Origin of the sequence: Thiocapsa rosea (genome assembly GCF_003634315.1) — a bacterium.
In the GTDB taxonomy this organism is placed as follows: domain Bacteria; phylum Pseudomonadota; class Gammaproteobacteria; order Chromatiales; family Chromatiaceae; genus Thiocapsa; species Thiocapsa rosea.
Genome location: NZ_RBXL01000001.1, coordinates 285204 through 342403, shown reverse-complemented (window position 1 = coordinate 342403; position 57200 = coordinate 285204). Strand labels below are relative to the sequence as shown.

General features: G+C 64.5%; 49 protein-coding genes, 2 tRNA genes and 2 pseudogenes (2 of these 53 cut by a window edge). 29 read left to right on the top strand and 24 right to left on the bottom strand.

The features are described 5' to 3' along the window. The 5 genes from BDD21_RS01550 to BDD21_RS01530 all read left to right on the top strand — a co-directional run. A protein-coding gene (locus tag BDD21_RS01550) for a putative bifunctional diguanylate cyclase/phosphodiesterase (protein WP_120795645.1) crosses the window boundary here: on the top strand, positions 1-1877 show its 3' portion. Its footprint begins 238 nt before the window's first position; only the last 1877 of its 2115 coding nucleotides appear in the window; the start codon falls outside the window, past its left edge; it ends in the stop codon at positions 1875-1877. 749 nt (positions 1878-2626) lie between these two features. Beyond that, positions 2627-3175, top strand: coding sequence for a hypothetical protein (locus tag BDD21_RS01545; RefSeq protein ID WP_120795644.1), 549 nt, complete (start codon positions 2627-2629; stop codon positions 3173-3175). A 906-nt stretch (positions 3176-4081) separates the two neighbouring features. Next, a complete protein-coding gene (locus BDD21_RS01540) occupies positions 4082-5068 on the top strand; it encodes a reverse transcriptase family protein (protein ID WP_147430952.1) in 987 nt (328 codons plus the stop codon). Between the two features lie 492 nt (positions 5069-5560). Then, positions 5561-6895 (top strand): tetratricopeptide repeat protein, encoded by a 1335-nt coding sequence (locus BDD21_RS01535; protein WP_120795642.1) that lies wholly within the window; start codon positions 5561-5563, stop codon positions 6893-6895. Positions 6896-7587: 692 nt separating this feature from the next. After that, entirely contained in the window at positions 7588-8085 is a 498-nt protein-coding gene (locus BDD21_RS01530; RefSeq protein ID WP_245969358.1) for a hypothetical protein, read from the top strand. A 191-nt stretch (positions 8086-8276) separates the two neighbouring features. On the opposite strand, the gene BDD21_RS01525 is transcribed toward BDD21_RS01530, so the two are convergent. From BDD21_RS01525 to BDD21_RS01510, 4 genes are all read right to left on the bottom strand, one after another. Further along, positions 8277-10310 (bottom strand): BTAD domain-containing putative transcriptional regulator, encoded by a 2034-nt coding sequence (locus tag BDD21_RS01525; RefSeq protein WP_120795641.1) that lies wholly within the window; start codon positions 10308-10310, stop codon positions 8277-8279. A gap of 15 nt (positions 10311-10325) precedes the next feature. Next, on the bottom strand, positions 10326-10925 hold the full coding sequence (locus BDD21_RS01520; RefSeq protein WP_120795640.1) for a class I SAM-dependent methyltransferase: 600 nt from the start codon (positions 10923-10925) through the stop codon (positions 10326-10328). Between the two features lie 940 nt (positions 10926-11865). Further along, positions 11866-14529, bottom strand: a complete 2664-nt coding sequence (locus BDD21_RS01515) for a YbcC family protein (protein WP_120795639.1) — start codon at positions 14527-14529, stop codon at positions 11866-11868. 12 nt (positions 14530-14541) lie between these two features. After that, positions 14542-16155, bottom strand: a complete 1614-nt coding sequence (locus tag BDD21_RS01510; protein ID WP_120795638.1) for an NADH-quinone oxidoreductase subunit L — start codon at positions 16153-16155, stop codon at positions 14542-14544. A gap of 129 nt (positions 16156-16284) precedes the next feature. Between BDD21_RS01510 and BDD21_RS01505 the strand changes: the two genes are divergently transcribed. From BDD21_RS01505 to BDD21_RS01490, 4 genes and pseudogenes are all read left to right on the top strand, one after another. Next, entirely contained in the window at positions 16285-16470 is a 186-nt protein-coding gene (locus BDD21_RS01505; protein ID WP_147430950.1) for a hypothetical protein, read from the top strand. 56 nt (positions 16471-16526) lie between these two features. Further along, positions 16527-16971: pseudogene (locus tag BDD21_RS01500) on the top strand (SAM-dependent methyltransferase). A gap of 200 nt (positions 16972-17171) precedes the next feature. Further along, positions 17172-18038 carry a DUF1186 domain-containing protein gene (locus tag BDD21_RS01495; RefSeq protein WP_170164655.1) on the top strand — a complete coding sequence of 289 codons (867 nt, stop codon included), beginning with the start codon at positions 17172-17174 and terminating at the stop codon, positions 18036-18038. A gap of 252 nt (positions 18039-18290) precedes the next feature. Next, entirely contained in the window at positions 18291-18953 is a 663-nt protein-coding gene (locus tag BDD21_RS01490; RefSeq protein WP_120795636.1) for an O-methyltransferase, read from the top strand. Between the two features lie 89 nt (positions 18954-19042). On the opposite strand, the gene BDD21_RS01485 is transcribed toward BDD21_RS01490, so the two are convergent. Further along, positions 19043-19579 (bottom strand): GNAT family N-acetyltransferase, encoded by a 537-nt coding sequence (locus tag BDD21_RS01485; RefSeq protein WP_120795635.1) that lies wholly within the window; start codon positions 19577-19579, stop codon positions 19043-19045. Between the two features lie 647 nt (positions 19580-20226). Here BDD21_RS01485 and BDD21_RS01475 point away from each other — a divergent pair. The 4 genes from BDD21_RS01475 to BDD21_RS01460 all read left to right on the top strand — a co-directional run bounded on the left by BDD21_RS01475 (position 20227) and on the right by BDD21_RS01460 (position 22022). Beyond that, positions 20227-20496 carry a type II toxin-antitoxin system Phd/YefM family antitoxin gene (locus tag BDD21_RS01475; protein ID WP_120795633.1) on the top strand — a complete coding sequence of 90 codons (270 nt, stop codon included), beginning with the start codon at positions 20227-20229 and terminating at the stop codon, positions 20494-20496. After that, complete coding sequence (locus tag BDD21_RS01470; RefSeq protein WP_120795632.1) at positions 20493-20771, top strand: type II toxin-antitoxin system RelE/ParE family toxin; 279 nt, start codon at positions 20493-20495, stop codon at positions 20769-20771. Before BDD21_RS01475 ends, BDD21_RS01470 begins: the two co-directional genes overlap by 4 nt. 501 nt (positions 20772-21272) lie before the next feature. Next, the gene (locus BDD21_RS27330) at positions 21273-21458 is read left to right on the top strand and encodes a hypothetical protein (RefSeq protein WP_147430947.1); all 186 of its coding nucleotides are present in this window, start codon (positions 21273-21275) and stop codon (positions 21456-21458) included. Between the two features lie 135 nt (positions 21459-21593). Next, complete coding sequence (locus tag BDD21_RS01460) at positions 21594-22022, top strand: septal ring lytic transglycosylase RlpA family protein (RefSeq protein WP_120795630.1); 429 nt, start codon at positions 21594-21596, stop codon at positions 22020-22022. Between the two features lie 701 nt (positions 22023-22723). Here the strand turns inward: BDD21_RS01460 and tnpC are convergent. Further along, positions 22724-24169, bottom strand: a complete 1446-nt coding sequence (gene tnpC, locus BDD21_RS01455; RefSeq protein ID WP_120795629.1) for an IS66 family transposase — start codon at positions 24167-24169, stop codon at positions 22724-22726. On the opposite strand from tnpC, the gene BDD21_RS28985 reads away from it, so the two are divergent. Together BDD21_RS28985 and BDD21_RS01445 are read left to right on the top strand one after the other, a co-directional pair. Next, positions 24059-24445 carry a universal stress protein gene (locus tag BDD21_RS28985; RefSeq protein WP_281269171.1) on the top strand — a complete coding sequence of 129 codons (387 nt, stop codon included), beginning with the start codon at positions 24059-24061 and terminating at the stop codon, positions 24443-24445. The genes tnpC and BDD21_RS28985 overlap by 111 nt on opposite strands. A gap of 575 nt (positions 24446-25020) precedes the next feature. After that, positions 25021-25578, top strand: coding sequence for a M48 family metalloprotease (locus BDD21_RS01445; RefSeq protein ID WP_245969355.1), 558 nt, complete (start codon positions 25021-25023; stop codon positions 25576-25578). A 384-nt stretch (positions 25579-25962) separates the two neighbouring features. On the opposite strand, the pseudogene BDD21_RS01440 reads toward BDD21_RS01445, so the two are convergent. The 3 genes and pseudogenes from BDD21_RS01440 to BDD21_RS01430 all read right to left on the bottom strand — a co-directional run. Further along, a pseudogene (locus tag BDD21_RS01440) lies at positions 25963-26301 on the bottom strand (ATP-binding protein); the annotation flags it as partial. Positions 26302-26511: 210 nt separating this feature from the next. Then, a tRNA-Glu gene (locus BDD21_RS01435) sits at positions 26512-26587 on the bottom strand. Positions 26588-26643: 56 nt separating this feature from the next. Continuing rightward, positions 26644-26719, bottom strand: a tRNA-Ala gene (locus BDD21_RS01430). A 190-nt stretch (positions 26720-26909) separates the two neighbouring features. Here BDD21_RS01430 and htpX point away from each other — a divergent pair. Together htpX and BDD21_RS01420 are read left to right on the top strand one after the other, a co-directional pair. Continuing rightward, a complete protein-coding gene (gene htpX / locus BDD21_RS01425) occupies positions 26910-27797 on the top strand; it encodes a protease HtpX (RefSeq protein WP_120799679.1) in 888 nt (295 codons plus the stop codon). A 154-nt stretch (positions 27798-27951) separates the two neighbouring features. After that, positions 27952-28263, top strand: coding sequence for a hypothetical protein (locus BDD21_RS01420; protein WP_120795628.1), 312 nt, complete (start codon positions 27952-27954; stop codon positions 28261-28263). A gap of 185 nt (positions 28264-28448) precedes the next feature. Here BDD21_RS01420 and BDD21_RS01415 read toward each other — a convergent pair whose 3' ends face one another. The 4 genes from BDD21_RS01415 to BDD21_RS01400 form a co-directional block, all read right to left on the bottom strand. Beyond that, a complete protein-coding gene (locus BDD21_RS01415; RefSeq protein WP_120795627.1) occupies positions 28449-29279 on the bottom strand; it encodes an HAD-IIA family hydrolase in 831 nt (276 codons plus the stop codon). Further along, on the bottom strand, positions 29280-29861 hold the full coding sequence (locus BDD21_RS01410; protein ID WP_120799678.1) for a DUF3501 family protein: 582 nt from the start codon (positions 29859-29861) through the stop codon (positions 29280-29282). 424 nt (positions 29862-30285) lie between these two features. Further along, on the bottom strand, positions 30286-31626 hold the full coding sequence (locus tag BDD21_RS01405) for a heterodisulfide reductase-related iron-sulfur binding cluster (RefSeq protein WP_120795626.1): 1341 nt from the start codon (positions 31624-31626) through the stop codon (positions 30286-30288). A gap of 261 nt (positions 31627-31887) precedes the next feature. Continuing rightward, entirely contained in the window at positions 31888-32397 is a 510-nt protein-coding gene (locus BDD21_RS01400; protein ID WP_120795625.1) for a glutathione peroxidase, read from the bottom strand. Positions 32398-32722: 325 nt separating this feature from the next. Between BDD21_RS01400 and BDD21_RS01395 the strand changes: the two genes are divergently transcribed. The 6 genes from BDD21_RS01395 to BDD21_RS01370 all read left to right on the top strand — a co-directional run bounded on the left by BDD21_RS01395 (position 32723) and on the right by BDD21_RS01370 (position 39641). Next, positions 32723-33466, top strand: a complete 744-nt coding sequence (locus BDD21_RS01395) for a ferredoxin--NADP reductase (RefSeq protein WP_120795624.1) — start codon at positions 32723-32725, stop codon at positions 33464-33466. Between the two features lie 134 nt (positions 33467-33600). After that, positions 33601-35175 carry an ATP-dependent DNA ligase gene (locus tag BDD21_RS01390; protein WP_120795623.1) on the top strand — a complete coding sequence of 525 codons (1575 nt, stop codon included), beginning with the start codon at positions 33601-33603 and terminating at the stop codon, positions 35173-35175. Beyond that, entirely contained in the window at positions 35168-36736 is a 1569-nt protein-coding gene (locus tag BDD21_RS01385) for a cryptochrome/photolyase family protein (RefSeq protein WP_120795622.1), read from the top strand. Before BDD21_RS01390 ends, BDD21_RS01385 begins: the two co-directional genes overlap by 8 nt. Positions 36737-36920: 184 nt before the next feature. Further along, on the top strand, positions 36921-38243 hold the full coding sequence (locus BDD21_RS01380; protein ID WP_120795621.1) for a protoporphyrinogen/coproporphyrinogen oxidase: 1323 nt from the start codon (positions 36921-36923) through the stop codon (positions 38241-38243). 192 nt (positions 38244-38435) lie between these two features. Continuing rightward, positions 38436-39089: a c-type cytochrome gene (locus BDD21_RS01375; protein ID WP_120795620.1), complete on the top strand. Its 654-nt coding sequence runs from the start codon at positions 38436-38438 to the stop codon at positions 39087-39089. 45 nt (positions 39090-39134) lie between these two features. Beyond that, positions 39135-39641 (top strand): DUF302 domain-containing protein, encoded by a 507-nt coding sequence (locus tag BDD21_RS01370; RefSeq protein ID WP_120795619.1) that lies wholly within the window; start codon positions 39135-39137, stop codon positions 39639-39641. A 181-nt stretch (positions 39642-39822) separates the two neighbouring features. On the opposite strand, the gene BDD21_RS01365 is transcribed toward BDD21_RS01370, so the two are convergent. The 7 genes from BDD21_RS01365 to BDD21_RS01335 all read right to left on the bottom strand — a co-directional run bounded on the left by BDD21_RS01365 (position 39823) and on the right by BDD21_RS01335 (position 48630). Next, complete coding sequence (locus tag BDD21_RS01365) at positions 39823-40680, bottom strand: phosphatase PAP2 family protein (RefSeq protein ID WP_342769584.1); 858 nt, start codon at positions 40678-40680, stop codon at positions 39823-39825. 2 nt (positions 40681-40682) lie between these two features. Continuing rightward, complete coding sequence (locus tag BDD21_RS01360) at positions 40683-42314, bottom strand: ArnT family glycosyltransferase (RefSeq protein ID WP_120795618.1); 1632 nt, start codon at positions 42312-42314, stop codon at positions 40683-40685. Then, positions 42311-43381, bottom strand: a complete 1071-nt coding sequence (locus BDD21_RS01355) for a glycosyltransferase family 2 protein (RefSeq protein WP_120795617.1) — start codon at positions 43379-43381, stop codon at positions 42311-42313. The genes BDD21_RS01360 and BDD21_RS01355 overlap by 4 nt, the downstream gene beginning before the upstream one ends. Before the next feature lie 263 nt (positions 43382-43644). Beyond that, the gene (gene yjgA, locus BDD21_RS01350; protein WP_120795616.1) at positions 43645-44178 is read right to left on the bottom strand and encodes a ribosome biogenesis factor YjgA; all 534 of its coding nucleotides are present in this window, start codon (positions 44176-44178) and stop codon (positions 43645-43647) included. Between the two features lie 31 nt (positions 44179-44209). After that, positions 44210-45937, bottom strand: coding sequence for a single-stranded-DNA-specific exonuclease RecJ (recJ, locus tag BDD21_RS01345; RefSeq protein WP_120795615.1), 1728 nt, complete (start codon positions 45935-45937; stop codon positions 44210-44212). Next, complete coding sequence (locus tag BDD21_RS01340) at positions 45937-47853, bottom strand: M48 family metallopeptidase (protein ID WP_120795614.1); 1917 nt, start codon at positions 47851-47853, stop codon at positions 45937-45939. Before BDD21_RS01340 ends, recJ begins: the two co-directional genes overlap by 1 nt. Positions 47854-48048: 195 nt before the next feature. After that, positions 48049-48630: a LemA family protein gene (locus tag BDD21_RS01335; RefSeq protein ID WP_120795613.1), complete on the bottom strand. Its 582-nt coding sequence runs from the start codon at positions 48628-48630 to the stop codon at positions 48049-48051. Between the two features lie 376 nt (positions 48631-49006). Here BDD21_RS01335 and BDD21_RS01330 point away from each other — a divergent pair, with 376 nt between their 5' ends. The 5 genes from BDD21_RS01330 (at position 49007) to kdsB (ending at position 53979) form a co-directional block, all read left to right on the top strand. Next, positions 49007-49633 (top strand): MotA/TolQ/ExbB proton channel family protein, encoded by a 627-nt coding sequence (locus tag BDD21_RS01330; protein ID WP_120795612.1) that lies wholly within the window; start codon positions 49007-49009, stop codon positions 49631-49633. Beyond that, a complete protein-coding gene (locus tag BDD21_RS01325) occupies positions 49630-50148 on the top strand; it encodes an ExbD/TolR family protein (protein WP_120795611.1) in 519 nt (172 codons plus the stop codon). The genes BDD21_RS01330 and BDD21_RS01325 overlap by 4 nt, the downstream gene beginning before the upstream one ends. Next, positions 50145-51926 (top strand): lipid A export permease/ATP-binding protein MsbA, encoded by a 1782-nt coding sequence (msbA, locus tag BDD21_RS01320; protein ID WP_120795610.1) that lies wholly within the window; start codon positions 50145-50147, stop codon positions 51924-51926. Before BDD21_RS01325 ends, msbA begins: the two co-directional genes overlap by 4 nt. A 276-nt stretch (positions 51927-52202) precedes the next feature. Beyond that, the gene (gene lpxK / locus BDD21_RS01315; protein ID WP_245969354.1) at positions 52203-53186 is read left to right on the top strand and encodes a tetraacyldisaccharide 4'-kinase; all 984 of its coding nucleotides are present in this window, start codon (positions 52203-52205) and stop codon (positions 53184-53186) included. A 22-nt stretch (positions 53187-53208) separates the two neighbouring features. Further along, on the top strand, positions 53209-53979 hold the full coding sequence (gene kdsB, locus BDD21_RS01310) for a 3-deoxy-manno-octulosonate cytidylyltransferase (RefSeq protein ID WP_245969353.1): 771 nt from the start codon (positions 53209-53211) through the stop codon (positions 53977-53979). Positions 53980-54035: 56 nt separating this feature from the next. Here kdsB and BDD21_RS01305 read toward each other — a convergent pair whose 3' ends face one another. Next, positions 54036-54332: a hypothetical protein gene (locus BDD21_RS01305; protein ID WP_120795608.1), complete on the bottom strand. Its 297-nt coding sequence runs from the start codon at positions 54330-54332 to the stop codon at positions 54036-54038. A 283-nt stretch (positions 54333-54615) separates the two neighbouring features. Between BDD21_RS01305 and BDD21_RS01300 the strand changes: the two genes are divergently transcribed. Beyond that, positions 54616-55140: a hypothetical protein gene (locus tag BDD21_RS01300; protein WP_120795607.1), complete on the top strand. Its 525-nt coding sequence runs from the start codon at positions 54616-54618 to the stop codon at positions 55138-55140. 131 nt (positions 55141-55271) lie between these two features. Here the strand turns inward: BDD21_RS01300 and cydX are convergent, their stop codons facing one another. From cydX to BDD21_RS01285, 3 genes are all read right to left on the bottom strand, one after another. Further along, positions 55272-55394, bottom strand: coding sequence for a cytochrome bd-I oxidase subunit CydX (gene cydX, locus BDD21_RS01295; RefSeq protein WP_007191219.1), 123 nt, complete (start codon positions 55392-55394; stop codon positions 55272-55274). A gap of 230 nt (positions 55395-55624) precedes the next feature. Beyond that, a complete protein-coding gene (gene cydB, locus BDD21_RS01290; RefSeq protein WP_120795606.1) occupies positions 55625-56767 on the bottom strand; it encodes a cytochrome d ubiquinol oxidase subunit II in 1143 nt (380 codons plus the stop codon). A 10-nt stretch (positions 56768-56777) separates the two neighbouring features. Next, on the bottom strand, positions 56778-57200 hold the final stretch of the coding sequence (locus tag BDD21_RS01285) for a cytochrome ubiquinol oxidase subunit I (protein ID WP_120795605.1). The gene runs 1197 nt beyond the window's last position; 423 of the gene's 1620 nt are visible here — the last part of the coding sequence; its start codon lies off the right edge, out of view; it ends in the stop codon at positions 56778-56780.

The following is a 57200-nucleotide window of genomic DNA, read 5'->3' as shown; positions in this document are numbered from 1 at the left end:
GCCCTGAGCTGCCGGTGATCCTGGTCTCCGGGACGGTCGGCGAGGAACGGGCGGTGGAGCTGCTGCACTGCGGGGTCGGGGATTTTGTCCTGAAGGACCACCTTATCCGCCTGGTTCCCGCAATCGAACGCTGTCTGCGCGAGACGGAGGAACAGCGCGCGCGCCGGGACGCTCAAGCGGCGCTGCGCGAAAGTGAGGAGAAATACCGCATCCTCGCCGACTATTCGCCCAATTGGGAATACTGGATCGCGCCCGACGGGGCCTACCGGTACGTCTCGCCCGCCTGTTTGGAGGTGTCGGGTTACGCACCGGCGGAGTTCTTCGCCGACTCCGGACTTATGGAATCCATCATCCACCCGGACGACCTGAATGCTTGGCGAATGCATCGCGCAGGATCGACCGATCCCGTCCCGCTGAGCTTCCGCATCCACACCCGCGACGGCGACGAGCGTTGGCTCGAGCATGTCTGTGTACCGGTTCTCGACGACGCGGGCCACTTCTTGGGTCGGCGCGGCTCCAATCGCGACATCACCGAACGTCGCCGCGCCGAACAGAAAGTCGACTTCCTGACCTATCGCGATCCCTTGACCGGCCTGCCCAATCGCGCGCTGTTTCACGAGCTGTTGACCCGCGCGATCGCGCATGCCGAGCGCACCGGCACCGAGTTCGCGCTGCTGTTTCTCGACCTCGACAACTTCAAGACCGTCAACGAAAGCCTCGGTCACAGCCAGGGCGATCGGCTGCTGATCGCGGTGAGCCGGCGTCTCCTGGATGTACTGCCGGAAGGCAACGCGCTGGCGCGCATCGGCGGCGACGAGTTCAACCTGATCCTGGATCGCGGCCGGAGACTGCCCGGTATCGACCTGATCGCGCAACACCTGATCGACGCCCTGAACGAGCCTTTCCTCATCGACGAACGGCACATCTATATCGGCGTCAGTATCGGCATCGCACTCTATCCCGCCGACGGCCAGGAGATCGAAACCCTGCAAAGCAGCGCCGACGCAGCGCTCAATCAGGCCAAACAGCAGGGAAGAGGGATCCTGCGTTTCTTCTCGCCGGAGTTGACCGACCGGGCGAAGGCTCGCCTCGCGCTCGAGGCCGAGCTGCGACATGCCATCGAGGGCGACGAATTACGCCTTTATTATCAACCGCAGACCGATCTGGTCAGCGGAGAGACCGTCGGCTTGGAGGGGCTGGTGCGCTGGCATCACCCCGAGCGCGGGATGATCCCGCCCGGCGACTTCATCCCGCTGGCCGAGGAAAGCGGGCTGGTCGTCGCGCTGGGGGACTGGGTGCTGCACACGGCCTGCCGTCAGATCAAGACCTGGCTCGACGCCGGGTTGGCACCGCGCCGGACCGCGGTGAACGTCTCCGCTGTCCAGTTGAGCCGGGATCACCTGATCGAGTCGGTCAAGCACGCGCTGCGCGAGACGGGCATTCCGCCCGAGCGCCTGGAGTTGGAGATCACCGAGAGCTTTGTGATCGCCGACCGCGAGCAGTCCTTCAAAGCACTGGCGGAGCTGCGCGCGCTGGGCGTGCGTCTGTCGATCGACGATTTCGGCACCGGTTATTCATCGTTGGCCTATCTGCAGCACATCGAGATCCATGAGCTCAAGATCGACATCTCCTTCGTGCGCGACGTGACCACGAACACCAGCAATGCCTCGATCGTCAAGGCCATCATCGCGCTCGGTCACAGTCTCGGATCGGAGATCGTTGCCGAAGGCGTCGAAACCCAAGCGCAGGCGGACTATCTACGTGCGCTTCACTGCGACCTGATGCAGGGCTATCTGGTCAGCCGGCCATTGCCGGTAGAGGAGATCACGCGGTTTCTGTCGCGCGCCGGCGCGACGCCCCGAGATACGAGCCGATAATTCGGGACGCGTTTCGAGCCGAGTCTGCGCTATGGTGCGCGCGCTTCCGACCCTGCTGGCCGAGGCCGGCTACGATTGCTTCCTGTGCTGGACCGGGATGGACGCCCCCCGCCGTCGGGCCGGCTGTTGACCCAATACACCCAATCTCGGGCACGTTGGCAAAGCGAGCGCGGTGTCGGTGGCCTTGAGTTCGTCTCCGCCCGCGACCCCGGGGGGGTGTTTCCAACATTATCTCGTCACGGATGCCCAAGATTCGCTCACCTGACTTCCGCCGATCTTTCCGCACGGCGGCCCCGGCCGAGAGGCGCCGGAAGGGTCCGTTCACGACCCGGACCTGCCGCTCGGCGCCTCGTCCCGGGTGACAGTTCCGGACGCATTTCGGTCTGTCGCAGTCAGACCCATGAGCGACTATGGAAAGCCAGGAGCCGTCTCTCATCGGCCGCAAGCGACTGACCGGTCCATACTGATAACGGCAACCCGCAGTCCGGTGACCGACGGACCGGTCACGACCCGGATCTGCCGGTCGCGACTGCCAAGCTTACGCCCAATGTCGCAAGGTCAGCAGACCGCCGCCTCGGTCCGTCTGGCCTTACAGGCAACACCAAAGGCCCGACCCGGTCACGCCCAGCCGCATGGTTTCCGGCCCTTGCAGATGGGGCGATAATTCGGGATGCTGCCCAGGCGGAGAGTCTAGCCACGCGCCTTGGCATCCAAACACATCGGATTGCAGTTTAAGGTTTTGGGATCTGATGTTCGCGCGCTTCGCCGATTGCATGCCCGCGTTATCGGGACTTTTTTGGAGCATTCGAGTGCTGGAGATTGTCGGAAAGTATCTTGAGGAGGAAGCGCTGCGACGTTCCTCAGCCGACGAGATTGATTTGTTTGGCCGGAGCGCCTTCAATCGCTATTACTATGCGACGTATTGGATTGTTAGGTCGTGCCTTGTAGAAATTGACCCGACTTGGGAACTAAAACATAAATCTGTTCCAGAACTACTAGAGGGGCAAGTTCGGAAAAAGCTGAATAATGAACTTAAGAAAGCAGAGCGTTTGAATATTAAAGGGGGGAAACTCCGGAATCGAATTTACACTTCGACCGCGGGCCTGGCGCAGCTTATGCGGCACGCGTACAGTAAGCGCGTAGAGGCGGATTATACTGCCTCCAGCAAAGTCACGAAGATTGATCAGACGCTCTACATGGGTAACGAGAAAAGTAGCTCGGCATTTCACTGGCCATCCCAAGCGAAGACCTTTACAGACGATTTGCTCAATGTATCCAAACAGCTCGGACTCAGGTGACAAGCAACGAATAAAGGAGTTCCTGCGCAAGTATGCGGACGGTCGGTATAGAGACTCCGTGGTTGAGTTTGTTCCGGAGTCCGGCAGATATCTAGTGCTTGTGCCGTACTCCGTGGCTCCGTTTTCACGAAAAGCATCTGTTATGCTAAGAAATCGCGTGCACAGAGAGCTTGGATTGAACGCTGACGTAGAAATGTGTTCGGATTTTTCAAACGGTCCAGCGAATGCTGCGTTGGCCCTGGCGCTGGAGAACCTACTGGACCGTAACTTTATCGATGTTGCGATGTTGAGTTCGCGCTCTGGCGCAATCGATGTTGTGGTTTATGTCAGATCCGAGGATGACATTGAACGGGGTGCTGCTCATCGCGATTTGGTGCGAAAGATAGGCTCTTTCTTGCAGGCATACGAATTGCAGCTTGGCCGCGTTTATATTACGGAATTGACCCAAGGTCCCCCAGCTCCACCGCAAATCCTATGGTGTGTTTACAGGCTAGCCCCCGCAAGCTTAGAGGTCATATTTAAGCGCTTGTCGGAGCAAGGGCTGACGGTGCCCTCGGAAAACTGGTTGAAAAGAGCTCTCGACGGTTTAGTTCGTGTGAAGGCCCTAATTTGGGAGAAGCCAGGCTGTTATTCCTTAACTGCGTTTGGTATGTCTGTGCTGCCGAACCGGCGGGGAAGAGATTCTCCTGATGTTGCACGCGCACTTGAGTTGGGCCGGCGAAAATGGTAGAAACCGCGTTGGGGCGTGGTGGGGAAGGTAAAAACTTGCGATGGGGCGCAACGCCCCAGCTTGCAAAGGTCTGGTACAGAAGGTTCGGTCGGGTTCGCACCGAAGATGCTTCGCATCTTCGGCACGAACCCGACCGGCGCTCAACGAAAGCGATCTGCGCTTTGCTTTAGAGGCCCTTGAATACTCCGCCACGCCTCATTCTCTTTTCCTCCCTCGATAAGTATCTCCAAGCACTTGGTGACGGCTTCGACGAGGCACACGTCGATGCTATTCGTTGTCTCGATAGTAAAGGCTATCCTCCTGTCGTCTCGATCAGAGCACTGTCCGTCTTATTTGGATACAGGAGTCAGTTTGTCGGGGCGATGCTGAATCGACCTCAACACTACTATCGAAGATTCCAAATTAGAAGCGGAAAAAAGCAACGGCGTATTGATGCACCTCGCGTGGGGTTGAAAATAATCCAGAAGTGGTTCGGCCATTATCTTGCTCGCGCGATTACCATGCCGGACGTAGTCGTTGGATTTGTTCCTGGACGTTCAATTCTGCATGGTGCGGCAATGCATTGCCGAGCGAAGTGGGTTTTTTCGACAGATATTAAAGATTTTTTTCAAAGCACCCCGACGGCAATCGTAAAGAATGCGCTTGTGGACATCGGGTATACTGAGCATGGCGCAGAAATCGCCTCGGGCTTGAGCAGCTTGAACGGGGTCCTTGCGCAGGGTTCTCCGGCAAGCCCGGTGTTATCCAATCTAGCTTTTCTGAAGGTTGACAGGCAACTACAAGAGTACTGCCACGAGCGCGGGCTTGTGTATACGCGATATGCAGACGATATAGTAATTTCCGGTGCGGGAAAGCCGAGTCCTAATATTTCAAGTGACGTACGTGGAATGATCGAGACAGGCAATTGGCAGTTGTCTGAAGAGAAAACAACCCTCTTGTCATTACCGAATCGGCTTAAGGTTTACGGCTTGTTGGTCGATCAGGCACGTCCGCGGCTTACGAAGGGATATCGAAGAAGACTTCGCGCGATTAGGCATCTCGTCGATTCAGGAAAGATTGATGCGCAGAACGATCCTAAGGCATATGAGCGCGCATGCGGTCATCTGGCATTTGCTCAGTCCGTAGAGGATTTTTCAGATCGTGTGCAAAAGGACAGCACCTGAGAACGGAAAGGATATCCGCTGACAAAGCTCAGACCCGACGCCCTGAATTTTAACGTTCTTTTTCGCGCACACGTTTATGATTGAGCGAACGTCCGCAATGCGATTAATCAGGCCCCCTATGGGCCCTGCGAGACCGACAACAAACCGCGCGAATTGATCGCTGGCGTGAGCAGTCATGGGAGTCCGCAATGCGCGTTGAAGAGTCACGCGGCTTGAGTTGACGTGTAACGGCTTGTGGCCGGTTGCTGCCACAACGAAGTCCCAAGACGGGTCTTGGCTCACGCCTCGCCAACAGCGGTGGTGGAAAATGGCAGATTTAGCGGGGATTAGTCTGAGAAAAATTGGCGGAATAACGTGAGCGACAACACGTATTTTTACTCCATCTTTCACGCCGGTTTCACGGACGAATAACGGGCGGGTCGTAGCCTTTCCTCAACACCGGAGCATCCCGGTGGATCAACCGACAGACGACCCGAGCGAGGAGGAATCGCGATGACCCGTAACGATGCACTCGGCCTTCCCATGAGCGGCGCCGATACGACCGCAGGCGATCTCTACCATCAGGCACTTCATGAGTTTCAATGTTATCGGGGCGACCCGGTGGCGACCGCGGAGCAGGCGTTGAGCCGGAGTCCGGAGTTTGTGATGGCGCGGGTTCTCCATGCCTATCTGCATCTGCTGGGGACCGAGCCGGACGGATTCGCCGTGGCCCGCGCGGATCTGGAGAGCGCCGGAACCCGACCGAGCACGGCGCGCGAGCGCGCGCATCTGAACGCGGTACAGCACCTCTTGGACAGCGAGTGGCATGTCGCCTCGCGGATCCTGGAGGACATTGCCATCGAGCACCCGCGCGACATCCTCGCGCTCCAGGTCGGGCATGTCGTGGACTTCTATACCGGCGCGTCGCGTCTGTTGCGCGACCGCATCGCCCGTGCCTTGCCCTCATGGTCGGCGGACATGCCCGGCTATCACGCCGTCATCGGGATGCACGCCTTCGGTTTGGAGGAGACCGGGCTCTATGCGCGCGCGGAGGCCGCGGGCCGGCGTGCGGTTGAGCTGGAGCGCCATGACGCCTGGGCCTGGCACGCGGTTGCCCATGTCATGGAGATGCAGGGCCGCACGACCGAGGGCATCGCGTGGCTGCGCAGCGACTCGGACGCCTGGTCCGTCGACAACTTCTTCGCGGTGCATATCTGGTGGCACCTGGCGCTCTATCACCTGGAGATGGGCGAGGTCGACGAGGTCCTGCGGCTGTTCGACGGGCCCATCTACGGACCGCGCTCCCGGGTCGTGCTCGACATGATCGACGCTTCCGCGCTCCTGTGGCGCCTGCAGCTTCGGGGCATTCCGCTCGGCGAGCGTTGGCAAGCCGTGGCGGATGGCTGGGAGCCGATCGCGGACGCGGGCAACTACGCCTTCAACGATGCCCACGCCATGATGGCCTTCACCGGTGCGCAGCGGCGAGCGGCCGCCGAGCGTGTCTTCGCGGCCCAAACGCAGGCAATGGACGGACCGGGCGACAACCGTTTCTTCGTTCGCGAGGTCGGGTCCCCGGTCACCCGTGCGATCCATGCCTTCGGAGAGGGCGACTATGCCGAGACGGTGCGCCTGCTGCGACCGGCTCGGGATCGGGCCAATCGTTTCGGCGGCAGCCATGCCCAGCGCGACCTGATCGATCTGACCTTGATCGAGGCCGCGCTGCGTGACGGGCAGCTTGCCTTGGCACGTGCGCTGATTGCCGAGAGGGTCGATCTCAAGCCGGACAGTGCGAGTGCGCGTGCCCTTGCTGCGAGAGCGGGCGATTTACCGTTGAGTCAGGCCGCTTAGGTGCTTTCCGGGAAAGGATCTACCGACAGAGCCGGAACCAAGGTCGGTCGTCGAAGGTTCTACTCGTTGTCGTTGTCGTTGTCGTTGTCGTTGTCGTTGTCGTCATCGGATTCCGGACGAACCGATCCTTCCTTGCACCACCGATTGGCCGGAAGCAACGTCGCGAAGCGGCGACCGTTCGCGTCACTTCCGACCCATCGTCTCCGCAGTTGGGATGTCGATTCCCGGAAATCGCCTTAAGGCGATCGCCGGACAACGCCGTATCCGTCCGGTGTCCCGCCGCGGGTCGGGCTTCAGCCCGACAGAAGCGCCGAAGGAGACCGACAAGGCCGAGTCCGATTTAAACCGCGTCAAGAGCGACCGTCATTTTCATGTTGCGTTTGGCTTTGGAGAAGTCCTCGATCTCGGTGAGGCGCGGTTTAAAAGTAATATTTGTCAATGCCTTAAACCGCGTCGACTCCGACAGTTGTCGGAGCCGACGCGGCCAAGCCAATCCAACAAACGACGCATATCGCACCGGGCGCGGTTTAAGTCCGATCCACACTGAGACCTTGTCGTTTAGGGTTCCACACGAAGCGCCGCCGGGGTCTGTACGATGCCCGGCGGCCGGAGTCCAGATCATGCCTTCCGCAACGATTCAAACGCGACAGAACCCCGGGCGGCCGTCCCTCGCCCCCGATACAGAGGCCGCCATGCGTCAATCCGAGGAGGTTCCGACCGCCCGCTCGGACGGGTGGCCGGATGCGGGACAGGCCGACCTGTCCGCGGCGCCGCCCATCCGGCGCCTCGCCATCGTCATCCGCGATGACGCCTTCGACCGGCTCCTGAGCCCGCTGACCTTTGCGTGGGAGATGGGCCGCAAGGGCGTCGAGGTGGACATCCTCTTCGTCCTCTGGTCGGTGCTGCTCACCCCCGAGGGCGTGCGCGAGTGCCGGATGGATCCGCGTTACGCCCACCGCGAGGACTGGCTGAAGCAGCGGCTGAAACGCGACGGGGATCCGCTCGAGATCCATGACTTTCTGAAGCTGCTCGCCTCGACCGGCCACGTCCGGCTGCATGGCTGTCGCTTGGCCGCCATGACGTTCGATGTCGTCGACGACGACCTCTTGCCCGAGGCGGACGGGATCATGGATCCGGGCGTCTTTCTTCAGGAGATCGCCGCGCGCGCGGATCATTGCCAGTACTTCTGATCTAAACCGCGCCCGGTGCGGTATGCGATGTTCTTGGATGGTATCGGCCCCGGCAGACTTGACGGGCGCTGGAGCCGGCGCGGTTTAAGATATTAAGGAATAGATCATTTTGAACCGCGTCCCCGCTAAGGGTCGTGGATGCACCAATCGTGGAGCTCACTCGAAAATGAGTATCTCGCTCTGGACGCGGTTCAACTGGGCCAGGGTCCATCGGGAAAATCGCGCCAGAGATTATCCGGAATGACCAACCCGGCCCCGGCCAGCCCGTCGGCCCAGAAGCGGGCGTCCTCGATCCGGCTGAAGGGATTGACGTGCAACAGCCAGCGCATCGGTTCCTGCGCAGTCGGCTCGCGGCCCTGCAGGATGTTGCGCCGGAACATCTCACGAAAGGAGGCGAGGTGCCGCCGGGCTGCCTCCATTTGGCCGAGGTGGGCACTGGCCGCGGCCAGGTAGGCCGTGACATCGGTGGCCACGTGCGGTGCCTTCAGGCCGAGTCCGATCGCCGCCTCGAGCCTGCGGGCGACGAAGTTGGGATAGACCGCGTAGGCGAAGTACCAGTCGTCGTGATAGGGATTCAAGCGCATCGCCAGCGCGATGCGCTCCGCGCCCCGCTCGGCGCGCCCGAGGTAGGCATCGGCGATGGCCAGTTGCGCGAGCATGTCCGCATCGTTGGGGTTGAGCGCCTCGGCGCGATCCAGGTGTTGCTCGGCACGCGCAAACTCGCGTCGATACAACAGGACGCGACCCAGCACGAAGTGGGTGACATGGTCGGTCTCGTCCAGGGCTGCGCCGTCTCGTGCATGCTCGAACGCCTTGCGCTCGTTCTCGTGCCAGCGTTGCCAGGCGAGACAGCTCCAGTCGTTGAAATAGGTCAGCGACAGGCCCGAGTGGGCACGTGCAAATCCCGGGTCCAGCTCGAGCGCCCGGCGAAACAAGGGCCGACCCTCGGCGAGGCTCTCGGGTGTCCCTTCGCGTAGCCGGGCCATGCCGCGCAGCCAGCAGTCGTAGACCTCGAGGTTATCGAGCGGCTTGCGCATGGCTTGGCGCAGCAGATCACCGTCGATACGGGCCGCCAGCGCCGCGGCGACGCCGCCGGCGATCGCATCGCGGGTCTCCGGCAGCCGGGTCGTCGAGACCTCGTCGCGATCGGACCAGACCAGATGGCCGGCGTGGACATCCAGCAGCTCGGTGCTCAGGCGTACGCGGTCCTGACCGCGCCCGAGGCTGCCGACGAGCAGATAATGTGCACCGAGACCTTCCCCGATCTCGCGCGGGCTGGCCTGTAGGTCCGCCTCGGCGAAGGAGGATTGTGCCGAGATCACCCGCAGCGACCGGAAGCGCGCGAGCGCGGAGACGACGTCCTCGGTGAAGCCGCGAACGAAGTAATCGCGCCCTGCGTCCTCGGCCCTCTCGCCTGTATCCGAGAAGGGGAGAACCGCGAGCACCGGCAGGGCCACGGACTCCGTCTCCTCGTGTGCGGAGGGGCGGGCGGGCGGCCGCGCGCGGATCGCCCGCCGAAGCGCCTCGGTCTCGGCCGATGGCGCGACACCCAGACCCGCCGCCAAGGCCGCCCGGCAACGCTGGTACTCCCGCATGGCAGAGCCCAAGGCCCCGCGGCCGAGATGCAGGCGCATCAACGCCTGATAGGTCTCCTCGGCGAGCGGCTCCATCCGCACCAGGCGTTCGCCCAGATCGAGACTCGCCTCCAAGTCGCCCCGGTCGACATGGTGCGCAAGCAGGGTCTGCAACCCGCGCAACAGAACTCGCCGCAGTCGCTCGGCCTCGGTCGTCCGCCAATCCTCGAACGGGGCCTCCTCGATCGCGAGTCCCGCGAGGAATTCGCCTTGATACAGCCGCCCGGCCAACTCCAGATCGGCCGGAGAGCCTGCGCTCAGCGCGTGCTCAAGGGTGGCCGCATCCACCTCCACGCCCCTCGACGCGAGGCGAAGGCCCGGGCCGACGGTTTCGATGAGTATGCCGGAGTCATCATCCTCCAGGGCCTTGCGAAGCTGCGCCACGGCTTGGCGCAGACTCCCCCGCGCCTGAACCTCGGCGCTGCGCGACCAGAGCAGGTCGGCAAGACGCTCGCGCGTGATCGGGGCGCCCGGTGACATCGCGAGGATGGCCAAGAGTGCGGCGGCCTTGCGGGTCGGCAGCGTGATGGCCGCGCCGTCGCGCTCGACCGCGAAGTCGCCCAGCAATTGGATGCGCAGTCGCGCGCTCATGTCGGTCTTCGCCGCTCAAATCCGTTGGGCGACCATCAAGGCCAGGTCGCGTAAACCGCTCTCGGGTGTGGCGAATGGGCCTTCGGCTCGGTAAGCGCGGATGGTCAGGTCGGGAAAGAGGCTGATCAGCTCGTTGCGGGCAAGGCGATACGCCGGGTTCGACGGGCCGTGGCTGCCTCGGCACTCCCGCGCGAACGTCTGATAGAAGAGCAGACCGTCCGGACGCAGCGCGGCGGCGATGCTCGGCGCCAGGTCGCGATCCAGGAAGTGTGCGACCAGGATCAGGTCGAAGCTCTCCGGACTCGGCGGCAGGGCGGTCAGGTCACGAACCCGGGCATCGAGGTGCAGTCCTCGCAGGCGCGCCGCGTCCCGGAGCCGCGCGATGGCGGTGTGGGACAGATCCCATGCCGAGACGCGAAAACCCCGTTCGGCCAGCCAGAGCGCATTGCCGCCGAGTCCGCAGGCCAAGTCGAGGGCGGTGCCTTCTTCGGGGAGCAAGTGCGGCCATTGGCGCAACACCAGAGCCGGTTTCGGGATCGCTGTCGCGCCTTCGTAGCGCGCGTCCCAAGAGCGGGTGAAGTCGTCGGGTGTGTTCGGCGAGGTTGGATGGGTCATGGCTCGACGGCGATCACTCCGAAGGGTTCGTCCGTATCGGTCAAGGTCCCAATCTCGTCGACGTCGCGACGAGCCGATGGTGTTGGTCTTGGTCCGTCCTGGGGTCGGTCGTCAACCTGATCCCGGTCAGCAGTGCGTGCCATGCGTAGACAGGGCTTCCAGCCCTGATCGTATCAGGCCAAGTTGGCCTGACGACGCACGTCGCCAGCCGAACTGGCCGGAGTGACGGACAAGGTCCGTCGGTCGCAAAATCCGGACGACTCGCGAGAATCTACCCTGCTTTCCGGGCCGCATCCTGGCGCTCCCCGCCGAGTTCATAGGTCTGAGTTTAGCCGACGGAGAAACGTTGACATGCCCGTCGGCGAATCATCCGACTTTCGGCGCGTTTTCGTCGGAATGGACGTCCACGCCGTCGGACACGTGACAGACCTTAAGGTGATTTCCGGGAAAGGATCTACCGGAAGCGCCGCAACCAGGAAAAGTGGTCGAACGCTCTACTCGTTGTCGTTGTCGTTGTCGTTGTCGTCATCGGATTCCGGACGAACACGACAACGACAACGACAACGACAACGAAAATTCTGCGACGATTTGCTCAAGACTGACCGTATCAGGGAGTTCGATGCCTTCCAGGCAGTCGCTGTCGGGATGACTATTCCCGGAAAGCACCTAAGTCAAACGCGGCAGCCAGACGCCGGGCGAGACGCCGTGCGGATACAGCACTCAAACCACCGACTCCCATGCGGGGCGAGGCCCGCTCCCCCCGAGGGTCGCAAGCTCGAGGGTACGTGCCGTCCGGGGGATTCTCATCGGTGGTTGCGGCGCGCGTTGCAGCGAACAGGCTAGGTCGTGTCGGCTCTCCCCTCAGACCAGACCCTGCCGATCCACCCGAAACACGCCGATCCGGCGCCCCGCCCGCGAATTCCGATGCTGTCGGTCGATGTCAGGCGCCGTTGTCGTAGTGCATACCGTCCACCGGCCCGCCACTCACCCAGCCGTGCCCCGGCACGCGCCGATGGATGCTCCCGTCCCGATCATCCCACCGAAAGAGATGCAGCCAGCCGTTGTCCAGCAACTGACGGACCAGCGTATGGCGGGCGATGATCTCCTCGATCGGCGTTTCGGGTGCCTGCAGGACGACGCTCAGGCGCAGCGGCTCGTGGATCCAGCGCCGGCCGTCGTGGAGCGACTGCATCGGCAGCCCGGTACGCAGATCGCCGCCGTTGCCTTCGAGCACGCCGATGGCGCCGCCGACCACGTTGTGCAGCACCTTGTTGCCGCTGCCGAAGCGCCGGTTGTCGACGGTGGAGCCGTAATACTGGAGGTTGATCCAGGTGGCGACCACCATCGGGGCGGTCATGATCAGCTCCAGGGTCTTGAAGCCGACATCGGCGCGCCAGTCGTAGTCGTGCAGGAAGGCGCGACCGCCCAGATCCACGCCGCGGGTGCGGGCGCGCGGGGCGGCGATGAAGGCGGCGTTGCCGGCCAGGCCCCACTCGGGGCGCACCTGGGACCAGTCGCGGCTGCGTCGGCGGATGCTCGCCTCCAGGCCGTGACCGCGCCGCCCGTCGAGCCCCAGCAGGGTGGCCCGTTGCAGACGTGTCAGCTCCCCGGCCTGTGCGAGCCAGCTGCGCAGCTCGGCCAGCTCCTCGGCGTAGCCCGAGGGCAGCACCTCGGTGTCGAACAGGTGCACATCGTCGACCGTGGTGTCGTGCAGCGCGGGCAGGAACCAGGTGTCCTCGGGGATCGCCAGACCACGCTCGCGCAGACCGCGGCGCACCGCCGGGTCGTTGAGGAGCGCGGCGACCACGCGGGCGCTGGCCTCGCCGGTCTGACCCGCGCAGGCCCCGCAGTCGAGTCCGGCGGCATGCGGGTTGTTCACCGAGGTGCTGCCGTGCCCCACCAACAGCACCAGGCGGGCGAAGCCGTCGGTGAGCGACATGGCGTGCAGGATCCCCTCGGCGAGCCCGATCCGATCCGCGTGCGGAATGCCGGCGCGCGTGGCGTCGAGTGCGCCTGTTGCCCCGCAGGCGCCGGCCTGGTCATGCCCGTGCGCGTGCGACGGCGCGTCGAGGGTCGGTCCGACCCGGCACGCATCGGTCGCATCCAGACGCAGATCGTCGGGGGCCGGGACCGGCCGGCTCCATCCCAGGGTGTCGCCGAGGAGCTTGGGTGCATAGAGCCAGATACCGGCCGATTCCACGAAGGAGAAGCACGAGGAGGCGCCCATCTTGAACGCCTTCCAGGACTTACTGATCCCGAAGCGCCGGCGTTGCACGGCCAAGGCGCGATCGGCCTCCTCGGAGTCCGCACCGTGGATCTCGGAGCAGACGCGGTAGGACGGCGTGAGCAGCACCGGCACATGGGTGCGCGCGGTCACGGCGCCGAGCGGGACATGCTCGATCGGCACGCCGAAGAAGCCGGCGAAACCGAGCGTGCGTCCCTGCGGGCAGACCGTCTCGAAGGCGCGGCGGATCACCTCGGAGCGCACGTCGATGCAGAAGGCCGCCTGCACGACGGGGCGGCTGGCGGTGTCGCCGTGCGCCGTCGCGATCAACTGCCCGATCAGGCCGCGCTGATAGGCAAGCTCCGCCGCGCTCAGGAGCACCAAATCGATTTCGCGCTCGCCGGCATCATCGCGCGTGGCTCCGGTCACCGGCGCCGGTGCGTCCTGCGCCGTCCCGCCCGCGCCCAACTCGGCGCAGACCCGGCGCCAGCGTTGGCGCAGCTGCGGGCTGCTCTTGTGCTCGTAGACCAGGACGTCCCACGCCAAGCGGATCGCGAGCAGCTCCTCGATGGTGTCGTCGGTGCCGCCGGCCAGCTCCGCCTGCCAGCGCAGCAGACGGGTCCAGGCGGCCCAGCCGCCGATGTCCAGCAACGCCGCGTGCAGGTAGTCGCGCACCGCGCTCGGGGGGATACCCAGCCGGTTCAGGGCCGCGCGGATGCAGTCGCGCGGCGCCTCGGGCAGGGCCTTCACCCGCTCGCGCATGCTGCCTTGACCCATCATGGTGGCGCTGAAATCGAGCGCCGCGAAGCGTCGCCAGGAGGCGTACAGCGACAGGCCCTGCCAGGGTTGCTTCCAGGTGGCCTGACCCATGTCGAAGAAGGCCGCGCAATGCCGGCTGATCCGCTCCACCACGAAGCTGGACCAGTCATCGACGTCCATCTCGTCGAGCACCGCGGTGAGCAGCGGCACGCGTCCGGCCGGCAGCGGCTCGACCTCGACGGCGCTTTGCAGCGTCGCCGGATCGAGCCGGCTCCCGCACACCTCGGCGGCCCGGCGCAGATCCTCCGCGGTGATCCGCCCGGCGGCGATCTGCTCGCCATAGTAGGCTCTGGGCATGTACAGGCGTGCGCCCGCCACCCGGCGCAGCATGGCGGCGGCCTCCTGGAACGGCAGATCGCGCAACCCGTGGAAGGGGTTCACCGCCACGAAACGATCCAGCGGCCAGAGCGGGGCGATACGCTCGCAGGCGGCCGCGATCTGCTCGTCGAGGAGCGCGGCCGCGGCAACATCGGCGGGTTCAGGCACCGGTGCCGGACCACTCGGCGGTGTCATCGCGAGGGTCGGCGACTGTTCGAGCACAACGACATCGTTCAGGTTCATGGCTTCATCCCCTTATTGGACGGCGGACGCCGGGCGCAGCGGCCACAGGCGCGTGATCAAGCGGGTCACCAAAACATCGACATAGAGCCCGTTGTAGAGATGCACCTGGATCGCCTGACGCAGCGATGCCGGGATGCGCATGAAGAGGTGTTGCAACACCAGCAGGCCGATGAAGACGGCGACGACGGCGAGACTCAGGATCAGATCGAACCGGCTGGTGGACGGCGCCACCGCGCCCACGCTGTCGGCAACGGCGTACTCGAAGGCCGCGTGCAGACCGAAATACCCGAAGCACACCAGGGCGCCGATCGCGCTCGCCCGCAGCAACAACGCGGCGTTGTCCTCCAACTGCAGGGCCTGCAGGAGCAGTTGCGCGACGGCGACCGCGATGATCGCCCCGGTCACGATCAGCGCGGGTTCCTGGACCGGATCCACCCCGAACACGAACCCCGCGACGATGGCCATCAAGAGCGCGCCCTGGAAGGCCACCAACCAATGCCAGGGCTGCGGGCCGCCGTCGCGAAACGCCGGGGTCGCCGCCCGGAAGCCGTCCACGCTGCTGCCCGAGGCAAGGAAGGCGTGTGCCTTGTACAGCGAGTGGGCAACCAGGTGCAGCAGCGCCAGGCTGTAGAGTCCGAGACCGGCCTCCAACAACATGAACCCCATCTGCGCGGACGTCGACCAGGCCAGCGAGACCTTGATGCTGGTCTGGGTCAGCATCACCAGCGAGGCGACCGCGAGCGTCACCAGGCCGATCACCGCCAAGGCATCCAGCGCCGGACCGGACAGCGACATGATCGGCGCCATCCGAATCACCAGGAAGGCACCGGCATTGACGATGCCCGCGTGCAGCAAAGCCGACACCGGGGTGGGCGCCTCCATCACCTGCAGGAGCCATCCGTGGAAGGGGAACTGGGCGCACTTGAGCGCCGCGCTGAGCACGATCAGCCACGCCGCCCCCTGCAGCGCCGCCGGCAGCGGTCCCTCCAGCGCCTCCATGGCCGCGTAGACGCCGGCGAAATCCAGCGTGTGCAGGCTGGCCCCGATCAAGAGCACCCCGATCAGCAGGCTGGCGTCGCCGATCCGGCTGAAGACGAACTTCTTGTGCGCCGCCATCACCGCGGCGGGGCGCTCCGGATAGAAAAGCAGCAAACGGTGCAGGCTCAGACTCGTCGCCATCCAGGCCAGCACGAACATCAGCAGGTTGCCCGAGACGATCAGGGTCAGGATCGACGCCAGGGTCAGCAGCAGCCACGTGTGGAAGTGACCCTCGGCGGGGTCGCCGGCCATGTAGTTGCGCGCATAGGTCGAGACCAGCGCACCCACGAAGGAGACCAGCGTGAGCATGATCACCGTGACGGCGTTGACGTAGACCCCGATGGCGAAGGCACCGCTGTCCAACGGCAGATCCACCGAGAACAGGGTCAGGGACTGCGCCGACCCGAAGCCGTGCCCCAAAAGCACCGCCAGGGCCAGCGCGAACGCGGTCCAGGCCAGGACATTGGCGAGGCGCGCCATCAGCGGCCCCGAACGGTTCGCGATCCGGCTCGGAATGGCCCCGGCGAGCCCTAAGACGACCGGCGCGGCAACCGCCGCGGCGGTGACGAGCGTGAGTGCGGACGACATCGATGCCTCCCGGGCTTGCGCCCCGTGATTGAGTTCAACGGGACCTTGAGGGCGACCGCATGCCTGTAAAAATCTATCTTTTCGATCCGACGCATCAACGATGCTCTAAGTGTGGTGGTGGCGTGTCGCGTGAAGGATCCGGAGAACCAGGGCTCCACGGGACTGCAACCGCGCGACGAGCGCATCGCTGCGCCCTGGCGCGGCCGGCGCGCGGGTCGCGTCTCTCAAGCCAGCCGAGCGCTCCGCACGGACTGCCGGAAAGGCGTGCCCGATACCGGTGCCGGTCGCCTTGCGTTCTCGATCGAGGATCGGTGATGCTGCACCGGCTGGCGCCGTGTCCGCGACGACACCATACGAGGAGCAGCGGGCACATGTGGAATGAACGCTACGCCGAGGACAACGATGCCTACGGCACCGCACCGAACGACTTCCTGATCGAGCAGGCGGATCGGCTGCCGGAAGGGCCGGTGCTGTGCTTGGCCGAGGGCGAGGGACGCAACCGCGGTCTGGTTGGCCGCGCGCGGCCATGCGGTGACCGCGATGGACGCCTCCGCCGTCGGCTTGGAGAAGGCCCGCCGCCTGGCCGCCGAGCGCGGGGTGCGGATCGAGACGCGCTGCAGCGATCTCGCACACCTCGGCACCGGCGGCCCTCCAGTCGCCGAGCTGACCATGGACCTCGCCACCCCGGAAAACGAACTCGCCGGGTTGGTGTTCGAGGTTGCGCGCGAACGGGAGCGCGAGGTGTCCGAAGGGCGCTACCATCACGGACGCGGTCATGTCGTTCAGATCCTCGGGCGCAAGCCGGCGGAGGACTGATCGCAGTGGCGGGGCGCCCGGCCGTGACGCCGCTCCGACCACCCTTACCGATCACCTTGCCGGCACCTCGGAACACCGCCCGGCGGCTGCAGCGCATCGCAGTCCGTGCGTGCTGCCGGAGCGGTTTGCGACGCGACGGCGCGAGGCGGCCGCCTCGGAGCCCACACGCCGTCGTATTACTGCACTGGAGCAACCCCAACGTGAAGATCCAGGACATCAAGACACAACTCGAAACCTACGAGCGCACCTTCCCCGAGGCTGCCGTTCGGGCTGCCATGGCGCAACGCGAGGCGATGACGCCGCTTCTCCTGGAGTGCCTGCAGGCGACCGCCGATGATCCGCACAGGGTGGCGCAGACCGAGGGCGCCATGCTGCACCTGTACGCGATGTACCTGCTGGCGCAGTTTCGCGAGCGTGCCGCCTACCCGATGCTGGTGAAGCTGTTCTCCACGCCGGGCGAGGTGTGTTTCGACGTGGCCGGTGATCTGGTGACGGAGGATCTGGATCGCATCCTGGCTGCGGTGTGCGGTGGGGATGTGGATCCGATCAAAGGCATGATCGAGAACCGCGAGGTGAACGAATATGTGCGCAGCACCTGTCTGCGCGCGTTGGTCCTGCTCGTCGCCCGCGGGGAACTGGAACGCGCGTCTGTCGTTGCCTATTTTCGCAGCTTGTTCAATGGCAAGCTGGAGCGCGAAGGGGGCTTCCTTTGGGGGTCGCTCGTCGTCGCCTGCTGCGATCTGTATCCCGAGGAGCTGCTGCCGGACATCGAGCGCGCCTTCGAGGAGAACTTGGTGGATACGCTGTTCATCGGGAGGGACAGTGTCGAGCGGGCCATGTCCGAAGGCAAAGAGCAGGCGCTGCGATCCGCCGACAGAAAAGGTCCGCTCGAGGATACCGTGTCCGAGATGCGCTGGTGGGCCTGCTTCAGGGAAGACGACCGAAAGGCAGCGCATCAGGCCCCGACGATCGCGCACGGAGCCGGGGTCAAGGCGGCCAAGGTCGGGCGCAACGAACCCTGCCCCTGCGGCAGCGGACAGAAATTCAAGAAGTGCTGCGGGCGCTGAGGCTCAAGGCTCGTATCGGTCCTTACCCTTGCCGTGACCGGATGAGACCACCTACGAAACCGATCCCCGGACGCTCTCCCCGCCGACGGCTCGGTCGCTATCCGCCCTCGTGTTCCTCCACGGCAGAGGCGTGGACGGCCTTGAGCCCTTCGCGGATCCACACGCCCATGGGCTCCTTGCCCTCGACCGGCAGGTTCGGGGTCGGACGCTTCACCGGCCGGAAGACACTCCGGCGCCAAGAGGTACACACGCATGAGCAATCGAACGATTCCCCTCGACGCGCGGCTTCACGGCTACCTGCTTGAACACTCCCTGCGCGAGAGCGCGATCAAGCGGCGCCTGCGCGAGGTCACGGCCGCGTTGGAGCAGAGCGGGATGCAGATCGCCCCTGAGCAGGGTCAGTTCATGGCCCTGCTGGTGGAGCTGATCGGTGCTCGGCGCATCCTCGAGATCGGCACCTTCACCGGCTACAGCGCGCTGTGCATGGCCGAGGCCATGCCGGCCGACGGGACGCTGATCTGCTGCGACCTCAGCCCGGAGTGGACCGACATCGCCCGCAGCTTCTGGCGCGAGGCCGGGGTCGCCGAGCGCATCGACCTGCGGCTGGCACCGGCACTGGAGACCCTCGATGCCTTGCTGGCGCAGGGACAGGAAGGGCAGTTCGACATGGCCTTCGTCGATGCCGACAAGGGCAACTACAGCCGGTACTTCGAGCGGTGTCTGACGCTGGTGCGGCCCGGTGGCCTCCTCCTGTTCGACAACACGCTCTGGGACGGCCGCGTGGCCGATCCCGATGACCGGGACGAGGACACCCGGGCGATCCGCGCGCTCAACGATCGACTGCTGGGAGATCAGCGCGTGACCCTGAGTCTAGTGCCGATCGGCGACGGGCTGACGCTGGCGCGCAAGCGATGATCTGCGCGCGCGGTCCAACCCGACGGCCCGATGCGGTCACGGCAGGACGGGTCCCCTTCGATCCGCGCCATGCGCGTCTCGCCCCGCCGTCACATCTCGTTCGCACATGGCGCCGGACCGACCGCGCCGAATCCTTCGTGGAACGCGACAGTTCCCCGCGGCAGCGTCCCGTCGAAGGACACTGCGAAGAAGACCTCCGGAGGGACGCCCTCGAGAACGAGCTGCGGGCAGTTCTCGAACCCGAACCTTCGGTAGTACTCCGGATGCCCCACCAGGCAGCAGCCGCGCGCATGCATGCGCTCGAGCCGCGACAAGCCTTCACGCACCAAGGCTTGGCCGATCCCTCGGCGCTGAACCTGCGGCAAGACCGACACCGGGCCGAGTCCGTACCAATCCCCCGTACCGTCCGACAAGGTCACGGGCGAGAACGCGATGTGGCCGACGACACGGCCATCGAGCACCGCGACGAGCGAGAGGGCGAGGGCCTCGGCGGCACGGAGCGCGTCGATGATGAAGTGTTCGGTCTGGTTGCTGATATCCAGGTCGCGAAACGCCGCGATCGTCACCTCGGCGATCGCGGCGATATCGTCGCTTGTCTCGTTCCTGATCTCGATGTCCGACGTCATGATCGCGTTCTCCGCCGCTCGGAAACCACCGGACTTCGTCCTACGCCAGCGCCCGCGATCTGGCTTACGCGTTCGGTGGCGTCGCTTTGGTGGACGTGCTCGGCGGGTGGAATGCCTAAGTCTTGCAGTATCCGGTCACGGTTTTGGGTTGTCGATTCGGGATAACATCCTCTGCGGCTCATGCTCGTCTGCACCACCGTGATTCTGGAGATTGCCGGGGCGCGGACCGCCCGGCCGCCGGCACTCGCCATTGCGGCAACGTCGATCGGGGCCGGAACGGCTGAGCTGGTCGCGGGAGCGATTGGTCGAGGGGAGGAGCCGTCTCCCGTCGACCGGAAGCGAGTGACTCTCAGATCCTGTTTGCTGTCAGTGCAGTCCGGAAGCGAAGTGATCGGACTTGTCGCATAGCCGCCGCTCGGAACCCTGCCGAAGAGCGTGCGCGGTGCCCCTAATCCAGCCACCGGTCCACCGCGACTTCTGCAGTGCAATGAGTCGCGGTTTGAGCATTTTCCGATTCGATACGGCAGAAGCGGAAAAGAAGCGGATGCTGACCGGGCAGCAGTTTCGAACCCCGAGTCTGAGGAGCAAGGTTGACTGGCACCTTATCCTGTGCTCGACTAAGTGCCAATATCAGTACGGAGCCAAACGTGAACAGCATTCCAGCTCAAGACATCAAGCGCCGTGGGATCTCCGCCGTTGACGAGGCGCTCCGCGAGGGCCCGGTCCATATCATCAAGAACAACCGCCCGAGCTATGTCGTGCTCAGTGAAGCGGCCTATGCCGAGCTGTTGGAGTCCTACAGTGACGCAGCGAGAGAACGCCTACGTGAGTCTTTGGCAGATCTGGAAGCCGGCCGAACAAACCGCTACGGGGACGCCGATGCGTTGATGCAGGCTCTCGACGGCGACGTGTCGTGAGCTTCGTTCTGGTCACAACCCGGCAATTCGAACGTCGCGCACGCAAGTTTCTTCGCAAGCATCCCGATCTGCGCCCAGCTTTGCGGGAGACCCTGGACAATCTCAGCCGAGATCCCTTCCAATCCAAGCTCAAGCTGCATCCACTCTCCGGGAATCTGGCCGGAGTGCAGGCTGTCAGCCTGACCTATTCGTACCGACTGACCTTGCTGCTAAGAGTGACCGAGCAGGAGGTTGTCCTGCTCGACATTGGCACCCACGACGAGGTTTATCGTTGAAGATCTCCGCCAAGGACATTGAGCGCTGGGCGGAGACCCGCGAGGCCCAAGGCGAGCTGCCTCGATTGATTCGGCGGTGGGCCGTGCAGGCGGGCACCGTCACAGAAATTGCCGTTCCCGCAGGGAAGTCCGTGGGTCGATCGGGCCTGGATGGCCTGATCCTGAGCAAAGACGGTGGAACGACGTTCGCGCCTATGACGCGGTCGGCCTGGAGGCTTGGCTGGAGGCGAATGCCGCAATCGCATTGGCCTTCGCGGAGGAGATCGAGCATGCAATCCCGGTGACCGCAGTGGGCGTTCAAGAGACGCTGACGCGAGCTCCCTGACCGACCGGTCATGGGGCGGAACCGTCACCAGGAGAGGCGACTCGACTGACAGCAACGCGCGTCGACCTACCGCCGGAGCGGCTCGGTTGGCGGCGCCTTCCGGCCGAGTCCCGGCGCCCCGCAGTTCCGGATCCGATCGTCGCTCCGACCCCGCATTTTTCCACGAGACGCCGCGCTTGCTGAAGATCACGGCCGTGTGCCGCCGGTTGTGGTGTGGCCCTAAGGCTCAATGGTTTCGTAGCGACGAAGCGAACGTCGAGACCGACGATGAACTGGCCAACCAAGGGACGGATACTCGCGATCCGTCGGATGTCGCCGTTGATCCCACCCCGGACGATCCGCTGCTTGTTCTTCCAGAATAAATTCCCCTAAGAATCAACAGCGGATAGGTGCGCCGCCGCACAGAGCTTGTGAAACCGCAAGGGGATAATTGCTGTCATGTCTGGTACCCCGCCAAACGAGGGGTGAGACCCTCATCACCGAGAACGGGAACTTCAATGTCCCAACGCGACCCTCTTGCCCAATTCTCGCGACTTGTTCTGATTGCCGCCTTTGCGCTAACCGGATGTCACTCGGAAGAGTCGGTCGAGCACGGCAAAGGGAGTGCGGAGGTCGGCGAAGCATCCTGGTACGGCCCCGGATTTCAAGGCAACGAAACCGCGAGCGGCGAGACCTTCGATCAGAACAAGATGACGGCTGCCCATCCAACGTTGCCGATGGGGACCACGGCCAAAGTGACCAACCTCGAGAACGACAAGAAGGTCGAGGTCAGGATCAATGATCGTGGGCCTTACGAGGGGGATCGGGTCATCGATCTTTCGCGCGCAGCGGCCAGTCGGCTGGACATGGTAGACGACGGAACTTCGCAGGTCAGAATCGAGGCTCAGCCGCCACCGCGCACGGACTCCGGCGGCACCTCTCGATAGACAGTGACTGCCTATCCTCCATCATGCGGGCGCCTTGCTCGGGCGTCGGTTTGCCTTCTCCGAGGGCGGCGAGGACGGAACGACCGACTTCGGACAGGCCGCCGGCGAGGGGAAGCGCGGCGGCGCGATCCCGCGGCTTCAGGGCCGGCAGGGCAGGATCCATGAGGAGCTTGGCCGCGGTCGCGTCAGCTGCCCGTGCTTGCGCGATGAGACCATCCACGATCCCCGGCAGGTTGTCGCAGCTCTTTTGGCGAAGGGCCGTTTACAGACAGGCCATACGCGGGTTCGACGATACCCTTGTCTTTCAGACCAGTCGACGTCGTGGGCGGGAGACCTGCCCAACCGATTTCGCCCTTCGAGAGAGCTTCCAGGGGTCGGCTCATGAAGGGGAAACCATCGTACTCACTGTAGCCTGTACCGGGCGTTTGTCTTCCACGGGAATGATCGTGGAACCGGCCACGCCGGAGAAGATGGGTGCCGCGGTCGTCGCTGAAGATGACACTGCTCGGGATTTTCGCGGTCGCGAAGCGATGGATCCGGCGTCCTTTGGAACTTCCCGACCAGGACCTATTCCGCAGGCAGAGCCGGAAGCGTCTCGCGCCACACCTCGGACTCGGCCTCCTTGCGGATCTCCTCGCTGTCAAGCCCGCTCGGGGTCTTGATCACGGCAAATCTGGTAACTGTTCAGGTAGCCAACTGCCTTACGGCAAGTGCGGCATCGGAGGCTGACCCCGGAAGGTCATCACCAGGGCGGGATAGAGATCGATCGACTGCTTGCGCAGGGTGGACAGATAGGAGCGTACCGTGGCGAAGGCCGCGGCACCTTCGGGCGAGCGGAAGCAGCCCGAGACCTTTTGCTTGAGCTTGGGCATGCGCAGGTCGCGCTCGGCGAGGTTATTGTCGAAGGGGACACGCAGGTCCGTGACAAACCGCATGACCTCGTCGCGGTGGGTGCGCAGGCGTGCGACCAGGTTGTAGGCCGGCGTCTGTTTGACCCGTCGTCGACTGCCCGGTGGCGGCAGGCGCTGGGGATGAAAGAAGGCCCCCTCGGCGAGGATGGTGTCGTAACGGGTGAAGAAGCCCTCCACCACCGGGCCGGGGAGGGTTTCGAGGCCGGCCGCGCGGGCGGCGACCGTGGCGTCGTTGGCCTCGCACAGCAAGGCGATCAGCTGCTTGGGCCAGGACAGCACGGGGTCGGCTTCGGCCAGCGCGATAAGCTCGCGCAGGTGATGGGCATTGCAGAAGGCATGCTGTGCCGGGGTGCTCAAGTACGCCCGCCAGTGGTCGTGGACCAGGATGCCGCGAAAGCCGTCGAGCAGACCGATGCCGGTCAACGCCTCGGCGCCGCGCTTGGCGTGCACGGCATAGAACGTCAGGACCGAGGTGCACAGCACATGCAGCCACTGCAGGGCGCCGGCGACGCGCATCCCCGTTTCATCGGCATGGGCCACGACGCTGCGCACGATGGATTGACCGATCGCCGCCACGGGTGCCGCCAAGCGCGCCGCCGCCTCGCGACCCATCCCGACGAGGGTGGCCGGGGAGAGCGTGATGCCCGCCAAGACACCGAGCAGCTCGGCGCTGCGCCGATAGGGTAAGAGCTGATAATGCGTCAAATACACCGCCAAGGCCGACAACCCGGGGCCATACTGCACCGGCGCACCGAGCGCGTCCGGGAAGGCGCTGCAATGCACTTGGCCGCAGCTACACACGCCGGTCACGGTCCGATACTCGGTGACCTCGCGGCGCACGACCAAATCGATGACCTGACGGCGCTCGGGCAAGACCTCGACAGCCAGCTCGGCGCAGTCGCGCCCGCAGCCGCAAAGCCCCTCCAGGGGCACAACGATGCGGTGCTCGGGATCCTCGACCAGTGCTCGGGTGGCGCCGGGATGATCCTTCTGACCACCGGGCTTCATGCCGCTGCGCACGCGGCGCGAGCGCGGCGGCGGTTTCTTGAACGGCGGGTCCGAGGACGGGGGCTTGCTGGAGTTGTGGCTATCCTTGCCCAAGCGCGCTTCCAAATCGCGAATGCGCTGGAGCAGTTCGGCGATCTGTTTCGCCTGCTCGGCGTTCTGCGCCCGCAACCGCGTCAGCTCGGCATCTTTGCTGTCGGGGCGGTCGGTTGTCGGTGGCGGCTTAGGCATGTCGCAAACTTACCGCCCCAGGGTGTTGTTTGGCAAGCCAACCTGAACAGTTACAAACCGAAAACGCACCTCGTGCGCGGAGATGCCCGAAGGAAGATCCCGACGCTCGCACGCAAGATCGGCGCCGATGTTGTCGTGATGGGCACGGTCGGCCGTGGCGGTATCCCCGGCTTGCTGATGGGCAACATGGCCGAGGCTATCCTGCAACAGGTGGATTGTTCCGTGCTTGCGACCAAGCCACCCGGTTTTGTCACATCAGTTGCACTGGACGGCTGAGCGCGCGCAGCATCGCCGAAATTCGGCCCGCGTCGACGTCTATATGGTTGTAGCCAAATCAGCTCTTGCCCCGATTCTTTCGTCAGACGCGCATCAACATCTTACGCGAAGCCTCGGATAGGCTCCTCGGGAGCTTATCAGCAGAATGATTCTTCAGTAGGGGCGAAAGCCATTCCAAAAACGACCGTTTATGAGACATACACGATTTGGCGTAAGCTGTCCGGCCGCATCCGGCAATCGCTGAGCGCACAACGACTTCGGGATCGACGGCTTAGGCGTCCGTCCCTTGGCCGTTTGGTGCCCCTCGCCGGACCTAACGCGACAGTCCGAAATGCGCGTGCAGAAGTCGTCGGGGTTCCCAGGTCGAGATGCCGACTTCGCGATGGCCGATCTGTTGCGGCAGGTCCCGACGCATCGCCTTTTCATCGAAAAGCAAGGCACACGAGGCTCATCGAGGCGACGAGCGTCGTCCCTGACGAGAGTCAGGCACTGCCGCGCAGTCGTCCGACAGCACTGTTCCGCGGCGCCCGATCTGCGACCATACCCCTCGAACCCCACATCGCCGACGTCACGCCATGCCCACCCGCCGCCCCCATCCGTTGCGCGTCCTCCTCGTCCCGCTCCTGCTCTCGGCCGCCCTGCTCGGCACCGGGTGCGAGGAGTCCCCCACGGGCCGCAAACAGATCGCGCTGGTGCCGGATGCGCAGATGACCGCGCTCGGCGAGCAAGGCTTTGCAGAGCTGCTGCGGAGCCTGCCGCTGAACGACGATCCCGACGTGCGCGCCTATGTCGGCTGCGTCGCCGAGGCGTTGGTGGATGCCCTGCCGCAGCCGCACGGGCGTTGGTCCATCGCCGTCTTCGACGACCCGACGCCCAATGCCTTCGCGCTGCCCGGCGGGAAGATCGGCGTGCATACCGGCATGCTGCGTGTTGCCCGCACGCCCGACCAGCTCGCCTGGCTGATCGGGTTCGCCACCGCTTGGTTCGGTGCCTGGAGCGACGGCGGCAAGGAGCCCGCCGACGATGACGTCACCCTCTACACCGCCATCACCGCGACGCTGCGCAATCACCCGATTCTGCTCCTGGAGATCATGGCGATCCCGTCGGTCGGGGAAAGCTGCGGACCACACTGAGACCGCACGGCCAATCGAGCCGAAAGAAAGGATGCACGCATGCCGACCTCCTCCGACCCCGCGAAGGTCGTGATCCTTGGGACCGTTTCGGTCGCCGCCGTGATCGCCGTCATTGTTCTGTCCCTGGTCCTGGCCAGGGTCGTGCGCGAACGTGATCGGCTGAGACAGTCCGGCGATCGCCTCAAAGAACGCACCGACCGCACCATCGCCGAGCAGCACGCCGAGATCGCATCGCTGGCGCGCTTTCGCGACATCCTGCGCATTCCACGCCATTCGGCCACCTGTTCCACCAACATTCGGCCGGCGATTCCACCGGCATTCGGCCACCCGTTCCACGACCATTCGGCCGGGCAGTCGGAGCGAAGCGACGCAGGCGGGTCATTGTTACTCGGCGGGTACGCTCGGCGTCAGCCTCCGGGCGTGGCGTTTGCGCATCGACTCGCCTTTGAGGGTGATCCGGTAGGCGTTGTGGACCAGGCGGTCGAGGATCGCATCGGCGAGGGTGGGATCCCCGATCAGGTCATGCCAATGTTCGACCGGCAGCTGGCTGGTGATGAGCGTGGCGCGCTGGCCGTGGCGGTTGTCGAGCAGATCGCGGCGGGCCTCGGCGTCCAGCCCGATGAGCCCCCGGTCGTCGAGCAGCAGCAGATCGGTCTTGGCGAAGCTGCGCATGAGCTTGGGGAAGCCGCCGTCGGCATGAGCGAGGCGCAGTCGGCGCGCCATCGCCCGGTGCAATCCGTCGTCGATCCTGCTCGTAGTCCATTCTGAACGGCCCCGGCTTGAGACCGAAGGGCATGCATCGGCGGACCTGCGAGCTGCGGGGGACCAGCATGACATTGCCAAGTGGTGAGTCTGTTTCGCGAAACTCGATTTACCCGTCTGTTGCCCGCCAGACAAAAAAAGGGTTAGCCGAAGCTAACCCTTTGTTTTAATTGGCGTCCCCACGGGGGTTCGAACCCCGGTTACCGCCGTGAAAGGGCGGTGTCCTAGGCCACTAGACGATGGGGACGGTGACCGTTTTCACAGATCCGACCTTGACTACGGTTCCGGATCCTTTTGATTGCTTGGTGGAGCCAGGCGGGATCGAACCGCCGACCTCAACACTGCCAGTGTTGCGCTCTCCCAGCTGAGCTATGGCCCCGATGTCGTCGAGACGCGGAATATTACCGGCGACTTTTCCGTTTGTCCAGACCGGTTTTCATGCTTTGTTGCGGGCGGTGCGACCCAATATGCTGGTCAAAGTCGCACAAACCGCTCGCGGGCTTGTGCAGGGCGCGCTGCCGGTGCATCGTATGCGCGCTTTCGAATCTATCCTCAAGGAGCCTAAATCGATGATGCGGATATTATTGTTTCTCGCGACCAACGCGGCGATTCTCGTCGTCATCAGCGTGGTCTTCCGGTTGCTGGGGATCGACGGGCTCTTGCTCGAGAGCGGCGGGCTCGACATGGGTGCGCTCCTGATCATGGCGGCTATCATCGGCTTTAGCGGATCGCTGATCTCGCTGTTCCTGTCGAAGATGATGGCCAAGCGTGGCATGGGCGTGCAGGTCATCGAGCAGCCCTCCACCCCGTTCGAACGCTGGTTGATGGAAACGGTCGCACGTCAGTCCCAAGCGGCCGGCATCAAGATGCCGGAGGTCGGCATCTTCGACTCGCCCGAGCCCAACGCCTTCGCCACCGGCTGGAATCGCAACGATGCCTTGGTGGCCGTCAGCACCGGGCTCCTGCAGCACATGACCAAGGACGAGGTCGAGGCGGTCGTAGGCCACGAGATCAGTCACGTCGCGAACGGTGACATGGTGACGCTCGCGCTGATCCAGGGCGTGGTCAACACCTTTGTGGTCTTCCTGGCGCGGATCATCGGCCACACGGTCGACCGGGTCGTCTTCAAGAACGAGGAAGGCCACGGCATCGCCTACTTCGTCGTCTCGATCGTGGCCGAGATCCTGCTCTCCTTCCTGGCCAGCATGATCGTGATGTGGTTCTCGCGTTACCGCGAGTTCCGGGCCGACGAGGGCGGTGCGCGTCTGAGCAGCCGTACCCAGATGGCCAATGCGCTGCGGGCCTTGCAGCGTGTTCATCAGCCGCACGATCTGCCGGCGGGCGAGTTTGCTGCCTTCGGCATCTCGGGGAATATCGGCGAAGGTCTGAAGGCGCTCTTCTCCAGCCATCCGCCGTTGGAGAAGCGGATCGCGGCCCTCGAGCAGGCGCGGGACTGATTCCGGGGCGTCGACTCGCCGAATCGGACGGGTCGTCGCCGACCTCGGTTTTCCAAGGAGCGCCCGGTTTCAGCCGGGCGCTCTTTTTTGTGGTTCGGCAGCAGGGTGCAGGCGTTATGATTCTGTCACTCGAAACAACAGACGAGACCGCGCCATGCAATCTCGCGTCGCCCTGATGGGCCTGTTTCTCCTCGCGATCGCCCCGATGTCGCATGCGGGTGGATTGGGCCATCCGATCACGATCAATGTCGTCAACCCCGGTTTCGATGAACGCATGATCGAAGTCGTCGACAACATCTGCCGACAGGTCGTGATGTCGGCGACGCTGGCGGCGGAGTCGAGTGTCAGGGCACATGTCTGTACCCGGGGCATGAACAAGGGAGACGTGACGATTCGCAACACCCTGACGGGTGCGCAGCAGCGACACGCTGACATCATCGGCGACGCGCGGTTGACGGCGCCTTAAACCGCGCCCAGCGCAGTATGCGATGTTTTTGGACGGGATCGGTCTCGGTAGACTTGACGATCGCTGGAGTTGGCGCGGTTTAAGTTATTAAAAAACATATTATTCTAAACCGCGTTCCCGCTAACGATTTTGGACGCGCGAACGTCGAACTCACTCGAAAATGAGCATCCCGCTCTGGACGCGGTTTAGGCACATTCCGGATCAGCGAGCAGGCCCGGGACATCTCGGTCCAAGGCGTCGATCAGATCATCCAGGTTGTTCAGATCGTAATCCGGCGGAGGCATGCCTTCGATCCAGGGGCGACCCGGGGTAAATTGACCGGTGCGTACGAGTGCGGTCCACATCCCGAGCCGCTCGGCACCGGCGATGTCCGTATCGGGACGATCCCCGACCATCATGCATTCGGCCGCCGTGCAGCCGAGGATTTCGAGCGACATCTCGTAGAGTAGGGGCTCGGGTTTGCCCACGAAGGTGGGCGTCACCCCGGTCGCGGCCGCAAAGGGTGCGACCAAGGCGCCTCCGCCGGGCAGGATCAGGTGACGGCCATCGCGCATGCCGTCGACGGCGGTGTCCGGATTCGTGGCGACCAGACGGGCGCCCCGACTCAGGATGAGATTGATGCCGACGGTGAGCTGCTCGAAATCCAGCCCTGGCCCTTCACCCACGACGACCACGTCGGCGCGCTCGGCGTCCGGCGTTCCGACCGAGCGTAGGGCCGCGTCCAAGCCGCCGGCACCGACCGCGAAATAGCGGAATCCAGGGCGAACATGGGTCAGCCAGCGCGCCGTGGCCAAGGCGGAGGTGACGATCCGCTCCGGGTCCGGTCGCGGCAGCTCCATCGAGGCGAAGGCGTCGGCGACCTGCTCGGGTGTGCGGATCGGGTTGTTGGTCACGAAGGCGTGCGGTGTCGATCGCAATCGGTTGAGCAGCCGCTGCGCGCCCGGCAGGGGACGGTCGCCGTGGAAGAGGAGACCGTCCATGTCGAGCAGCAGGGCACGGGGTTGCGGGCGTTTCATTCAGTCGGCCAGGTCGCCGGCGAGTGAGTCACGGACCTCCGGGGTTGCCTCGACCTGATAGCCGTATTCCGGGTGATCGGTCCCCAGCGCGAGCGTCGCGCCCTGTTTCATCGCCGCGGACATCGGCGCCGTCAGCTCGAAGCGCAGGAAATGCACGGCAGATGTCTTGGTGGCGTCCTCGCGCTCCATGTCCTCGTCGGCGATCGCATAGACCCGATCGAAATCCGCGACCTGGACCCACACCCGATCCTCGATTCCGCGCAACCGCATCAGGGCATCGCGCCGCTCCTCGACATCCTCGTACTCGATCATGAAGGTCGCCTTCCAATTGCTCCCGTCCGGGACCATCGGATTATAGGCGTCCAGCTCGTCCTGGATTCCGGCCGACTCGAAGATCCGCTCGGCGCGCAGCATCTCTTGAATCTGATACTGCATGGTCAGGCGATCCTCGAAATAGAGCGTGGCATGGGCGCCGATCGCGACCTGACGCTGTTTCTTGTGGGCCATCACGCGCGTCCGGAAGTCACTGCGAATCTCCGCGTATTTCTCGAGGCTGTAAAGGTCGTCTCGTGTCAGATGCATAGTCGTCTCCAAACCGATTGAGAAGTCGATGCCGCCGGTTTTGCAGCGAACCCGAATCCGAACGCTCGAGCCGGCCGTGATCATGAAACCGCCGGTAGGGTGGACGAGCGAGAACGACGTCCACCGAATTCCGCGCCGGCGGTGGTGGACTGCGCTGCGCTTGTCCATACGCCCGCAAGGTCCTCTGGATCGTCGGGTTGAACTCTAGCCCGCTGGCTGTCAGGCCAGTGGAAGACGACGACTGCAAGTCGTCGATCCCGGGCTGTCGCCGCTTCGCGACGATCTCGGGGGTCGCGCTTGGTCGCCCGAATGAACAAGGCCCTTTTCCATCCTGAACCGCGTCACCACCGATGTCTGCATGAACCCCGAAGACCGACTCGATACGCCGGGCTTCACTGTCCCACCGGACGCGGTTCAGCGCGGTTCAGAGCCCGTAGGCCATCCGCAACAGACTCAGCGGATGCCGTTGCTCGCCGTCTTTGCCGAGTGCATGCGCGATATGGGCGCCGGCCATCGGACAGTCGCTGCCGAAGTGATCCGGTGCCGCCTTCTCGACGCGGCCCGCAACCGGGCGCACGATCTTCATCGCGGAGGCGTAATATTCCCTCTTCACCGCGTAGGTGCCGTCGTGGCCCGAGCAACGCTCGATGATCTCCACTGTCGTGTCCGGCACGAGTGCCAGGACCTCGCGGGTCTTCTGCCCGATGTTTTGGACTCGCTGATGACAGGACGCTTGATAGATGACCTTACCCAGCGGTTTTTTGAAGTCCGTGTTGAGCTTGCCGTGCTTGTGCCGGAGCATCAGGTATTCGAAGGGGTCAAAGATGTGCGCCTTGACCGCCTGCACGTCCGCGTCCTCCGGGAACATCAAGGGCAGCTCTTGTTTGAACATGAGCACGCAGGACGGGACCATCGCGACGATGTCCCAGCCCTCCTCGACCAGACGCTTGAGCACCGGGATGTTGGCGTCCTTCGCGGCCTTGACGGCCTCCAGGTCGCCCAGTTCCAGCTTGGGCATGCCGCAGCATTGCTCCTTCTCGGGCAGCGTGACCGGGATGCCCGAGTGCTCGAAGACGGCGATCAGGTCGGCGTTCACGCCGGGCTCGTTGTAGTTGCCGTAGCAGGTGGTGAAGAGTGCCACCTTGCCTGTGGTCGGGCCGGCCGCCTCGCCGAGGGCCGAGCGTCCCATGCGTGCCTTTTCGGTTTTGCGCAGGGTGTCGCTCGCGTAGGGCGGCACGCGCGCGTCTCTGTGGACACCCAGCACGGCCTCGAGTGCCTGGCGTCCGAGCGCGTTTGCGTTGACGGCGTTGACCAGCCCGTTGACGACCGGGATGCCGGCCAGGGCGCCGACGGCATCCGTACTGGTGAGGATGCGATCACGCATCTTCACGTTGCCTTGGCGGTACTTGACGGCCTTGGCGCGCAGCATCAGGTGCGGGAAATCGAGGTTCCATTCGTGCGGCGGCACGTAGGGACACTTGGTCATGTAGCACAGGTCGCACAGATAGCAGTGGTCGACCACCTTCCAATAGTCGTTCTTAGCGACACCGTCGACCTCCATCGATTCGGACCCGTCTACCAGATCGAAGAGCGTCGGGAAGGATTGACAGAGGCTGACGCAGCGGCGGCAGCCGTGGCAGATATCGAAGACACGCTCCAGCTCCTTATCGAGCGAAGCTTGGTCGTAGAAATTAGCACTTTGCCAGTCGAGCGGGTGACGGGTCGGGGCTTCGAGACTCCCCTCCCGGCTCGTTGACGTCGCCATACGCTAACCTCCCTTGAATCGGTGGTATCCGTCGTTCGAGCGCGTCGAGTCCCGAGAAACCCGCGCCTGCTCGATATCACTTTAGACGGGCCGGTGTCGGCGTACCAATCGAAAGGGCGAATCGACGTCATCGTCGAGACAAACCATACCGGGGCCGGCCGGTCACCCGCGGCATCCGAATCTGCGGCTGCGGCGTTGACTCGACCCTGAATCCGGCCACGGCTCCGATCAGAGCGGCAGCCGGTGTAGACTCCGGGTCGGTTACAGCAGCTTTTCGATCGCCCTCACGACCTTGCGGTCATCCGGCTTGGTGAAGCTGACGTAATGGTCCACGAGATTACCGTCGCGATCGATGAGGTATTTGTAAAAATTCCACTTCGGGTAGGGAGCACCGGCAACGGCCAGCCGCTCGAAGAGCGGCGATGCCGCACCCTTTTTCACGTTGACCTTCTCAAACATCGGGAATTCGACCGAGTAGGTCAGCCGGCAGAACTTCTCGATCTCCTCCTCGCTACCCGGCTCCTGGTTCGCGAAGTCGTTGGACGGGAAGCCCAGCACGACGAGCCCTTGGTCCTTATACTTGCTGTAAAGGGCTTCAAGTCCCTCGTACTGCGAGGTGAAGCCGCACTTGCTTGCGGTGTTGACGATCAGAATCACCTGACCCTGATAGGCTTCGCAGAGGTTGACGACCTCCTCGCCCGCGAGTCGACGCATCTCGATATCGAGCAAGGGCGAGCAGGGTGGGGCGGCGGCGCTTGCTGTGGAGCTCATGGCGGCAATTCCTAAAGCAAATAGTGTGGTCTTCAACATCGGGGAAGATCTCTCCGAATTTCGTCATGCTTCGTCCTGAGTTGTCCTTCGCGAGGTAATGCACAAAACGCCGAATACAATCCCGTCCTCGGCACGGAGGCGACGCGTCGCCTCCGTGCCGAGGACGGGAGATGTGATAAGAGTGATTTGAAAACGGGGGGCGGGCACCAACCTGCAAACCCTTGTGATGCATGTTGTACCGAGTGCCTTCGAGGACCTCGGCACGACCATCCGTTCGTTAACGACGATGGGATTTATTTGGGATCAACGAGGAGCAGGACCGGATATGAGCGACTGGGTGAAAGCGAAGGTGACGGGCAAGCATGCCTGGACGGACGGACTCTACAGCATGCAGTTCGACGGTCCGGTCGCCGACTTCAAGGCGGGGCAGTACATCAAGGTTGCCCTGGATATCGAGGGTGATCGCGTGGGTCGACCCTATTCGTTGGTCAACCCGCCGCAGGAGCGCCCTGTGGAGATCTATTTCAACGAGGTGCCGGAAGGGCCGCTGACGCCGCGTCTGTCCGATCTGAATCCCGGCGACGAGGTCTGGCTCTCGGAGAAGCCGGGCGGGATCTTCACGCTCGATACGGTCGAGCCCGCCGAGACACTCTGGCTGCTCGCAACCGGCACCGCACTCGGTGTCTATCTCTCGATCCTGCGTTCGCCGGAGCCTTGGGATCTGTTCGAGCGCGTCGTTCTGGTGCACGGCGTACGTCAGGCCACCGATCTGACCTATGGCGAGACCCTCGCGGCGATTGCTCAGCGCCGTGGCGAGCGGTTCAGGTTCGTGTCGGCGGTCAGTCGCGAGACGGTCCCGGATGCACTCTCGGGCCGGATCACCGACCTTTTGACGGGCGGCAGCTTGGAAGCGCATGTGGGTGCGGTCATCGACCCTCACACCAGCCACGTGATGCTGTGCGGGAACTCGGCGATGATCAAGGACGTGAAGGTCATTCTCGAGGAGCGCGGTCTGGCCCGCCACAAGCGGCACGCGCCCGGTCAATACACGACGGAGCAGTACCATTAAACCGCGCCCGGTGCGGTATGTGATGTTTTTGGATGGGGTCGGGCCCGGCAGACCTGACGACCGTTTGAGTCGGCGCGGTTAAGAGATCCGGAAGTCGGAGATCGGAACCGATTGCATCGACGAGCCGGATGCCTATGGATACCTCTGCGACAACGCTCGAAACGCTGGTTCGACTCTCGGCTGACGTGACCACCCGCCCGTCGCGGCGTGACAAGATCGGTCTGATGGCGGACGTGATCGGTCGGCTGGATCGGGAGGAGACTGCACTTGCGGCGAGCTATCTCGCCGGGCAGATCCCGCAAGGTCGCGTCGGGGTGGGGCCGGTGCTGGTGGATGCACTCCGCGGACTGGTCCCGGTCGAGCAGGGCCGTTTGACCCTCGGCGACCTGGATCGAACATTCGATGCCCTGCTCGCCGTCAAGGGTGCCGGTGCTCAGGCACAGCGTCGGGCGCTGCTGCAGGCGTTGTTCGAGAAGGCCACACGCGAGGAGCAGGGATTTCTTGCCCGCTTGATGCTTGGCGAGCTGCGGCAAGGGGCGGTCGAGGCACTTGTGATGGAGGCGGTTGCGCGGGCGGCCGGGCTGGATCCCGCACTGGTTCGGCGCGCCCTCATGCTGAGCGGCGATCCGGCGCGGGTCACGCGCACGGCCTTCGACACCGGTGCCGCGGGGCTAAGCGCGATCGGTCTCGAACTCTTTCGCCCGATTCTCCCAATGCTCGCCCAGCCCGCGGAGGACCTCGACGACGCGCTCTCCCGACTCGCAGCGCCCGATCTCGAGTTCAAGCTCGACGGCGCCCGCGTGCAGGTGCACAAGCGTGGCGATGAGGTTCGGGTCTACAGCCGGCAGGGCCATGAGGTCACCGCGGCAGTTCCGGAGATTCCCGAGCTGATCGCACCGCTTCCCGTTGCGGACCTGGTGCTCGACGGCGAGGTGCTGGCGCTGCGTGCGGACGGGCGACCGCACCCGTTCCAGACCAGCATGCGCCGCTTCGGTCGGCGACTCGACGTCGCGAGACTGCGTGCCGAGCTGCCCCTGAGCGTCTTCTTCTTCGACTGCATCCAATGTGACGGGACACTCCTGATCGATGCCCCGGCGCGCGAGCGTTTCGCAGCACTTGCCGAGTTGGTTCCGGAGCGCGCGCTCATCCCGAGGTTGCAGCCGATTGATGCGGCCGATGCCCGGGCCTTTCTGGCGCGCGCAATCGCCGCCGGTCACGAGGGGATCATGGCCAAGGATCCGGCGGCGCCCTATGCGGCCGGTGCGCGCGGTCGGCAGTGGCTCAAGATCAAGCCGACGCAGACGCTCGATCTGGTGATCCTGGCGGCGGAACGGGGCAGCGGCCGGCGCAGCCGTTGGCTGAGCAATCTGCATCTGGGTGCACGCGACCCGGCAGGCGGATTCGTCATGCTGGGCAAGACCTTCAAGGGTCTGACGGATGCGATGCTCACCTGGCAGACCGAGCGTCTGAGCGCGCTCGCGGTGGCGCAAGATGGCCCGGTGGTGCATGTTCGGCCCGAGCTGGTCGTCGAGATCGCCTTCAACGAGGTTCAAGAAAGTCCACAGTACCCGGGCGGGCTCGCCTTGCGCTTCGCGCGCGTGAAACGCTATCGCCCGGACAAGACTGCGGATCAGGCCGACGATATCGCGATGGTCCAAGCGCTCTTTCGGAGCCAAATCGCCTATTCGGCCTCGGGTCGCCATGGCTGATCGACGCTGTCGACATCTGGTGCTGGTGCTCGGGGATCAGCTCGATGCCGCAGGCCCGGCTTTGCGCGACCTGGATCCGACACGGGATCGGGTCTGGATGTGCGAGGCGGTCGAGGAGTCGACCCACGTGCCTTCGCACAAGGCCCGGATTCTGCTGTTTCTGTCCGCGATGCGGCACTTCCGCGAGGCATTGGAGACGGCGGGCGTCAGCGTCCATTATCGGGCGCTGGATGCCGAGGCCGATCCGTCGCTCGCTGCCGGTCTTGCCGCGGCGATTCGGGTCCTGCGTCCCGAGCGCTTGATCCTGACCGAACCGGGGGAGCATCGCGTTCTCTCGGCTCTGCAAGGCGTCGCCGAGGCCAGCGCGGTGCCGCTCGAGATCCGCCCGGACGCGCACTTCATCTGCTCTCGCACCGAGTTCGATCGCTGGGCGGCCGGTCGCAAAGGGCTCCGCTTGGAGCACTTTTACCGCCATCTGCGCAAGCGTGAAGGAATCCTGATGGAAGGGCCGTCAGATGCCGCGCAGCCCGTCGGCGGGCAGTGGAACCTGGACCAAGAGAACCGCAAGTCCTTCGGTCGGCAGGGTCCGGGCATGGTCCCTGAACCGATCGGTTTTCCATCCGACGTCATCACGCGGGACCTGATCGCGGTGATCGAGCGGCGTTTCCCCGACGCGCCAGGCAACCTCGAGCGCTTCGACTGGCCGGTGACCGCGGCCCAAGCCCGCGCGGCGCTCGCGGACTTCATCCGCAACCGGCTCGCCGCGTTCGGCCCGTGGCAAGACGCCATGTGGACCGGCGAGCCCTATCTCTATCACGCGCGGATCTCCGCCGCCCTCAATCTCAAGCTCCTTGACCCGCGCACGGCGATCGACGCCGCGATCTCGGCTTTCGAGGCGAACCAGGCACCGCTCGCCTCGGTCGAAGGCTTCGTCCGCCAGATCCTCGGCTGGCGTGAATACGTGCGCGGGATCTACTGGCGCGAAGGGCCGGTCTATCTGGAGTCGAATGCCCTGGAGGCACACCGTCCGCTCCCGAATTTTTACTGGACCGGAAAGACCGACTACGCTTGTCTCGAGGCATCGATCGGACAGGTGCTCGAATACGGTTACGGCCATCATATCCAACGCCTGATGGTGACCGGGCTCTTCGTGTTGCTGCTCGGGGTCGCACCGCGCGAGGTCCATTCCTGGTACCTGGCGATGTTCGTCGATGCCGTCGAATGGGTCGAGGCGCCCAACGTGATCGGGATGAGCCAATACGCCGACGGCGGGCTGTTGGCCTCCAAACCCTATGTCGCGACCGGCCAATACATCAATCGGATGAGCAACTATTGTCGGCACTGCCGCTATGATCCGAAGGAGGCCGTCGGGGAGAGCGCCTGTCCGTTCACGACGCTTTACTGGGATTTTCTCGATCGGCACCGGGATCGGTTCGCCAACCATCCGCGTACCGCGCTGCAATGGCGGAATCTCGCGCGGCTGGAACCCGAGCGCCTCGGTGCGATTCGCCGGCAGGCGGAGGTGCTTCGCGGCGATTTGGCGTCGGGAGGGAACGGTTGAGGGCGGGGCAAGCTGTCAGTCTTCAGCTAACAGCTAACAGCTAACAGCTAACAGCTAACAGCTAACAGCTATCACCTATCACCTAACACCTATCACCTAAACCGCGCCTTCACCGTCGATGCAGATGGCCCCGAGAACAAGCCAAAATGAACACAACCCATAACACTCCAGACGCGGTTTAACCATGAGCACAGACGTCATCATCATCGGTGCCGGTCTCTCCGGACTGGCCTGTGCCATCACCCTTCGCGAGCAGGGTTTCGAGCCCCTGCTGATCGAGGCCTCGGACGCTCCGGGCGGGCGTGTGCGCACCGATCGACGCGACGGCTTCCTCCTGGATCGCGGTTTCCAGGTGCTGCAGACCTGGTATCCGGAGGCGCAGCGGTTCTTCGACTACGCACGCCTGGACTTGCGTCCCTTCTATCCGGGGGCGCTCGTGCACACGCAAGGGCAGCTGCATCGCGTCAGCGATATCTGGCGCCGCCCGATGCTGCTCCCCGAGATGCTGGTCTCGCCGGTGGGCAGCCTCGGCGACAAGCTGAGGCTCCTCGCACTGCGTCGCCGGGCTCTTGCGGGCGATCTCCAAGCGCTCTATTCACGTCCGGAGCGCGATGCCTTGACCTTGCTGCGCGAGCTGGGTTTCTCGGCACGCATGATCGAGCGCTTCTTCAAGCCGTTTTTCAGCGGCGTCTTCTTCGAGCCCGGACTGGGTATGTCCTCGCGCGCCTTCGAGTTCGTGTTCCGCGCCTTCGCGCTGGGCGATACGGCCCTGCCGGCGCGCGGCATGGGCGAGCTTCCGGCACAGCTCGCGCAGAAGCTGCCGCGCGACTCCATCCGCACCGGCGCGCGGGTCGAGCGCATCCTGGATCAACAGGTCGTGCTCGACACGGGCGAGCGTCTGCGGGCGGGCACCATCGTGCTGGCGACCGAAGGCAACGAGACGGCGCGTCTCCTGGGTCGATCGCACAGTGCGGCGGTGGCGGGTCGGGGAACCACCTGCGTATATTTCGCGGCGAGCGCGCCGCCGATCGAGGGACCGTACCTCGTCGTCAACGGCGAGGGGCGGGGGCGGATCAACAGCCTCCTCTGTCCGAGCAATCTCTCGGATCATTATGCCCCGCGGGGCGAGAACCTCATCGCGGTCAACGTGCACGGCGCGGAGCACAATCCGGATGCGCTCGAAACGGATTTGCGGCGCGAGCTGATCGGCTGGTTCGGCGATCAGGTTTTGGCCTGGACGCGCTTGGCGGTGTATCGGCTGCCGCATGCCTTGCCGGTTCAGTCGCCGCCTGTCGTCTATCCGGGTGCCGTGCGGCTGCGTCAATCCGATTGGCTCTGGACCTGCGGGGAGTACCGATCGGCACCCTCGATCCAGTGGGCGCTGCATTCCGGTCGTCGTGCGGGGGAGGAGATCGCGAGCAGCCTGCTCGGCAATCGCGCGGGAGATGGGATCGCGCAGTCGGATGCCGGGCCGCGCACCAGGAGTTTACCCTCGGCGGATCCCTGAGGAACAGATCTCGTCCGCGCTCGCGTCGGGGCCTCGCGCGGCGCTCGGACTCTGCCCGGACGGGTTCCGACCCTACCGAAAGAAGGGGTTCTGTCGGCGAGAAAACCCAAGATCCTGAATGGGTTGCACCTATGCGGCCGATCTCCTATCGTAGCCGCTCACGAGAACAATCATCCACCTGGAGTTTGGAGTATGAGCTCTTCCTTTTTGCGTGCGCTGGCTCTTTCCCTCGCTTTCTCGGGCACCTTGGCCGTCACCCCTTCGGTCCTCGCCAGCACCTCCGATGCGGAGGCAGAACCGGATTTGGATCTCGGTCAACGCCTGCATCGTCAATGTGCGCTCTGCCACGGTCAGTACTCGCAGGGCATCTTGGGTGGAAAATATCCACGCCTTGCCGGTCTTCCCGATTATTATTTGACGAAGAGTCTCACCGACTATCGCGACGGCGTGCGCGAGCATGCGGCGATGACCGTGGTCGGCGGTCTGCGCACCTTATCGGACTATGATCTTGCCAGCCTGTCCGCCTATATCGCAAGCATCGATCTGGATGTTGTCCATCCGCTCAATGTCCCGACACCGGAAGGTGCGGATGTCGAGAACGGCCAGGATATTTATCACAGCGATTGCAGGACCTGTCACGGACGCGCGGCCGAAGGCAACAGGCGCAAGGAAAGTCCCAAGCTCTCCGGCCAGTACGACGGCTATCTCTTCCGGCAGATCGAGAAGTTCAAGGCCGGCACGCGAATGCACGCCAACGACCCGGACGATGAGACGTTCGTGGACTACAGCGACCAGGACATCCTCGATATCATCGGTTTCCTGACGACGATCGACGACAAGAACTGAGCCCCGATTCGGACACATCCATAAGAATATCTTGAGGATACAAGAATGAAACACCTGAGCCTTGTCGTTGCGTTCACCCTTCTCGCGTCCATGTCGCTGATGGCGGCCGAAGATGCTGCCCCCGAGATCCGCGTCTCGGATGTCGAGCACACCGTGCTCAAGATCGGGCTTGCGCCCGGCGTCTCCGCCGATGCGGCGGGCGAGGCCATGCTCTCCAAGGCGGTCGAGCTCAATATGCGTCTGGTCGCGCATCTGAACGTCGGACAGGAGGTCGGCAGTCGCGGCATCGAGTCGATGCGTCTGGAGATCTTCCAATTCTGCAACCCGGAAGACGCGGTCAAGATGGCGCGATTCAACACCATCTTCGCAGCCTACATGCCGTGCAGCATCGCACTGGTCGAGGACACCGACGGCCGGATCTGGTTGCAGATGCTCAACCTGGATATGCTGATCAGCGCCTATGATCTGCCGCCCGAGCTTCAAGCATTGGCACTCGGCATCAACGGGCAGATGCTCGACATCATTACCGCCGGCGCCACCGGCGAATTCTGATCCTCCGCGCGTCGGGTCGGCCTTCCTGCGAGTGCGGCCGAAGGTGGATAAGCCTATAGGGAGGATGCGCATGTAGGGTGGACAAGTGCAGCGCAGTCCACCGAACCCGCGCCGACGCTGGTGGACTGCGCTTCGCTTGTCCATCCTACTCGATTGTCCATCAGACCCGCTGTGTGGGCGGTTATCCCCGCCGGTATCCGATCCACGGTCGAAGCAGATACTGCACCCCCGCGACCCCCAGCGCGAGAACGCCAAGGACGGCCAAGGGCGTTGCCGCCGCGCTGTAACCCGCATCGTCGAAAAGCAATGTGACCGCCAGGATCACGGCCATGATCACGACGGTGACATGAACCCAGAGATTCGTCGCCGGTCCCGGCCACCGGGCTGCCAGTAAGGCGCCGAGCCACGCCGAGAGTGCCCCGCCGAACAGACCGGCCGCCACATCCACCGGCCAGTGCACGCCGACTGCGACCCGGCTCAGCCCAGCCAGAACGGCCAGGGCGAGGAACAGCGCCCGCAGCCCCGTCCAGCGTGTGTAGTAGATCAAGACCCCGAAAAAGACCGCTGCGGTGACGCTGTGGCCGGACGGAAAGCTTGTACGGGTATGGCTCGGCCCGATGAGATTGAAGGCATCGGCTGCGAGCACGCCCGGCGGACGCGTGGTGTCGAAGAGCGCCTTGAAGCCGCGGCTGTAGGCGGCTGCGATCAGAGCCGCGAGCACCAGCGCCCAGAAGACCCTCGGATAGCGCAGTGCAAAGAGGAGGGCCAACGCGAAGGGCACACGCTCGTCGCCCAGGACCGTCAGACACTGCCAGACCCAGTCCGGATAGGCCGCCGCCGCGGCGTTGATCCGGATGAAGCCGGCGTCGTACCCGACGGCGAGATAGAGTGTCAGACCGACGACCAGGCAAACGCCGGCCCAGCGTGCCAACCAGGTACCGCCGCTCGGTGACCTGAGCGGCGTTCGGGCGGCCCCGGTCTCCAAGCGCTCGCGAAGGGACTGTTTCCAGAATGCGCTGAAATCGGCGTGCATCGTCATCGTCAGGGTTGAACGCCGACGGCGCCCCTGTCGTCGGCCACACCCATGCGTACCAAGGCGACCGGGCCTCGACGATAGACGAGGTCGCGCTGCAGGCCGGGGAAATCCGCGGCCAGGGCGTCGAGCTTGTCGACACGCAGGAAGACCAGCTCGCCGGGCAGCGGCGGACGATTCGGCGTGACGGCATCGCGATAGACGCTGAAGCTCGGCATGGAGGTGCGGTAGACCACCGTGGGGAGATCCAACTCGCGCGCCAGCAGACCGGCCTCCTTCACCGGTGCCTGCATCACCTCGAAAACCCGCGGGACCAGGACCCCGTAGACCACCAGCGTTTGGATCACTCCGGCAAGGATCAGCCGCTGCCACAGTGGCGGACGGGACCAGAGGAGCAGACCGATCATCACGGCCAGTCCGGCGAGCATGGCGCCCAGATAGTCGAGCCCCAGGACCCCGCGGGCCTCCTGGAACATGGCAACCTCGTGCGCCCGGTCGGCTTGCGATTCGGCCAGGCCGACGACCCCGGGCAGCGCAACCAGCAGGCCGATGAAGATCAACGGCGCCGCGAAGGCGAGCCAGCGGCCCTTCAGCAGATCGCGATGTTTGGCCATGAGGATAAAGAGCGGCGTGGCCCCGTAGAGCAGGTAATGCGGCAGCTTGGTCCCGGAGAGGGAGAAGAAGACGAAGACGGTGAGGAACCAGATCCAGAGGAATCGCTCGAGCGGGTCCGACCAGGCGGCACGCAGCCCCGGCAACAGCCGCAGGAACCAGCCGGCGAAGGGCAGCAGGATGATCGGCAGCATCACCAGGTAATAGCCCGGAAACCCCGCATGCCCGTGCATGGCATCGCCGAAACGCCCGGCGTTGTGCTCCAGGAAGAAGCTGCGGAAGAATCCCGGCCCGTCGTCCAGATAGACCGCGAGATACCAGGGCAGGGCGACCGCCACGAAGACCAGCCAACCCTTCGGTGCGAAAGCCGCCTGCGCCCAGCGCCCCAGCGCACGTTGCGAGCCGAAGAAGAGCAGGCTGACCAGCACCGGGAAGAAGACGGCTACCGGCCCCTTCGTCAGGAAGCCGAGTCCCATCCAGAGGAAGGCGCGCAGCACGAAGCGGCGGTTGGTCGCGGGATTCGGATCCAGGTAGTAGCGATAGATCTCGAAGAAGGCGAGCGCGATGAAGAGGTTGAGCACTGCATCGGCGACCGCTCCCTTGGCGATGACCGAGACTTGGAGGCTCAAGGCCATCACCAGCCCGGCGACGACCGCGCTCTCGCGATCCAGCCGTTCGCGCACGAAGCCCCAGACCGCGAGCACCCAGAGCGTCGCTGCAAGCGCCGAGGGCAGGCGCAGCGCCAGCTCGTTGAATCCGAACGCCTGCGTCGAGGCCGCCTGCAACCAGTAGATGAGCACCGGTTTGTCGTATCGGGGCTCCCCGTCCTTGTGCGGCGTGATGAAATTGCCGCTCGCGAGCATCTCGCGGGTCGCCTCCGTGAAGGCACCCTCGTCCAGATCGTAGAGCGGCACCGCGCCCAGCTGCCAGTAGAAGCTCAGCAGAACGACCGCGACGAGCACCCATGGAGAGGTCAGGACGCGCCCGAGCATCCCGTTCGGGTCGCGATCGGCGATGGTCCGGCTCATTGCGAGCGCCTCCAGTCGGCATGCGCCGGATCGGACTGCCAGCGAATCCGGTGGTGCGTGTGCTCGCCCGAGGCATAGAAGGTGCGCGTCATCAGCTCGGCGAGCACCCCGGTGGTGAGGAACTGGATCGACATGACCAGGAAGAGGATGGCCACGAAGAGCATCGGCCGTGTCCCGATGTGTTCTCCGAGCCCGAACTTCACCCAGAGCATGTCGGCCATCAAGATGCTCCCGACCACGCCGAAGAGGATCCCGATGGAGCCGAAGAAGTGTCCCGGTCGCGAACCGAACCGCAGGAAGAAGAAGGCCGAGAGGAGGTCGAGCAGCACCCGGAAGGTGCGCGAGATCCCGTACTTGGAGGTCCCGAAGCGGCGTGCCTGATGGGCGACCTCGGTCTCGCCGATGCGCTCGGGCGCGGTCACGCCGGCGACCCAGACCGGGATGAAGCGGTGCATCTCACCGAGCAGGGTGACCTCCTTGATGACCTCGGCGCGATAGACCTTGAGGCTACAGCCGTAGTCGTGCAGCGCTACACCCGTGACCTTGCCGATCAGTGCGTTGGCGACCTTGGAGGGCAGCTTGCGCATGACGAGCGCGTCCTGGCGTTGACGACGCCAGCCTTGCAGGAGATCCAGGTCGCGTGCGAGCAGCTCCTCGATCATGCGCGGGATGTCGGCCGGGTCGTTCTGCAGATCGCCGTCCAAGGTTGCGATCAACTCGCCGCGTGCAGCGTCGAAGCCGGCCTGCATGGCCGCGGTCTGGCCGAAATTACGCCGCAGCCGGATCACCCGCACATGCGGGCCGAATCGCTCGCCGACCTTGCGCAAACGTTCGCCTGTGCCGTCGCGGCTGCCGTCGTCGACACAGATCAGCTCCCATGCGCCCCGGTAGCCCGCAAGCCCTTCATGGACCCGCGTCAGCATAGGCTCGACGTTGTCGATCTCCTGATACATGGGGATGACGACGGAGAGCGACGGATGGTCCGTCGGAGCCTGTCCATGTGGGACGATGGATGCTTCCGATGTCGGAATCGCCGCCACAGGCGCCGGTTCGATCGAGGTGTTCATGTGAGTTCCAAATGGTCAAGTCCAGCAAACTCGAAGCCATGAAAAAGACCGAAACGCGTAGGATGGGTAGAGCGCAGCGAAACCCATCCTCCACGCTCCGACGTCTCGATCCCGGCACAGTTAGAGCGCAGCGAAACCTATCCTCCACGCTCCGACGTCTCGGTCCCGGCACGGTTAGAGCAAAGCGAAACCCACCTCCGTTCGCCGCAGCCTAGGTTTGGCGTTTGAGCTGTGAGGATGGGTTTCGCTGCGCTCTACCCATCCTACGCGCCCGATTTGGACTCCAGGGTCTCGCGTAGGAAGCGGAACAGCTTGCGCGGTGCTTCGGGCCGGCCGCGTTCCTGATCGCGCTGTGCGGCGCGGATCAGGGTGCGCAGCTGCTGGCGGTCGACATCCGGGCATGCGTCGATGAACTCGCTCAGCGCGCCCTCGTCTTCGGCGATGAGTCGCTCGCGCCAGCGCTCCAACGCATGCAGATGTGCGGCCGCCTTGCGCTCGCGCTCCTCGGCCTGGTCGACCAAGGCGTGGACGGCGGCCATGTCCTCGCGCTCCAGCAGATTGGCGATGCGTTTCCAGTGGCGACCGCGGGCACGAATATCCTTGATCCTCGGCGTCTCGTCCAAGGCCACCCAGGTCGCCGCACTGAGATTCAGGCGCTCCAGCTCGGCCCGAGGCATCCCGGCCATGCGCTCGGCCAATGCCTGCAGGGCCAGCTTCTCGCGCTTGAGCTGGCTCTTGCTCGGGCCGCGCTCCTCCTCTTGAAAGTCGTCTTCGTCGTCGTCGATCGTATCGTTCATCCCGAAATCCAAATAGGCGGTTCGACAGTCTTCATGCGGCCGGCTCCAGGTGCTCGAGGATCAATTGCGCGGAGCGGTTGCCTCGGTAGTCGTTGACGTCCAATCGGTAGGCGAGTCGCACGGCGCCGCCGGCCTCCGAGATCTGCTCGCCCAGGTTGAAGCCGATGGCCTCGATCGGCCCATCCTCGGCCGCGGGTCCGGCAAGACGGAGCTTCAGATGCCGCTCGCCCACCAATCGTGCGCTCAAGACCTCGAAGGTGCCGTCGAAACGGGGCTCCGGGAAGCCCTTGCCCCAAGGGCCGGCGACGCGCAGCGTCTCGGCGGTGTCCAGGGTCATGAGCCGCTGCGGTAGCGCACCGTCGGATGCGATCTCCGGCTGCGGCGGCCGGTCGCCGACCACCGAGCGCACGGCCTCCGCAAAGGCTTCGCGGAAGCGGGGCAATGCCTCCGGGCGAATGCTCAAGCCTGCGGCCATCGCGTGACCTCCGAAGCGCTCGACCAAGCCCGGATCCTGGCGATCCACCAGCGCGATCAGGTCTCGGACATGGACCCCTTCGACCGATCGCGCCGAGCCTCGCAGAAACCCGTCGCCGCCGTTCGCAAAGGCGATCACGGGACGATGATACCGCTCGCGGATCCGCGCCGCGACGATCCCGGAGACGCCCTGGTGCCAGTCCTCGCCGAAGAGACAAAGTCCGGGCGGCAGGGTGGCGCCGTCCAGGCAGAGCCCGGCAAGCGAGGACTCGGCCTCGTCCTTCATCTCGCCCTCGATCTCGCGGCGTCGGCGGTTCAGCGCATCGAGACGCGCGGCAAGCCCCGCGGCGACCTGCGGATCGTCGGTCAGGAGGCATTCGACGCCCACCGACATGTCCTCGATCCGACCGGCGGCGTTGAGTCGGGGTGCGGCGACGAAGGCCAGATCGGTCGCCGTGGCCCGGCTCGGGTCCCGCCCGCCGATCGTCAGCAGTGCGCGCACACCCGGGCTGCACCGCCCGGCGCGGATGCGTCTGAGACCCTGCTCGACCAGGATCCGGTTGTTGCGGTCCAGGGTCACGACGTCCGCGACCGTGCCCAGGGCGACCAGATCCAGCAGATCCGCCAGGTTGGGCTCGGGTCGCCCCGCACCGAACCAGCCCTGCTCGCGCAGCCGGGCACGCGCGGCGACCAGGAGATAGAAGACGACGCCGACACCGGCCAGGTGCTTGCTCGGAAAGCTGCAGCCGTGCTGATTCGGGTTGACGATGGCCGCGGCGTCCGGGAGCTGCTCGCCGGGCAGATGATGATCCGTCACCAGGACCGGGATGCCCAGCTCCGCGGCCCGCGCGACCCCGGCGAGACTGGCGATGCCGTTGTCGACCGTGATCAGCAGATCCGGTCGGCGGGGTGCTGCGGCGTCCACCACCGCCGGACTCAGTCCGTAGCCGAAGGCGAACCGGCTCGGGATCAGATAGGAGACCTGTGTTGCGCCCAGGCTGCGCAGACCCCGGACCGCCAGGGCGCCGCCGGTCGCACCGTCGGCGTCGTAGTCCGAGACGATCAACAGATGGCCGCCGCCGCGGATGTGATGTACCAGCAGCGCGACCGCCTCGTCGATACCGCGCAGCGCGCTTGCCGGGTGGAGCGCCGACAGTCCGGGTGCGGCCTCTTCCGCATCCTCCAAGCCTCGATGCGAATAGAGTCTGGAGAGCAGCTCGGCCGGCGTGCGGGCGGCGGCGAGCGCTGCGGCACTCGCTGCGCGCCGAATCATGGGGCGCGACATCAGTCCAGCACCGGCAAGGGGACATGGAGCGCCGCGACGACGGCACGCAACAGCTCGATCTCCGTCCGGCTGATCCCGGCGTGCTGCACGGTCGCGAGCAGGGCACGGAGCAGGCGCTGCTTGTCGGCCATGCGCAGGCGATCGAGCCGGGCGAGCGCACGATCGAGACGATCCGGCCAGTCGTCCGGTCCGATAGGGGCTAATTCGCGCGGACGCATCCCGAGCGACGCCAGACCGGCGGCGAAGGCGGTCCGTGCGGTGCGTTGATCCGGGTTGCCGTGCATGGCCAGGATGACCAGCAGATCGCGGATCGCGTCTTCGCAGCCGGAGAGATGCGCGGTTCCGGCGCTGTGTGCATCGGTCGGGGCGATGGTGTCTTGGATCTGCTGCGCGAGCAGGCGTGCCAGGACATACTCGAAGGCATCGATGCGCCCGTCGGCATGAATCAGCCGATCGAGCAGCGCCATCAGGCGTGTCAGCTCGGTCTGCGGACGACGGCGCAGGGTCGGGAAGGCGATCTCGATCAGGGGGATGCGCAGGTCCGCGGCCAGGCTCGGCACCGCGGAAAGGAGCGTGCTCACCTGACGCTCGCCCTCGCTGCCGAGTGTCTCGGCGACCATCAAGAGCTGACGCTCGCGGATCTCGGGATCCGGGTCGATCAGAAGATAGCAGACCAGCGTCATGACCCACTCGGTGGAGCGGGCGGCGCGTGCGAGTGGCTCCGGGATGGCCTGGTTCAGACGAGCCGCGACCTGGATCCGTGCCGTATCGGGTCGGCCGATGGCCTCGACGATGCGATCGGCATCGAGACTCGACGGGCTCGGTCGACCTCCAGCGGCAGGCCGGGTTTCGTCCATCGAGGCGACGACGCCGGCCTCGCTCGGCGCAGCCGGGGTCTGCATCACCCGCATCGTTTCGAGCTCTCCCGGATCGAAACCCGGCTCGATCGCGCGAATGCGATCGGCGATCGGCGGATGTGTGGCCAAGAGCCGGCGCGTGAGCCCCGAAGCGAACAGCATGTGCCCGATCTCCTCGCTGTCCGCGGCGAGCGCCGATCCGGCCGGCGCCGAGCCGATCTTCTTCAGGGCGCCCGCGATCCCTTCCGGCTCGCGGGTGAACTGCACGGCCGAGGCGTCGGCCAGGAACTCGCGCTGACGCGAGACAGACGCCCGGATCAGCCGGCCGAAAAAGAGCCCGATATAGCCGGTCGCGACCAGCGCGAGGCCGATCATGGCGATCGCGGCGGTGTGCTTGCTCGCCCGGCCATGCCGCACCGAGAGCATGAGTCGGCCGATGATGGCCAGCACCAGGATCCCGAATAGGATCCCGATCAGCCGAATGTTCAGCCGCATGTCGCCGTTGAGGATGTGCGAGAACTCGTGTGCGACGACGCCCTGCAGCTCGGAGCGGTTCAGTGTCCGCAGCGCGCCCCGGGTGACTGCGATGGCCGCATCGGCCGGGGAATAGCCGGCGGCGAAGGCATTGATACCGTCTTCCTGCTCGAGCACGTAGATCTGAGGCACCGGCACGCCCGCGGCGATGGCCATCTCCTCGACCACGTTGCGCAAGCGCTGCAGCTGCGGATCCGTGGTGTCCGCATTGACCATCACGCCGCCGAGGCCGCGCGCCACCCCCCCGCCGCCGTTGCGCAGCGTGAGGATGCGGAACAGGCTGGCGAGACCGATCGCACCCGCGGTCAGCACAGAGACCCAGATGAGCAGCGGGAGGCTCTCGCGGACTGCCTCCGGCGAAAGCGTCGGGGAGAACACGACCCCCTCCGGATCCGAGCCGAGCCCCAGGAAGGAGAGCGCGACCACGTCGACGACGGCCACAATGCTGATCACGGCGAGCACGAACAGCACCACGAGCAGACGCGTGCGCCGACGGGCGCGGTCCTGATGCGCGAAGAAGTCCAATTAAACTGCGTCCCTAGTGTTCATGCGGGGTTCTCATTCGGGTTCGGCCTCGGAGGCTCTCAACCGGCGTCGGCGCGGACGCAGTTTAAGGTTTTAAAAAATCGAAAAAATATCCTGAACCGCGCTCCGCCGTGTTCTTGGATCAGGGGGAGGTCGTTCCCGAACGCAATCCTTCCAAAGACCCACGAGCGCGGTTCAGAAGGCGACTGTGACGGCCTCGCGTTTCTCCGGTGCATCGATCTCCAGCAACTGCGCGGCCGTAAACCCGAAGCGCTGCGCAATCAGATTGTTCGGGAAGACCTCGCGCAGGGTGTTGTAGCCCATGACGGCATCGTTGAAGGCCTGGCGCGCGAAGGCTACGCGGTTCTCGGTGCTGACCAGCTCCTCGGAGAGCTGCATCATGTTCTGATTGGCCTTGAGGTCGGGGTAGGCCTCGGAGAGCGCGAACAGCTTACCTAGCGCGCCGGCCACGCCCATCTCCGCTTGGGCCAGCATCGCCACCGCGGCGCCGTCGCTTGGATCGGCCGCGACCTGCTTGAGACTGCCGACCGCCTGGTTGCGGGCCTGGATGACGGCCTCGAGCGTCTCGCGCTCGTGGGTCATGTAGCGCTCGGCGACCTTGACCAGATTCGGGATGAGGTCATAGCGACGCGTGAGCTGGACGTCGATCTGAGCAAAGGCGTTTTTGTAGCGATTGCGTCCGGCAACCAAGCGGTTGTAGATGACGACGACAAGAATCGCGGCCAGCAGGATCAGTCCAAGCAGTGTCCATCCCATCGGTGTTCCCCTTCGATGATGATTGTCCCCCGAGCCCGGCAGTCGCCGGGTCCGATGTCCGGCCGAGGCCGCGCGGCCTTCGGCAATGCGCCGGAAGGCTAACATACTCCCGCGGGGTAAGCAGGGGCGGGCACGCAGGGGTCGAGCCCGCTCGCGCACGGCGGACCGACCCCGCCGCTTTGCGCCGGGTTGCCGATGCGGGTCGAGGGAGTACCATTGCGTTCTTGCGTCAAAGGCGAACACCGCGGTTCACGTTGCGGTTGTTTTTGAGTCTTTGTTTAAACCGCGCCAGTTCCGGCGGCCGTTGTTTTTGCCGAGGCTGATCCAATCCAAACTATCGCAGACCGCACTGGGCGCGGTTTAAGGAGCTTCCCTCTTGCTTGAAGTGATGTATGCTGGCGGGTGGCTGATGGTGCCGATCGTCGCCTGCTCGATCATTGCAACCGCCGTCGTCATCGAGCGTGGCTGGACGTTGCGCCGCTCGCGGATCATGCCGGCGAATCTCGTGACCCGGATCTGGGAGTGGCACCGTCGGGGCGAGCTGACGGATGCGCGGATCGAGGAGATCCGCACCGGCTCCCCGCTCGGGCGCCTGCTCGCGTCCGGACTCATCAATCGCAACCACTCGCGCGAGATCATGAAGGAGGCGATCGAGGACACGGGCCGACAGGTGGTGGCCGAGCTGGAGCGTTTTCTGAACAGCCTGGGGACGATCGCCTCGGTGGCTCCGCTGCTGGGCCTGCTGGGGACCGTGATCGGCATGATCGATGTCTTCGGCGTCATCATGGATGCCGGTGTCGGCAACGCCGCCATCCTCGCCGGCGGGATCTCCAAGGCGCTGATCACGACGGCGGCCGGTCTATCGGTCGCGATCCCGGCGCTGATGTTCCATCGCTTCTTCGACAACAAGGTCGCGCGGCTCGCGCTCGACATGGAGGAGCAGTCGCTGCGTCTGGTGGAGGTGATGAAGGGCGAGCGCGAGGCCGGCGAGGTCTCCGCGTGAATCTGCGTCCGCACCGTCGCGACCCGGCCGACATCAATCTCACCCCGCTGATCGATGTCGTCTTTCTGCTGCTGATCTTCTTCATGGTCTCGACCACCTTCAAGGACGAGGCGCGGCTGCGCGTGCAGTTGCCCGAGGCGCAAGGCGAGGAGATCCCGGCCGAAGAGCCCGAGATGATCCGGCTTGTCATCGATCGGACCGGGTCCTTCAATGTCGATGATCGGGCCGTGCTCGATCGCAAGACCGAGACCCTGGTCGCGGTTTTGAAGGAACGTCGCGGTGAACGAGAGCCCTTGCCCGTGTTGATCCAGGCCGATGCACAGACGCCGCATCAGGCGGTCATGACGGCGCTCGATGCGGCCAGTCAAGCGGGTTTGGTGCAGATCGCCTTTGCGGCGACCCGCGCGCTGCAGGTCGATTCGGATGCCGAGCCGACTCGACCCGCGTCCGGGCCGTCCGTCCCGCCATCGCTACCACAGCCCGCTCAGCCATCCGCAGGGGAGGTCGCCGAATGACCCACGACGCGTCCCGCTCCGAGGTCGAGGCCGGCCCCATCTATCGCCGGCTGCTGGGCTACGTCAAACCCTACTGGCGCATGTTCAGCGTCTCGATCGTCGCCATGATCGCCTTCGCGGCGACCGAACCGCTCTTCGCGGCCATGATGCAGCCGCTCATCGACGGCAGCTTCGTGGACCGCAACGAGGAGATCGTGCGCCTCATGCCGTTCGTGCTGGTGGTGCTCTTCGTGTTTCGCGGGATCGCCGGATTCATCAACAACTATTGCTTGAGCTGGGTCGGGCGGCGCGTGGTCGCGGATCTGCGCCAAAAGATGTTCGAGCATCTGCTGCGCGCCCCGACCCGCTATTACGACAATCAGGGTTCGGGCCACATCCTCGCCAAGCTGACCTACAACGTGGAGAACGTCGCCACCGCGGCCACCTCGGCGATCACGACACTGGTCCGCGACGGCTTCACCGTCATCGGCCTGATGGCCTACATGCTCTATCTGAACGCGGCCCTGTCGGCGATCTTCTTGGTGATCGGTCCGCTCATGGCCGGCGCGGTCAAGTATGCGACCAAGCGTTTTCGCCGCCACAGCCGGCGCATCCAGGACCGGGTCGGCGCCCTGACCCAGGTCGCGCAGGAGGCGATCGAGGCCCATCGGGTGGTCAAGGCGTTCGGGGGGCAGCCGCTGGAGGCGAAACGTTTCAGCGCCATCAACGAGAAAACCCGCTCGCTGCAGATGAAGATGATCGCGACCGAGGCGGCGAGCGTGCCGCTGGTTCAACTGATCTCGGCCGTGGCGATCGCCGTCATCGTCTATCTCTCAACCATGCAGGGCCTGAAGGAAGACATCTCGGTCGGCACCTTCATGTCCTTCGTGGTCGCCATGGGTCTGCTCTTGCCGCCGGTGAAGCGTCTGACCTCCGTCAACGCCCATCTACAACGCGGCATCATTGCCGCCCAGAGCCTGTTCGAGCTGTTGGATGCGGAGGAGGAGCGTGATCAAGGACGGCGGACCCTGGAGCGTGCCGAGGGGCGCGTCGAGTATCGCGGCGTCACCCATGTCTATTCGCCCGACAAGCCGCCGGCGATCCAGGATCTCGATCTCCTCATCGCCCCGGGCGAGCGGGTCGCGCTGGTCGGACGCTCGGGCAGCGGCAAGAGCACGGTCGCAAGCCTGCTGCCGCGCTTCTACGATGCGAGTGCGGGCGAGATCCTGATCGACGGCATCCCGATTCGCGATCTGACCCTGGCCAGTCTGCGCGCCCAGATCTCGCTGGTCAGTCAGGATGTGGTGCTCTTCAACGACAGCATCGCCAACAACATCGCCTATGGTCAGGCCGAGCCGCCGACCCGCGAGACGCTCGAGCGTGTTGCCGTGAACGCTCACGCGCTCGATTTCATCCAGGCCCTGCCCGAGGGCTTCGAGACACGCATCGGCGACCGCGGCGTCATGCTCTCCGGCGGGCAGCGCCAGCGTCTCGCGATCGCCCGGGCGATGCTCAAAGACGCCCCGATCTTGATCCTGGACGAGGCGACCTCCGCGCTCGACACCGAATCCGAGCGCCATATCCAGGCCGCCCTGCAGGAGTTGATGGCGAATCGCACGACACTCATGATCGCCCATCGGCTCTCCACCATCGAGAACGCCGACCGCATCCTGGTGATGGACAACGGACGCGTCGTCGAGCAGGGCACCCACGGCGAATTGCTGGCGCAGGACGGCTATTACGCACGGCTGCATCGCCTCCAATTCCACGATGCCGGCGAGCCCCCGGCCGCGTCTTAAACCGCGCCCGGTGCGGTATGCGATGTTTTTGGATGGGATCGGCCCCGGCAAACGTGACGAGCGTTGGAGTCGGCGCGGTTTAAGAGATTAAGAATATTAAATCTAAACCGCGTCTCACCGAGATCAAGGACATCTCCAAAGCCAAATGCAAAACGAAAATGAGGCATGTCGCTCTGGCCGCGGTTTAGGTTATACCGACGTCAGGAAGCACAACCCACTCGGCGCCGCGTCGAGCCTCCCGCGTCGCGGTGCAGCCGACAGGGCGGGCGGGCCGGGATGATAGACCCGAACCCGATCTGGTACGGCCGTCATCCGCTCGGTCTCATCCTCGCGCCGCTCTCCTGGCTCTACTGTTTGGTGGTCCAACTGCGCCGCCTAGGCTACCGCAAAGGCTGGCTCGCGAGCCGGCACCTGTCGGTACCTGTCGTGGTGGTCGGCAATCTCACCGTCGGCGGGACCGGCAAGACCCCGGCCGTTCTTAAGCTCGCTGAGCTGCTGCGGGCGCGTGGTTGGAGTCCAGGAATCATCACCAGAGGATATGGCGGAGGCGGCCCGGTTGCGCCGCGCCGGGTCTCTCCTGAAAGCGAGCCTGCCGATGTCGGGGACGAGCCGGTGCTGCTGGCGCGTCGCAGCGACTGCCCCGTCGTCGCCGGACGGGATCGTGTTGCCGCCGGTGCGCTTGCACTGTCTCGGGGCGATGTAGACGTCCTGCTCGCCGACGACGGGCTCCAGCACTATCGGCTCGCCCGAGACATCGAGATCGCAGTCGTCGACGGCGCGCGCGGTTTGGGCAACGGCCGCTGTCTGCCCGCCGGGCCGTTGCGCGAGCCACGCGGGCGTCTGGCCAACGTCGATCTGGTGCTGACCAACGGCGACGGCTTGGGTAATGGATACCGCATGCGTTTGATTCCGGGCGCGGCGGTCAATCTCCGCGACCCCGCCGTGTCCAAGCCGATCGCCGACTTCATCGGGCGGCCCGTCTTTGCGGTCGCGGCGATCGGTAACCCCGAGCGATTCTTTGCCATGCTGCGCGCTCTGGGTCTTGAGGTCGAGGGCCTCGCCTACCCGGATCACTATCCCTTCGCACCGACGGATCTTGCAGACTGGCCGCCAGGCCCGGTGCTCATGACCGAGAAGGACGCCGTGAAGTGCGCGCGCTTTGCCGGCGAGGATCATTGGTTTTTGCCCGTGCAGGCCGAGCTGGATACGGCCTTCGTCGAGGCATTTTTTCGCAAGCTGGAGGCACCGAGCCATGTCTGATCGAGAAATGTCCTCTCGAGCGATGTCAGAGGAATCCATCGGATTTAAGATCGTCATCCCCGCGCGCTACGGCTCCACGCGCTTGCCCGGCAAACCGCTCATACCGATCGCCGGAAAGCCGATGATCCAGCATGTCGTGGAGCGTGCGCGCGAGAGCGGCGCCGAGGAGATCCTGGTCGCGACCGATGACCGACGCATCGCCGAGGTCTGTCAGGGTTTCGGCGCCGAGGTGGTCATGACCGGCAGCGAGCACCGCAGCGGATCCGAGCGTATTACCGAGGTGATCGAGCTGCGCGGTTGGCACGACGACGTGGTGGTGGTCAACCTGCAGGGCGACGAGCCGGCGATGCCGGCGGCCTTGCTGAATCAGGTCGCGAGCGACCTCGCCGGAATCGCCGATCTCGGCATGTCGACGTTGGCCGCACCGATCTCCGCGCGGGCGACCCTCTTCGATCCCCATGTCGTCAAGGTGGTCACGGACGCGAAGGGCTACGCCCTGTATTTTTCGCGCGCCCCGATGCCCTGGCACCGCGACGAGTTTCTGGCCGATCATCCCGAGCTGCCGACATCGGTCGCCTTCCTTCGCCACATCGGGCTCTATGCCTACCGCGTCGGCTTCCTGAAACGCTATCTGGCTTGGGCGCCGTCACCCCTGGAGGTTGCCGAGTCTCTGGAGCAGCTGCGCGTGCTGTGGCACGGCGAGCGTATCCATGTGGCGATCGCCGTGTCCGAGCCGGGGCCGGGTGTGGATACGGCCTCCGATCTGTTGAAGGCCGAGCGGCATCTGGCGTAAACCGCGTCCGGAGCGACATGCGTCATTGTGGCTCGACCAGGCTTCGTCGCCGTGACTCAGGCGCGTAGCGTCGATTGGAGGCAGTCCAGGAGATCTTGCATCTCGCGCGTGAGTTCGCCCGCGACCGGGTCCAGGATTCGGACCTGCAGGATCGCGTTGGCGCGATGGCTGGCGCGACCGTATTGGTCCATCTGGATCGGAGGTCGGGCGAGATCCGATTCCAGCACCGCGAGTCCCTCGCCGGGGAGGATGTCGATCAGGCGCCAGACCTGCCCGTCGTGCTCGCAGCGATGGCCGAGCAGTTTTCTGAGCCGTTGCAGCAACGCGGTATCGATTGCGTGGGTCTTTTCCATTTCGGCTCCTGCTGTTGAACGTGCGAGCGCGAAACGCCTGCGCGCTCCCGAATACACCAACATGGCAGCCGAAAGTGAATTTTCATCCGGGCAAAAAAAAACCCCGCTGACGCGGGGCGAATCACCACTGAGGAGGTCAGAGAACGAAACCGGGTAACGGGAGCGTCCGTCTTGATTGCTATTATGCAGATCGGATGCCAGTTTTCGGTTTCGAGTCTCGTGATCTTCAAAACAAGGAGTTACGAAGGCGCGAGTCGGTCAAGCCGATGATGAGAGCCTAGCGATGCACAGGTTTCAGACGCGTGACGGCCCCTTCCGCACCGATGCGGTGCGATATTCGCGACAAACGGCCTGTTTCTTTGTCGTCATCGCAACACTCTGGGGGGCCATGCCGGTCGCTGCCGAGACGGACGCGATGCGCGCGCAGGGGATTCAATCCCAGCGGGCCGCGGCCGGATGGTTGAGGTTGCAGCAGGATCAACGTGCGGCGAGACAGCAGGCCGGCCCGCTGTCGCCACCCGAGGCGGCACGGCAGCAGTCGCGCGAGTGGACCGAGGCGATCCGTTACCGCGAGCTTCTTCAGCAGCAGAATCGCGCCATCGACTCGGCACGTCGGCAGGATCGGCTGGTGCCCCGTACCGGGGCGGGTGCGGTGCCGGACGGTCGGGCCGGTCAGGCGCGGTTGCAGGGGCAATTGATGGAGTTGGAGGCGCAACAACAGAGCCAGCGCCTGCAGATGCAGATAGACCGGGCGCGCCGCAGTCAAACCTCGCCGGGTCGGCTCGGCCGCGGCTCCAACGCCCGATGAGGCACGGGCCTCGTTCATGTCACGGGCAAGAAGCTAAAAATTATAAAATTTAAACCGCGTCCCCGCTAAGGTCCGTGGATGCACCGCACGTCGAGTTCACTCGAAAGTGAGCATCTCGCGCTGGACCCAGTTTAATTGTCCGGTCGTGCGTCCCCGGTGTGTCTGAAACACTCCTCGGATTCGTACCACATGACGTTGATGATGCCGAAGGCGAGTGCCAGCAGCACGCCGAGGATCCAAGCGAAATACCACATGGGATTCTCCTCTCGGTGATCGATGCTCATGGTCCGGGGTTGCACCCAGCGACCCCCGGACCCCGACGTTTCTCGATAAACCCCTTGAACCGCGCCCGGCGCGGTATGCTCAATTTATCGGACCCGGTGCGGTTACAAATCCTAAATTCTAAACCGCGTCTCACTGGGATCAAGGATATCTGCGCAGCCAAACGCACAATGAAAACGGCGCTAGTCGCTCTGGACGCGGTTTAGTACGCCAAATGCTCCTGCTCCCGGATCTCCTCCACCGTCACACGCCGCCACATCTTGGTATAGGTCCAGGTGGTGTAGGCCAGGATCAGCGGGATGAAGATCACCGCCGCCCAGAACATCACCGTCAGGGTCAGATGGCTGGAGACCGCGTCCCAAACGATCAGGCTGCTGTTGGGATCCGTGCGCGAGGGCAGGATGAAGGGGAAGAGGCTCACCCCGGCGGTCACGATGATGCCGGTGATCGCCAGACTGCCGGTCACCAGACCCCAGCCCGGACGATTGGCGGCGGCGAGCTTCATCGTCGCCCAGAGGCCCGCGAAGCCGAGCACGGGGAAGAGCAACGTCCACGGATGGGCGCCGTAGTTGGCCAACCAGGCCCAGGAGTCCGCAACGACCTCCTTGGTGAGCGGGTTGGGCGTCGCATCGAGCGCGGGCATGGAGACCACCTTGAAGCCGTCGACACCGATGATCAGCCAGACCCCGGCGAGCGCGAACACGGCCATGCTGATGAGTGCGAAGATCCGAGCCGCTGCCTTGGCGCGCGACGCGATAGGCTCGGCCGCCCGGATCTGGAGCCAGACGGCGCCGTGCATCGTCAGCATGGTCACACTCAGGATGCCCGCCAAGAGCGCAAACGGATGGAAAAGGCCAAAGAAGCTGCCCGTATAGAAGGATCTCAGCATATCGTCGAGATGAAAGGGCACGCCGAGCAGCAGATTGCCGAAGGCGACCCCGAAGACTAATGCCGGGATCACCCCGCCGATGAAGAGCCCCCAATCCCAGGCGCTGCGCCAGCGCGGATCCGCGATCTTGCTGCGGTAGTCGAAACCGACCGGCCGGAAGAAGAGCGCGAAGAGCGCGAGCAGCATCGCAAAGTAGAACCCCGAAAAGGCGGTCGCATACACCAGCGGCCAAGCGGCGAAGATGGCGCCGCCGGCCGTGATCAGCCAGACCTGGTTGCCGTCCCAGTGCGGGCCGATGGTGTTGATGATGACGCGCCGCTCCTCGTCGGTCTTGCCCAGGAAAGGCAGGAGTGCGCCGACGCCCATGTCCATGCCGTCGGTCACGGCGAAGCCGATCAAGAGCACGCCGACCAGCACCCACCAGATGAACTTCAGGACTTCGTAGTCGATGATCATGATCGCTCCCCTAGTCTTGCCGTTTATGCGGCGCGAGCACGGGTGCCGGGCCGCCTGCGGTGGGCGGATGCGACGTCGTGGCCGCGGTCTCGTGGTGATAGCGGCCCGTGTGCAGCGAGCTGGGACCCTGTCGCCCGAACTTGAACATCAGATACATCTCGATGATCAAGAGCACCGTGTAGAAGAGGATAAAGGCCGAGAGGCTGATGATGAGGTCGCTTGCCGCCAGGCTCGAGGCCGCAATACTGGTCGGCAGGACCTCGCCGATCGCCCAAGGCTGACGGCCGAACTCGGCGACGAACCAGCCCGTCTCCGCCGCGATCCAGGGCACCGGAATGCTCCAAAGGAAGAGCCGCAACAGCCAGCGTTTCTCTTGGATGACGCGTTTGGCGTTGAAGTAGAACCCCAAGATCATCAGGGCCAGCATCCAGAA

Bases quoted from the DNA above. Each gene is read 5' to 3' on its own strand.
- BDD21_RS01545 (WP_120795644.1), top strand. From the start codon at position 2,627: ATGTTCGCGCGCTTCGCCGATTGCATGCCCGCGTTATCGGGACTTTTT.
- BDD21_RS01535 (WP_120795642.1), top strand. From the start codon at position 5,561: ATGACCCGTAACGATGCACTCGGCCTTCCCATGAGCGGCGCCGATACG.
- BDD21_RS01530 (WP_245969358.1), top strand. From the start codon at position 7,588: ATGCGTCAATCCGAGGAGGTTCCGACCGCCCGCTCGGACGGGTGGCCG.
- BDD21_RS01525 (WP_120795641.1), bottom strand. From the start codon at position 10,310: ATGAGCGCGCGACTGCGCATCCAATTGCTGGGCGACTTCGCGGTCGAG.
- BDD21_RS01520 (WP_120795640.1), bottom strand. From the start codon at position 10,925: ATGACCCATCCAACCTCGCCGAACACACCCGACGACTTCACCCGCTCT.
- BDD21_RS01515 (WP_120795639.1), bottom strand. From the start codon at position 14,529: ATGAACCTGAACGATGTCGTTGTGCTCGAACAGTCGCCGACCCTCGCG.
- BDD21_RS01510 (WP_120795638.1), bottom strand. From the start codon at position 16,155: ATGTCGTCCGCACTCACGCTCGTCACCGCCGCGGCGGTTGCCGCGCCG.
- BDD21_RS01490 (WP_120795636.1), top strand. From the start codon at position 18,291: ATGAGCAATCGAACGATTCCCCTCGACGCGCGGCTTCACGGCTACCTG.
- BDD21_RS01485 (WP_120795635.1), bottom strand. From the start codon at position 19,579: ATGACGTCGGACATCGAGATCAGGAACGAGACAAGCGACGATATCGCC.
- BDD21_RS01460 (WP_120795630.1), top strand. From the start codon at position 21,594: ATGTCCCAACGCGACCCTCTTGCCCAATTCTCGCGACTTGTTCTGATT.
- tnpC (WP_120795629.1), bottom strand. From the start codon at position 24,169: ATGCCTAAGCCGCCACCGACAACCGACCGCCCCGACAGCAAAGATGCC.
- BDD21_RS01445 (WP_245969355.1), top strand. From the start codon at position 25,021: ATGCCCACCCGCCGCCCCCATCCGTTGCGCGTCCTCCTCGTCCCGCTC.
- htpX (WP_120799679.1), top strand. From the start codon at position 26,910: ATGATGCGGATATTATTGTTTCTCGCGACCAACGCGGCGATTCTCGTC.
- BDD21_RS01420 (WP_120795628.1), top strand. From the start codon at position 27,952: ATGCAATCTCGCGTCGCCCTGATGGGCCTGTTTCTCCTCGCGATCGCC.
- BDD21_RS01415 (WP_120795627.1), bottom strand. From the start codon at position 29,279: ATGAAACGCCCGCAACCCCGTGCCCTGCTGCTCGACATGGACGGTCTC.
- BDD21_RS01410 (WP_120799678.1), bottom strand. From the start codon at position 29,861: ATGCATCTGACACGAGACGACCTTTACAGCCTCGAGAAATACGCGGAG.
- BDD21_RS01405 (WP_120795626.1), bottom strand. From the start codon at position 31,626: ATGGCGACGTCAACGAGCCGGGAGGGGAGTCTCGAAGCCCCGACCCGT.
- BDD21_RS01400 (WP_120795625.1), bottom strand. From the start codon at position 32,397: ATGAGCTCCACAGCAAGCGCCGCCGCCCCACCCTGCTCGCCCTTGCTC.
- BDD21_RS01395 (WP_120795624.1), top strand. From the start codon at position 32,723: ATGAGCGACTGGGTGAAAGCGAAGGTGACGGGCAAGCATGCCTGGACG.
- BDD21_RS01390 (WP_120795623.1), top strand. From the start codon at position 33,601: ATGGATACCTCTGCGACAACGCTCGAAACGCTGGTTCGACTCTCGGCT.
- BDD21_RS01385 (WP_120795622.1), top strand. From the start codon at position 35,168: ATGGCTGATCGACGCTGTCGACATCTGGTGCTGGTGCTCGGGGATCAG.
- BDD21_RS01380 (WP_120795621.1), top strand. From the start codon at position 36,921: ATGAGCACAGACGTCATCATCATCGGTGCCGGTCTCTCCGGACTGGCC.
- BDD21_RS01375 (WP_120795620.1), top strand. From the start codon at position 38,436: ATGAGCTCTTCCTTTTTGCGTGCGCTGGCTCTTTCCCTCGCTTTCTCG.
- BDD21_RS01370 (WP_120795619.1), top strand. From the start codon at position 39,135: ATGAAACACCTGAGCCTTGTCGTTGCGTTCACCCTTCTCGCGTCCATG.
- BDD21_RS01365 (WP_342769584.1), bottom strand. From the start codon at position 40,680: ATGACGATGCACGCCGATTTCAGCGCATTCTGGAAACAGTCCCTTCGC.
- BDD21_RS01360 (WP_120795618.1), bottom strand. From the start codon at position 42,314: ATGAGCCGGACCATCGCCGATCGCGACCCGAACGGGATGCTCGGGCGC.
- BDD21_RS01355 (WP_120795617.1), bottom strand. From the start codon at position 43,381: ATGAACACCTCGATCGAACCGGCGCCTGTGGCGGCGATTCCGACATCG.
- yjgA (WP_120795616.1), bottom strand. From the start codon at position 44,178: ATGAACGATACGATCGACGACGACGAAGACGACTTTCAAGAGGAGGAG.
- recJ (WP_120795615.1), bottom strand. From the start codon at position 45,937: ATGTCGCGCCCCATGATTCGGCGCGCAGCGAGTGCCGCAGCGCTCGCC.
- BDD21_RS01335 (WP_120795613.1), bottom strand. From the start codon at position 48,630: ATGGGATGGACACTGCTTGGACTGATCCTGCTGGCCGCGATTCTTGTC.
- msbA (WP_120795610.1), top strand. From the start codon at position 50,145: ATGACCCACGACGCGTCCCGCTCCGAGGTCGAGGCCGGCCCCATCTAT.
- lpxK (WP_245969354.1), top strand. From the start codon at position 52,203: ATGATAGACCCGAACCCGATCTGGTACGGCCGTCATCCGCTCGGTCTC.
- kdsB (WP_245969353.1), top strand. From the start codon at position 53,209: ATGTCAGAGGAATCCATCGGATTTAAGATCGTCATCCCCGCGCGCTAC.
- BDD21_RS01305 (WP_120795608.1), bottom strand. From the start codon at position 54,332: ATGGAAAAGACCCACGCAATCGATACCGCGTTGCTGCAACGGCTCAGA.
- BDD21_RS01300 (WP_120795607.1), top strand. From the start codon at position 54,616: ATGCACAGGTTTCAGACGCGTGACGGCCCCTTCCGCACCGATGCGGTG.
- cydX (WP_007191219.1), bottom strand. From the start codon at position 55,394: ATGTGGTATTTCGCTTGGATCCTCGGCGTGCTGCTGGCACTCGCCTTC.
- cydB (WP_120795606.1), bottom strand. From the start codon at position 56,767: ATGATCATCGACTACGAAGTCCTGAAGTTCATCTGGTGGGTGCTGGTC.